This is a genomic window from Emcibacter sp. SYSU 3D8, from assembly GCF_039655875.1.
Classification (GTDB): domain Bacteria; phylum Pseudomonadota; class Alphaproteobacteria; order SMXS01; family SMXS01; genus RI-34.
Map to the genome: position 1 here is coordinate 225,923 of NZ_JBBYXK010000005.1, position 55,780 is coordinate 281,702.

A 55,780-nucleotide genomic window follows, 5' to 3' on the forward strand; every position below is an offset into this window, starting at 1 on the left:
GTGGCGCCGCCATAGATGGTCTGGGCGCGGGTGAACAGGTAATTGGCGACGGATGGCGAGATCCAGTCCGGGATGCCGGAATTGGAATTCCAGTCCGGACGGCTGCGGTCGGTGACGAACTGGGCGCTGTAGAGGCCGCCGAGTTCCAGGAAAAGCTCGGTCACCTGCTGTGCCCGCTCGGTGGCCATGATCTTCAGGATCGAGGATTCATTGCCCGGCGCCTCGCCCGACGATAGCGCCGCGATGGCCCGCAGCACGGTCATCTCCAGCGCGGCGAGCGCCACGTCGGCCTCGGCCAGCTTCCGGGTGAACTCCGGGTCGTCGGCCAGCGTTCCGCCATCTGCCGTGACGGTGCGGGTGAGTTGCTTGAGGCGCGCCATGTCCATCTTCTTGCGGGCCACATGAGCATAGGAGGTGCGCTCGTGGGTCAGCAGGTACTTGGCATAGTCCCAGCCCTTGTTCTCCTCGCCGATACGGTTTTCCACCGGCACGCGGACATCCTCGAAGAACACCTGGTTGAGGTAATGGCCGCCGTCGATGCCGATGATCGGCCGCACGGTGATGCCCGGCGTATTCATGTCCATGCACAGGAAAGTGATGCCCTGCTGCGGCTTTCCCTCGGTCGAGGTGCGCACCAGGCAGAAGATCCAGTCGGCGTAGTGGGCCTGCGAGGTCCAGATCTTGACACCGTTCACCACATAATCGTCGCCGTCGCGCACCGCGCTGGTCTGTAGCGAGGCCAGATCCGAGCCGGCGCCCGGTTCGGAATAGCCCTGCGCCCAGAACACGTCGCTGGAGAGAATCCCCGGCAGGAAGCGCTGCTTCTGCTCCGGGCTGCCAAAAGAGTAGATCACCGGCGCCACGTAGAGCAGGCCCATGGGCACGACCGACGGCGCGCCGGCCCGCTCGCGCTCTTCGTCGAAGATGTATTTCTGGGTGACGGTCCAGCCGGTGCCGCCATATTCCTGCGGCCAGTTGGCGGCGCTCCAGCCTTCGGCGTAATAGGCCTTTTCGGAGCGGACCAGATCGTCCTTGCCCAGCGACTGGCCCCGGCGGACCTTGTCCAAGATATCCTTCGGATAGCGTTGCTCGAAGAAGTCGCGCGCTTCCAGCCGGAACGCCTCGTCCGTGTCCGCGAATGCCAGGTCCATGCTTATCCTCCCCACGATGTTACCGCGCGGGACCATAATAGAACGCTCTGGCGCAAGCACGCGTGAATTTTCCACCCGGTTCAGCCAATGCTGAACACACCAGGATTTTTGCCGCGGCTTGCGGGCGCCAAGGCGATTCCGCCTTGGCTGAAAGCGCACTAGAGTGTGGCCAATTCGAATCCCGGGAGCCCATCATGACCCTTATCATCGCCCATCACCTGCCTGACGGGATCGTCCGGCAGCTGGAACCCAAGCTGCCCGAGGGCGTCGCTCTCGCCGGTACGCCGCAAAAACCCGATCACTGGCAGGTGCCGGGCGAGGCGACGGCCATGATCCTGCTGCCGCCCCATGGCGGCGTCTACTATCCGCCGGAAAAGCCTGCGGGCTGGCCGTTCGGCCTGCGCTGGGTGCAGGCCGTGTCGACCGGCGTGGACGACTATCCCAAATGGGTGTGGGAGGTGGAGAGCGCCACCTGCGGCCGCGGCACCCAGTCCAACGCCATCGCCGAGTTCGCCGTCGCCAGCATCCTGGCGCTGGAGAAGCGCTTCCCCGAGGTGTGGATCGACCAGGGTGACGATTGGCATCAGATGCAGAACAATCCGCTCGGCACGATCGAGGGCAAGACGGTGGGCATCATCGGCTTCGGCACGATCGGCCAGGCGATTGCCCGGCGCGCCGCACCGTTCGGCGCCAATGTACTGGCAACCAGCCGCAGCGGCACGCTGCCAGCAGGTTCAGCCGCGCAGTTTGCGACGCTCGATGACGTCCTGGCCCAGTCGGACCATCTGGTGCTGGCCGCGCCGCTGACGCCCGAGACGCGCGGGATGATGCACCGCGCGGCCTTCGCCAGAATGAAGAAAGACGCGCATTTCGTGAACATCGCCCGTGGCCAGATGGTCGACCAGGACGCGCTGCTGGAGGCCCTGAACAATGGCCATTTGCGCATGGCGACACTGGACGTGACCGATCCCGAGCCGCTGCCCAACGGCCATCCGTTCTACAGCCACCCCAAGGTACGGCTGACGCCGCACATGTCGTGGGGCAAGGGCGGTAACCCGTTCGATGCGATCGGCGGGCTGATCGTGGAGAACATCCGGCGATTCCAGAATGGGCAGGTGCTGCTCAACCCGATCGACCGGAACGCCGGATACTAAAAAAGGGCCCGCGCGGTTGCAGCGCAATCGCGCGGGCCGTTGGTGTCAGGCCGCCAGAAGTTCGTCGGCGGGGCCGAAGAATTCATAGTGGATGCGGTCGGCCGGAACACCTGCCTGCGACAGTGCCGATACGAAGGTCCGCAGGAAGGGTTTGGGGCCGCACAGATAATAATCGGCCTCCCCGATCTGCGTGTTCTCCTTCAGCCAATCGGAGGTGATCAGCCCGGCATGGTCGTAGTCCTCGCCCTGCCGGTCGTCGGCGGCAGGCTCCAGGTAAAAGACGCTCGACCGCCGGTGCCCCCCCACGGCGAGCGAGCGGACCTCCTGCTTCATGGCATGGGTCGAGCCATCCAGCGTGCCGTGGACATAATGAACGTCCAGCGACGGATGGGCGATGACCGCCGCCTCCAGCATGCTGACCATGGGCGTGAGGCCCACACCGCCGCTGAGCAGCACCACCGGCCGCTCCGGATTGGCCGGCAGGAAGAATTCACCGGCAGGCGGCGCCACCTTGAGGATAGTCCCCACCACCGCATGGTCGTGCAGCCAGCCCGATGCCAGCCCCTGCGGCTCGCGCTTGACCGAGATCCGGTAATCGCGCGTGCTGGGGGCGCTGGAAATCGAGTAGTTGCGCTTGACCGGCGCCTGCCCGGGGATGTCGAGCCAGAAGGTCAGGTACTGGCCGGGCAGGTGCGGCATGACCGGCTTGCCATCCACCGGCGCCAGCACGAAGGATGTGATGATCCCGCTTTCCGTGCGCCGGTCGGCGATGCGGAACTCACGCCATCCATGCCAGCCGCCGGGTGCGGTCTCGATATCGTGATAGATCTGCTTCTCGCGGCCGATCAGGATGTTTGCAAGGAACCAGTATGCCTCGCCCCAGGCGGCCAGAATTTCATCCGTGGCGGCCTCGCCCAGCACGTCCTTGATGGCGCCAAGAAGCGCTTCACCGACATAGGGGTAGTGCTCGGGCAGGATCTGCAACCCGACGTGCTTTTGTGCAATGCGCTCGACGGCCGGCGCGAGCGCAGCCAGCTGGTCGATGTTGCGCGCATAGGCCAGGATGGCCGTGGCCAAGGCCCTGGGCTGGGCGCCCTCGCCACCATGATGTGACTGGTTGAACATGTCGCGGATCGCCTCGTTCTGGAACATCCGCTCATACATGCGGCGGACGATATCGAGGCCGTGGGCTTCAATCGCAGGCGTGGTCGCTTTGACGATATCGATGGTATGGGGGCTCAGAGAGTCGGTCACGGTGTCATGCTCCGTATTAGGGGATCAGGGATCCTGGTCGATGAAATGCGGGTTGGTCAGAGAACCGGCGGGCTGGCGTGGAAATCCACCTGCAGGCGCATGGGACCGAGGGGCTCGACCCAATGCACCTGTTCGGGCTCGACGATGCCGGGCTCGTTCTGCGACAAGGTACGTTCGCCGCCCGCCGCGAGATGCAGGCGGGCTTTGCCGGACAGCACCCGGATAACGCCCCAGGTGCCGGCCTTGGTGCTGTGCTCGCGCCGGAGCGCCTGGGGCAGCGTGTCCTGGTCGAATATGGCTGTCGAACGATAGGGCTTGCTTGCGCCGCCGGGCCGGGCGCGGCTGCCGGGCTCGGCCACGATGGGTTGCCCGAGATGGAACTTGATGGCGCTTTTCAGGCTTTCCGCGATCCGTGATGCCATGCGCTGCAGTTCCAAGGCGTGTGCCGGCGGCAGCAATTCGGTCGTGGTCTGCGTCCACAATGCAAGCCAGCGGTCGAACATTTCCGGGGTGATCGTGCCGGCGTGCTTGATGTGCTCCGCCGCCGGATTGCCGCTGTAGGTGCCGCTCCGCAGCATCACCGACGACCAGAACCGCGTCAGCTTCTCCAGATGGTCCGGCCAGTTGCCAACCGCATTGTTGAACACCGGGCCGATCAGTTCGTCAGCGCGAACCCGGGCATAGAACCGGTCAACCAGTTCGCCCAATTGCCGTGTCGTGAGGGGACTTTGCGATGTCATGATGCAGACTCAAAAGATGTATTACAGATACATTATATGAAGCGATATAACATGCAACCAAAATATATGTATAATGGAGAAAGAAGGAAGATGGATGCGCCTGACCCTCTACACCGATTATGCACTGCGCGTGCTGATCCACCTCGCCCTGCACGAAGATCGGCTGTGTTCGATCAGCGAGGTTTCGCGCGCCTATGACGCCTCGCACAATCACCTGATGAAGGTGGTGAACAAGCTGGCGCACGACGGCTTCGTCGAGACGGTCCGTGGACGTTCGGGCGGCATGCGCCTCGCGCGGCCGGCCGAGCAGATCACCGTGGGCGACGTGGTCCGGCACACCGAGGATGGCTTCAGTCTCGCTGACTGCTCGGGCTGCGTGCTGTCGCCCGCCTGCGGTCTCAGCGGGGTGCTGGCGCAAGGCGTGGCCGCCATGCTGAAGGTCTTCGACGGCTACACGATTGCGGACCTGCTGGCCGACAAGACAACCATGCGGCGGCTCATCGCCCGGCAATCGCCATTGGGTATCGGCACCGTTTGACGGGCGGGCCGCCGCAAGAGAGCCAAACTTTTCGCGCGCCCCTTTCGCGTACCAATGCTAGCGTCGGCAGCGAGCGCGATAACGGGGAAAGACCATGACTTCACTGATTTGCGGCATTCATCACGTGGGCGTCAATGTGCCCGACCTGGAAGCCGGACGAAAATTCTATGAGGACGTCTTCGGCTTCGAGGTGATCGGCGTCGACAATTGGGACGAAGGCAACGCCGATGTGAATGCCTATGTGGGCATGGACGAGTCCTCGGCCGACAGCTACATGCTGCGCGGCGCCAACACCTACCTGGAAATCTGGAAGTACCGCACGCCTGCGTCGAACGGTTTCGCCAGCGACCGGCGGGCGAGCGATCACGGCTATACCCATCTGGCGTTCCAGGTCACCGACTTCGATACGGTGCTGGCGCGGTTCCTGGCGGCGGGCGGCTCGGTGATCAAGCCGCTAACCAACGCGCGGCCCGGCGGCGCCAAGATCCATTATTGCCGCGACCCGTTCGGTAACATCATCGAATTGCTGGAAATGCCCGACGCCTCGCGCACCCGGCTGGCCAACTTGCCGGGCATCGCCGCCGAGGGCGCGTTCGCACCGCCCGGCAGCAAGTATTACGTACTGGAGAACGGCCAGTTCGCCGGCCTGCGCGACAAGGCCGATTTGCCGAAGTAACGCCATGTATGACGGCCCTTCCACCATCGACGCCATCCTGTCGGCGCGGGCAGGTCAAAGCCCCGACCGGCGGCTGATCCGCTTCCAGGATGAGAGCGCGCTGACCTATGGCGAACTCGACCGGGACGCGACCCGGCTGGCCGATGCGCTGCTGGCGCTTGGCCTTCAGCCCGGCGAGAAGGTGGCGGTGATGCTGGCCAACGGACCGGATTACCTGCGCTGCTGGATGGCGCTGACACGGGCCGCGCTGATCGAGGTGCCGCTCAACACCGGCCTGAAAGGCGACCTGCTGGCGCACCAGCTCCGGCTGGCCGAATGCCGCGCCGTGGTGACCGCGCCCGAATGGCTCGAGCGGATCGAGGCGGTGGCCGGCGAACAGCTGCCGCTGCTGGCCCATGTGGTGCTGACCGGCGCTGGCGCGCCATCGATTCCGGGGCTCGCCGGGCACCGCCTGGACGATCTGCTCGCATCGGGCCGCGAGGTGCGACCGGCCAGAAGCCAGGGTCCGAACGATCCAACGGTGATCCTGTTCACCTCGGGCACGACGGGACCGTCAAAGGGCGCGGTGCTGAGTCACCATTCCCATTTCGAGATGGCGAAGATCTGCGTGCGGGCCATGGCGTACGGGCCGGACGACGTGCTGTTCAGCGCCTTCCCGCTGTTCCACGCCAATGCCCGCTATCTGACCGTGCTGGCTGCCATGCTGGCGGACGCCGAGGCGGTGCTGCATGCGCGGTTTTCTGCGTCGGGCTTCTGGGACATCTGCCGGCGCGAGGGCGTGACGGCATTCAATTATATGGGCGCATTGCTGATGATGCTGCACAAGCAGCCACAGCGCCCGGACGATACCGACAATCTGGTGCGCCGGGCCTATGGCGCGCCGGCACCCGCGACCATCTGCCGGGAGTTCGAGGCGCGCTTCGGCCTGCGGCTGATCGAGGTCTACGGCTCGACCGAACTGGGTACCGTGACCCTGAACGATGTGGAAGGCTTCCGGCTGGGATCGTGCGGCAAGCCCGTGCCGCTTTACGAGGTGCAGATCCAGGACGAAGACGGCCGCCCCTGCCCGCCCGGCGTAGCCGGTGAGATCGTCGCCAGACCGCGCGAGCCGGATGCCATGTTCCAGGAATATTACCGGATGCCCGAGGCAACGGTGAAGGCCTTCCGCAATCTGTGGTTTCACACCGGCGACCGGGGCCGCACCGACGAGGACGGCTATTTCTACTATGTCGACCGGATGAAGGATGCGATCCGCCGGCGCGGCGAGAATATCTCGTCGTGGGAAGTGGAGAAGGTCATCGACCGGATCGACGGCGTACAGGAATCGGCCGTGTTCGGCGTACCGTCGGAGCTGTCCGAGGAAGACGTGATGGCGGTGATCGTCCCCAAGTCCGGGGCATCGCTGCGGCCCGATACGATCCTCGACGGATTGCAGGAGCGCCTGCCCTGGTTCGCGGTGCCGCGCTACGTGCGGTTCGCCGCCGCCCTGCCCAAGAATACCTCTGAGCGCATCGAGAAGTACAAGCTGCGAGCGGACGGCGTGACCGCCGACACCTGGGACCGGGACAAGGCCGGATACACGGTCAGGCGGGGCTAAAGCGGCACCAGCGCATCGCGGAATTGCTGCGCGACCGGTCCCCATCCGTACAGCCTGCGTGCATGATTGCCGATGGCTGCGCTGGCCTCTGCGCGCTTCGTGGGCGAGGCAAGCAAATCGACGATCAGCCGGGCCATGGCAGGCGCGTCGTCGCCGATGCCGATCAGCGACCGGCCTGCCTCATCGAGCGCTTCGGCGCCGAGCGGGTTGCTGACCACGGGCATGCCGGCCGCCATGGCTTCGAGCAGCTTGTTCTTCACGCCCGAGCCCGTCGTCATCGGTGCGACATAGACATCGCAGCGCGACATGAAATCGTGCAGATCCTCGACATAGCCCAGAAACCGGACACCGGGCAGTTCGGACAGTCTGCGTGTGGATGGCGTCAGCGGGCCGCCGGCGATGTGGAATTCGGCGTCGGGGACCACCTGCCGCACCAGCGGCAGGACCTCGCGGCATACCAGTTCGATGGCGGTGAGGTTGGGGTGCCAATGGATGTTGCCGTGGAACCCAAGCACCCGTCCCCGGTCGCGGGACCGGTATGCCGGCGGCGCCTCCGTCCAGTCCGTGCCATTACCGATTGCCACGGCATCGGCGCCGCCACCCGCGAATGAGTCGCGGTCGGCCGCGCCGGTCAGGATGCACCGCGCGGCGACTGCGGCAAGCCGGGTTTCCGCGGCCAGCCACTGGCGATGACGGATGAAAGCAGCACCCTTTTTCACCGGGTGCCGCAGGGGAGACAAGGATGCGGCCAGGCGACGATAGGCAAGCGAACGACAGTCGACATAATGAGCATTGAAGGGGTGGGAGATGTCCCGCAGCCACGCCACGTGGTCCAGCCGCCCATGTATGAAAACGATCAGGTGAGACGGCTTCAGGCGCTCGACCGCCCGGCTGGTCGCCGCTGCCCACCCCGCCGGCCCCAAGCGCTCGACAGTAACGGATCGCCACGGCAGGGGGTCCGATATCAGACCGCGCACCGGCTCCACGGTCGGCCGGCCAAAGCACAACACGTCGGCCTGCCCGCCGCCAAGCAGATGCCATATCCGGAGATCGCCGCCATGCAGCCTATGTATCGGCGCCTTGTACGCCACCAGCAGCGGTCCACCGGAATCGATCATGCCCTTGGAGCCCCCTTAAGCTGGGGCGAGAATAGGAGGATATGCGACCTGCAGCAAACGCGGCCTCTGCGCCAGCCGCCTCGCCGTGGACAATTTAGTACATGTGCGTATTATCTGCTGCCTATCGGCGCCAACCTGGGGAGGAACACATGGCAAAGCTGCTTGATGGACGCGTGGTCATCGTTACCGGCGCCGGCGGCGCCATCGGCTCGAACATCGCCAGGCTTGCTGCCAGCCACGGCGCGAAAGTCGTCGTGAACGATCTGGGCGGCAGCGCCGCCGGAGAAGGCGCCGATGCGCGGGCGGCGCAGATTGTCGCCGATGAGATCAACGCCTCGGGCGGTACGGCGCTGGCCAATTTCGGCAGCGTGGCCAATTGGGACGACGCCAATGCGCTTGTCCAGCAGGCGCTCGACGCCTGGGGCCGGATCGACGTGGTGGTGAACAATGCTGGCATCCTGCGCGACACCATCTTCCACAAGATGGAGCTGAAGGACTGGCAATTGGTCGAGCAGGTCAATCTGACCGGCACATTCAACGTCTCACGCGCCGCCGCGCCCCATTTCAAGGAACAGGGCAGCGGGTGCTTCGTGCACATGACCTCGACCAGCGGCCTGATCGGCAACATCGCCCAGGTGAATTACGGTGCGGCCAAACTGGGGGTCGCCGGCCTCTCGAAGTGCATCGCCATCGACATGGAGCGTTTCGGGGTGCGCTCGAACTGCATCGCGCCGTTCGCCTATACGCGCATGGTGGCGACGATCCCGCAGACCGACGCCAACGAGGAGCGGCTGCGCATCGTCAAGCAGATGGGTCCGGAGAAAATCGCCCCCTTCGTGGTGTCGCTGATGACCGACGAGGCCAGCGACGTGACCGCGCAGATCTTCGGCGTGCGCAAGAACGAGATCGTGCTGTTCAGCCAGCCGCGGCCGATCCGCAGCGTCCACACCAACGAGGGCTGGACGGTGGAATCGTGCCTGAAGACCGCGCTGCCTGCACTGCGGCCCAGCCTCTACAAGCTGGAGCGTTCGCCGGACGTGTTCAACTGGGATCCGATTTAACATGTTCCATCCGCGCCATCACGCGGCGGCGCATCCGGACAAGCCCGCCATCGTCATGGCGTCAACCGGCGAGACGGTTTCCTATGCCGCGCTGGCAGACGGCGCGGCGCGGTGCGCACAGCTATTCCGGTGGCTGGGGCTGAAGCGCGGCGACGGCGTCGCCATGCTGATCGAGAACCATCCGCGCTTCTTCGAGGTGGCCTGGGGCGCGCAGAGCGCCGGCCTCTACTTCACGCCGATCAGCACGCTGCTGACCGCCGAGGAAGCCGCCTATGTGATCGGCGACAGCGGCGCGTCGGCACTGATGACGACGGCGCGGCAGGCGGAGAAGGCAGCCGCGCTGCTGGCGATGACACCCGGCATCCGTCACCGACTGATGCTGGACGGCACGGCGCCGGGATACGCATCCTACGAGACGGAGGTGGCGCAGTGCCCGGCCGATCCGGTCGAGACGACCCAGGGCGCGCCGATGCTCTATTCGTCGGGCACGACCGGGCGGCCGAAGGGCGTGCGGCCCAGGCTGCCCGAAGGCCCGGTCGATTCCGAGACGCCGCTGGCGGCGGCGCTGACGCGGCTCTACGGATTCTCGTCGCAGACCGTGTACCTGTCGACCGCGCCGCTCTATCACGCCGCGCCGCTGAAGTTCAACATGGCGGTCCAGGCGCTGGGCGGCACCTCGGTGATCCTGGAAAAATTCGACGCCGAGGCGGCGCTGGCAGCGATCGAGCGCTACCGGGTCACCCATGCGCAATGGGTGCCGACCATGTTCATCCGGCTGCTAAAGCTGCCGGACGAGACGCGGGCGAAATACGATGTGTCATCGATGCAGAAGGCGATCCATGCCGCCGCGCCCTGCCCGGTCGACATCAAGCGGCGGATGATCGACTGGTGGGGGCCGGTGATCCACGAATATTACAGCGGCACCGAAAGCAATGGCCTGTGCGCCATCGGGCCGGAGGAGTGGCTGGCCCATCCCGGCTCGGTCGGACGGCCGGCGCGCGGCGAGCTGCACATCATGGACGAGACCGGCGAGGTGGAGCTGCCGCCGGGCGAGGCCGGGCTGATCTTCTTCGGCGGCGGCAGCACGTTCGAATACCACAACGACCCGGACAAGACGGCGCGGTCGCGCAATTCCCGGGGCTGGACCACCATCGGCGACATCGGGTTCGTGGATGGGGACGGCTACCTGTACCTGAGCGACCGGCGCGACAACGTCATCGTGTCGGGCGGCGTGAACATCTATCCGCAGGAGGCCGAGAACCTGCTGGTCACCCATCCGAAGGTGGCGGACGCGGCGGTGTTCGGCGTGCCCAATGCCGAGTTCGGCGAGGAAGTGAAGGCTGTTGTGCAGCCATTGCCGGACGTGGCGCCGGACGCAGCGCTGGCGCAGGAGCTGCTGGCGTTCTGCCGGGTGAGCCTGGCGCACTACAAATGCCCGCGATCAATCGATTTCGATGCCGAGCTGCCGCGGCATCCGACGGGAAAGCTTTACAAACGGCTGATCCGCGACCGGTACTGGCCAAAGACGGACGGGCCGGTGTCGCTGGCGGAGAGGTTGTCGGGCGTTAGTGGGTAAGCATTCGATCCAGTCGTCATTCCGGCGAAGGCCGGAACCCAGACCTCCCTTACGAACAACGCGCGCAAAGCGCGCACTCGCCAAGCCTGGATACCGCCCTTCGGCGGTATGACGACTGAAGTTTAACCCGCCATGGTCAGGCCCCCGGAGACGCTGATCACCTGGCCGATGTCGCTGGCGCCGCCGGTGACGATGGCGCGCCTGCCGTCGAGGCCTCTCATCCGGCTCCCGCCATGTCAAGCACGCGGCGCGCCTGCTTCAGGTGCGGCATGTCGAGCATCTGGCCGTCGAGGCCGACGACACCCGAGCCGCCCACGCTGTCGAAGGCGGCGACGACGCGTCGCGCATGGGCAATCTCGTCGGCCGTGGGCGTGAATGCCTCGTTGATGACGGCGACCTGGTCCGGATGGATGGCGATCATGCCGGTGAAGCCTTCCCGCCGTCCGGCGGCGCAGGCGGCGGCGAGGCCGTCCAGGTCGCGGAAATTGGTGTAGAGCCGCTCGATGGGCGCGATCCCGGCCGAGGCGGCGGTGGCGAGGCACAGGGCCCGGTTGATCTCGTGGATCGGCAGGTAGTTGCCGGCCGGATCGCGGTTGGTGCTGGCGCCGACGGCGGCGGCGAGGTCCTCGGGACCTGGTGTCATGCCGCACAGGCGCGGGCCGGTGTTCACGAAGCTCGCATAGTTGAGCAGAATCTCCGCGGTCTCGGCCACCACCAGGATCTTCGTGTTGCCGCGCGCGATGCCCTCGCGGGCTTCCAGCGCGTCGAGATAGCTGCCGAGCAGCACCACATCCTGGCCGGTGCGCGCCTTGGGCAAGAAAATACCGTCCGGCGCGCCCTGCATGACCGCCGCGAGATCATCCAGCGCGAAGGGCGTGTCGAGCGGGTTGATGCGCACGAACAGCCCGGCCTTCGACGGGCGGGCCTTCAGGAAGTCGCGGATCATGTCGCGCGCCAGCGGCAGCCGCTCCTGCGACACCGCGTCCTCCAGGTCCAGCAGCAGCACATCGGCGGCCACAGAAGACGCCTTCTCCATCTTGCGGTCGCTGTCGCCCGGGACGAACAGCAGGGAGCGCATGGCCATGGTCAGCTCTTGTCCTTGCGAAACATCAGCGCCGAGCGTTCGCAACTACCGATCAGCTCGTCGCGCTGGTTGAATCCCCTGTGCTCGAAGATGACAATGCCGGCCTCGGGCCGCGACTTGCTGTCGCGCTTCTCCAGCACGGCGGTCTCGGCATGGAGCGTGTCGCCGACGAATACGGGATTGGGGAAGCGCACCTTGTCCCAGCCCAGATTGGCGATGGTGGTGCCAAGCGTTGTCTCTCCGACCGAGACGCCGACCATGAAGCCCAGGGTAAACACGCTGTTTACCAGCGGCTTTCCGTAGGGCGAATTCTTTGCATATTCGTGGTCGAGATGGATGGCGGCCGGGTTGTGGGTCAGCGCCGAGAACAGCAGATTGTCGGTCTCGGTGACGGTGCGCCTGATGTCGTGTTCGAAGCGCTGGCCGATCCGGAATTCCTCGAAATACAGTCCCGCCAATCCCGCCTCCCGCGCTTCCAATGAGTATGTGGCCAACCGGTAAACATGTATACTAATACCAGCCCAGATGGGAGCACCCTTGCCCAAGACCGCCCAGAAATACGATGAGTTGCCCGAGGCGGAACTGGAGGATCTGCGGCTGAGCTTCCTGATCCACGACGTGTCGCGCATGCGCCGTACGGCGTTCGACCTGTACATGAAGCCGCACGGCGTCACCCGGTCGCAATGGTGGGTGCTGTCCAACCTGTCGCGCCACGATGGCATGATGCAGACCGAGCTGGCCGCCATCCTCGACGTGGGCAAGGTGACCGTCGGTGGACTGGTCGAGCGGCTGGAGCAAGCGGGCTGGGTAGAGCGGCGGCCGGACACGGCGGACCGACGCGCCAAGCGCGTCCACCTGACGGCAAAGGCCCGCCAGTTGCTGGACGGTATCCGGCAGGCCGGCCACAAGATGAACGAGCTGGCGTTCGACGGCCTGTCGCGCCAGAACCGGCGCGATCTGTTCCAGTTGCTCAGCCGGATCAAGGATAACCTCAAGTCCCTTTAGCGGCCCGGGACGCGGCTCGTGCGGCGCGGCGAACTTTCGACGCGGCGCCGCGTGCATTTGTTTGACCGGCGCGCGGGGATGAATAATGTATTCAGCACGGATGACGTTTTTGAAATGCCCTGTGGGCGATGAACCGGAGAGAACCCAATATGTCGAAGGCTGAAGACCACGAAGTGGTGTCGATCTATCCGCACAGCGAGGAGCAGATCGACAAGATGATGACCCTGGCGCCGGAATGCGTGCTGAACTGGGCCACCAAGGACGGCTGGCCGGTGGGCGTGATGCATGCCTTCGTCTGGGACAAGGGCCATGTCTGGCTGACCTTCTCGTCGCACCGCCACCGGGCCGCAGCGATCCGGCGCGACCCGCGCGTCTCCATCGTGGTGAGCGGCACGTCGAGCCGCGATCCCGAGTGCCCGCGCGGCGCCATCACCATCAAGGGACGCGCCGTATTCCACGACGACGAAGCGACCAAGAAGGCATTCTACCGCAAGCTGGCGCACAAGGTGAGCCCGACCAACAAGGCCGGCGAAGATGACTTCTACGATCTGCTGGATTCGCCGCTGCGTACGGTGATCGAGGTCACGCCGGAGAAGTGGATCACCTTCGACGCGGAAAAGTCGCACAAGCACCGCCAGGGCACGCTGGACGAATCCGAACTGGGCAAGCCGCTGAGCGGCGACACCGAGCGGATGAACGCCGAACGCGCCAAGCGCGGTCTGCCGCCGCGGGAACTCTGACTGTCGCAACAGGCGGCTGGGCGATCCCAGCCGCCGCCCGCGTCCCCGGCGCCCCGCTATCGGCCTAGGACTGCTGCGCCGGAGGGGGTCTCTTGCGGCTGACGCCGACCGGCAGATCGACGAGCCGTTTCATTTCAGCGCTCTCGAACAGGCCCGGACGCTCCAGATATTCCCGCGCCATCGGCAGCGAATCGAAGCCCCAGAACAATTCATTGTCCACCACCAGGGTCGGGACCCCGAAGACGCCCCGCGCGATGGCTGCGCCGGTATTTTCGCGCAAGGTTGCACCGGCATCAGACGCAGCGATGAGCGCCGGTACGTCCGGGACTCCCAGTTTCCGGCCAATGTCCGCGAGCACACCGGGTGACGCCACGTCCAGCCCTACCGCGAAAATCGCGTCGAAGACCGTGGTGATGGCGGCTTCCGCGTTATCCAGGGCTGCGATCAGGCGCAGGCTTTCCAGCGACCGGAACGGGTGGGCGGGTGGAAAGCGAAAGGGAATGTTCTCGCGCGCCGCAAGCCACTGGCACTGCCGATAGGTGTGCAGCCGCTTGGCGCCGACCTCCGCCGGCCCCAACTGGCCCCAATGGGCAAGGATCGCACCAAAAACCACGGGAACCGGCCGTATCTGACGGCCGAAGGGCAACCGCTGAAGCGCCGCCCACATCAGATACGCGTAAGGCGACACCGTATCGAAGTAGAAGGTCGCGCTAGTCTCATCCTGGGGCATGGAGGCCGTTTCTCCGGTCAAGAGAGTCCGTGTCAGTCGGTTGGAATCCTCAGGCACCGCCCGGGGCATGCTGTTCGCCCACGGCGGCCGTGCCGGGACGCCCGCCCGGCTGGTCGAAGCTGTCGAGTTCCACTGTCCGCTGTCCAGCCGGAGGAACGATCTTACCCAGGTCACCTGTCAGGTAATAGTCCAGGAACGTCGCCAGCCGGCGGCGCTCCACGATGGTGCCCATGAGATTGTGCGTGTCGATTCCCCGGAACCCGATTCCAACGGCGCCAACCATCTGCTCGAACGCTTCGGCACCTTCCCGGTCATCCCTATAGTCAGCGCCAAAAAACGCGAGCAACCGGGTAGAAGGGTCGGGAATACTGTCGAACAGCTGTTGAAAGACCCCGAACCCGGCGTTGTCCTTGTCGAGTGAGTAGCCCTGCTTCTCCCACATTCGCGCGAGCCGGAACGTAAGCCCTGGCGGCTTTCCGGACATGGAAATGGCGCGGTCCGCGCCAAGCAGGCTTCCCAGGATGAACGACGCCCAGCCGCCGCCGCTCGTTCCCAGGCTGCAGACCGACCGGTATGCGTCCAGATTGACGTCCCGGCGGATACGCTCGGCGACGAGGCGCAAGTCGGACCCGTAGTCCGGCACGCCTTGCAGGTAGATACGCCTGGTGGGATCCCTCACCAGAAGCACGTCGAAACGCCGGCCATCCAGATGCTGCAGGACGACGGAGATCGGAACCTGCAATCGATCCACGAGGCCGCAGCAGGCCAGGATCAGGTCCCGCGGTTCATCCGGTGCCTGCCGGGTGGTGAAGAATGCGACGTGGCTCGACACCAGCGTCCTTCGGAACGGCTGCACAATATCGGCCTGCGCGAACATGAGTGCCCGGGTTCTTTCAGCCCATTCGAGCGATTCCTTCGGGAGCCTGTCCATGTGACGGAACAGCACGGCCATGTCCGACGGCACGGCATTGCATTCGGCCATGATCGCAAGACGGTAATAGTCGGCCTGCGTGCGGCAGGCCAGGATGTGGTCAAGCAACTGGTTCATCGGCCCCGGCCCGTCTCGACGAGACGGACGGCCATGGCGTTGATGGCTGCAGCCGCCTCCACATCGCCGCTGGTCACGGCGATGCCGAATTCCGTCTCGAGGAAGATGCAGAACTCCATTCGCGCGAGTGAATCGAACCCCAGTTCCTCGAACGTGCAGTCCTGACCGGGATCATTGATTCGATCGAGCATCGCTTGGGATTCCGGACCGGCGACCGGATTGGACATGATTGCAGCCACGACCCGCTCACGCATGGCAAGGAACTCAGACGAGGTCACCGGAACTCTCCTTTGGCGGCGCGCGCCGATAGTTCGCGCCGCACGACCTTACCCTGCGGATTGCGGGGTATCTCGTTTAGTCTGACCAGCTTCCTGGGCGCCCTGATACCCAATCGCTCCCGGCAATACGACAACAGCGCACGCAGGTCGCAGCCTTCGGCACTCACCACGGCCAGGATGGGTATTTCGCCATGCATGGACGAGTGCAGGGGAAACGCGGCGCAATCGATCACGCCGGGAAACCCTTCAGCCACCTTCTCGATCTCGGTCGGAAAGATATTGATCGAATTCAAGATCATCATGTCGTCGGCACGGCCACCGAAAACCAGGATTCCATCCCGGGTCAACGCGCCCCGGTCGCCGCCCTGGTACCACCCGTCGGGGAACATCTTCGCCGTCAGTTCCGCGTCATCCAGATAACCGCTGACCATACCGGGCGTGCGGATGCGGATCAGCCCCTCCACATCCGGCGGCAGCACACGGCCGCCGTCGTCGACGATTTCCAGCCGCACCCCCGGAAGCGGCCGGCCTACGCCGTCAGGATAACGTTCGTGCATCTCGGGACCCGCAACCGAGATATTGCCGCATTCGGTGGCGCCATACTCGACGTAGAGGGAGGGCACCTGCCGGTCGCGAAAGGCGGCGCGCGTGGGTCCGGGTATTCGCGACCCGCCCACATAGACCGCGATATCGTCAGGAAGACGCTTGTCGGCCGCATCGAGGTCGATCAGCGACTGCGCCTGACCGAGCGAGAGCCGCAGAAAATCCACTCCGAAGCGGCGACAGAGCTGCGGCACCTCTGAGTGCTCGGCCCGCTGAAGCAGGCTGGTGTACCCCGTGACGGCACTGCGGATTCGGTGTTTCTTGGGGTAAAGGAACTCCACCGGCGATGGAATATACTCAACGCCGGACGAAGCCGTCACGGCGCGATTGATGGCCTGCAAGGTCATTGCCCGGTGGGACACGGGAATGACCTTGAACCTGCCGGTCGTGCCCGACCCGGTCAGCATCATGGCGATATTCTCATCGCCCGGCATCGGCACCGGTTCATGTGCCGGAAAGCGCGGCGAAAACGCAGCGTCCAGATCGGGCACGATGACCGGCACGCCGTCGTCCGCCGCATCGCCGTCGCCCACAACAGTCACCACCCGGCATTTTGCGATCAACTCGCTCCGCTGGGAAGGCGCATCGTGGCTCGCCAGCGTAACCTGGGGACAACCCAGTCGCAGCAGCGCCAGGCTGGCCAGCAGGTGACTGCGCTCCTCGCGGATCGATATCCCGACGACGTCACCCTGGCGCAATCCCTGCAGGCCCAGCCATGAGGCCAGGCGCTCAACCTGTTCGCCCAGCTCTGCGAATGTAATGGCGCCTTGCGCATCCATGATCGCCGGTCTCGCCGCGCTGGTGGCACAAGTTGACCGGAAGGTGGCGATGAGGCTGCTGTCCATGACTGGAAACTATCATCGCGCTCAAGATGTTACACCTTCGAAACAGAGGTGACCTTTGTGTTCAGGTCGCCAGTTCGGGCCGATCGCGGAATTCTTCCAGCGCTTCGGGATTGGCGAGTGCTTCCTGGTTCTTCACCGGGCGCCCATGCACCAGTTCGCGCACCGCCAGCTCGACGATCTTGCCGCTCTTGGTGCGGGGGATGTCGCCGACCTGCAGGATGTGGGAAGGCACGTGACGCGGCGTGGTGTTGGAGCGGATCTGAGTCCTGATCCGCTTTTCCAGCGCCGCATCGAGTACCAGCCCGTCGCGCAGGCGGACAAACAGGACAATGCGGGTATCGTTGTCCCACTCCTGCCCGATCACCAGGGATTCGACGACGTCGTCGATCTGTTCCACCTGGCGGTAGATCTCGGCCGTGCCGATGCGGACGCCGCCGGCATTCAAGGTGGCGTCGGAGCGGCCATAGATGACGTAGCCGCCATGCTCCGTTCGGGCGATGAAATCGCCGTGGCACCAGATGCCGGGAAATTTCTCGAAATAGGCCGCCAGATAACGGGCATCATCCTGATCCTCCCAGAAGCCCAGCGGCATGGACGGCCAGGGCTTCAGGCAGGTGAGTTCGCCCTTTTGTCCATCGGGTACGGGCATGCCCGTCTCGTCGAGAATGGCCACGGCCATGCCCAGGCCCGGGGCCTGGATCTCGCCGCGCCAGACCGGCAGGATCGGGCTGCACAGCACGAAGCAGCTCAGCAGGTCGGTCCCGCCCGAAATCGAGGCGAGATGCACGTCGGCCTTTATCTTCTCGTAAACGTAATCGTAGCTCTCGGCCACCAGCGGCGACCCGGTCGAGCCGATCATGCGGACAGTGGCGAGACTATGGGTTTTGGCCGGCTCGATCCCCGCCTTGTGGCAGGCATCGATGAACTTGGCCGAAGTCCCGAACAGGGTCATGCCGGCCTCGTCGGCGAAATCCCACAGGACATTGCCGTCCGGATGAAAGGGCGAGCCGTCATAAAGCAGCAGCGTCGCCTCGCAGGCCAGCGCCGACACCAGCCAGTTCCACATCATCCAGCCACAGGTGGTGAACCAGAACGCCCGGTCGCCCGCCCGCAGATCGCCGTTGAGGCGATGCTCCTTGAGCTGCTGCAGCAGGGTGCCGCCCTGCCCATGGACAATGCATTTGGGTACGCCCGTCGTGCCCGACGAGAACATGATGTAGAGCGGGTGATTGAAGGGCAGCTGGGCGAACTCGATCTCGCCGGGCCTGTAAGACGCCAGGAACGTGTCGAGGCGCGCCGCCCGAGCGATCGGCGGCATGGCGGCGTCGATATAGGGCACGACGACGGCCATCTCGATGCTCGGCATGCGCGCAAGGATCTCGGGCAGCTTGTCGAGACATAAGACGGTTTTTCCGCCGTAATAGTAGCCGTCCGCGAGCAACAGCAGCCTGGGCTCGATCTGACCGAACCGGTCGACGACGCCCTGCACGCCGAAGTCGGGGGACGCCGACGAGAAGATCGCACCGATGCTGTTGGCGGCGAGCATCGCGATGACGGTTTCGGGCATGTTGGGCATATAGGCGGCGACACGGTCACCCTCGACGATGCCCATGGCCCGCATGGCCTGCGCCATGCGCGACACCTGATCATGCAGGTCGGCCCAGGAAACCTGCCGCTTGAGCTTGTCCTCGCCTCGAAAGATCAGTGCCGGCGAGGCATCTCGCCGGCGCAGCAGATTCTGGGCGAAACTGAGGCGTGCGTCGGGAAAGAAGGTCGCGCCGGGCATCGCCGCGCCATCGGCAATAACGCGCTTGCCCCTGGTCTCGGCGATGACACCGCAGAAATCCCAGACCAGCGTCCAGAACTGCTCGGGACACTCGACCGACCAGCGCCACAGTGCCTCATAATCCGGCAGGCTCAGGGACCAGCGTGTCTCGGCCTGTCGCATGAACGCGGCGATGTTGCTGCCCGCCACGCGTTCGGGGGACGGCTGCCAGAGCGGTGCGGTGTCGGCTACCTGCACGGTGTCTCCTATTCCATGAACCAGCCATGGCTGACGATCAGCGACTGGCCTGTCAGCGCGTTGGAGGGGAAGGCCGCGAAGAACAACGCGACCTCGGCCACATCCTCGGCCGTCGTGAACTGCTTGTCGACGGTGTTGCCGAGCATGATACGACCGACCACCTCGTCCTCGGAAATGCCCAGTTCCTTTGCCTGTTCGGGAATCTGCTTGTCGACGAGCGGGGTGCGAACGAAGCCGGGGCAGATCACATTGGCCCGGACACCATGCTCGGCGCCGTCCTTGGCAATGACCCGGGCAAGGCCGAGCAGCCCGTGCTTGGCAGTGACATAAGCAGCCTTCAGCGGAGAGGCTTCCTTGGAATGGACCGATCCCATGAAGATCACCGACCCGCCACCGCGCGCATACATATGCGGCAAACACGCCCTGGACGTGAGAAACGCCCCGTCCAGATGAATGGCGAGCATCTTCTTCCAGTCCGCAAACGGGAAGTCTTCGATCTTGTGAACGATCTGGATACCGGCGTTGGACACCAGCACATCGATGCCGCCCCATTGCGCCACGATCTGGGCGATGCCGTCGTTGACGACTGTCTCGCTGACTACGTCCATGACGAGGCCCATGGCCTCGCCCGGTCCCATGGCGGTGAGTTGCCGCGCGGTTACGTTGGCGGACGCCAGATCAAGGTCCGCGATGGCGACCCTGGCGCCCTCCTGCACATAACGCCTGGCGATCGCCTCTCCGATGCCGCGCGCGGCGCCGGTGACGACACAGACCTTGTCCTTCAGCTGCACGTGTGTCTCCTGCAATGCATGGATACGATGACCATCGTTCAGGTTCCGCTCCGCGTCAGGTCGAGCACCGTGACGCCCTGCTTCGGTTTGCTGCGTTCGTGCCAGGCCGGGTTGTTGAAGGTACGGCAGACGTCGTCAGCACCGGCCCGCCAGTTTTCCTCGACGGTAAAGCGCGAGAAATCGACATCCTTCGACCGGGTAAAGTAGTTTTTCCGGCGGTTGATCAGATGGACGATGGTGATCGCCGCGTCACAGCTCAGATCGCTGAGCAGTCTGGCGTCGGGATCGTCCCGCAGCGGCGGCGGCAGCTTGGCCAGCAACCGGTGGGCGGCGCGGCGAAACTCCTGCCGCGAGGTCGCGACATCCGTGTTGAGGCGGGTGCGGCTGGAGTAGCGGATGTCCTTCTCGCGCTCGGCCGCATCCAGCAGGGTTTCGGGAATCGGACCCGTGGCGCTGAACAGATCGACCTGGAAGATCAGCATGTCTTCGCGCAGATCGTGTTCCAGCACATACTCCAGGGGTGTGTTCGAGACCAGACCACCATCCCAGTAGAGTTCACCTTCGATTTCGACCGGCGGAAAGCCGGGCGGCAGCGCGCCACTGGCCATGATGTGTTCCGGCCCGATCCGCTGACGGGCCGTGTCGAAATAGGCGAAATTTGCCGTGCGGACATTGACCGCCCCAACACTGAGCCGCATCTCGCCGGCATTGAGCAGGTCGAAGTCCACGAGTTTTTCCAGGGTCGCGCGTAACGGGGCCGTGTCATAGACGCTCAGCGCCTCAGGTGCGCCCGCCGGATAGACCGCAAAGGGCGGAAACCGCGGCTTGAAGAAACCAGGCAGCCCGAACAGCGCGGCCCAGGCCGCAGCAGCGTCGTTGAAGATGGTCCTGGCCTTTACGCCCGGCGCGACCGGTTCGGCCAGCAGCTGGCTGGAGGCCATGTCCCAGAACGTCTTCAGCCGCTCGACACGCCGCTCCGGCGGGTTGCCGGCGATCAGTGCCGCATTGATTGCGCCGATGGAGATGCCGGCAAGCCAGGCCGGTGCGCAGCCGCTTTCGGCCAGTTTTTCAAATACACCGGCCTGGTAGGCGCCCAGCGCCCCGCCACCCTGAAGCACAAGAACCGTCTTTTCTTCAGGTACCGGTTTCCTGCCTTGGTTCATGGTCATTAGGTCGGTTGGCCCTTTCCCCTGTGCCAGTCGATTGTGTGCGCTGCAGTATTCCGGCAACCCTGCAAAAAAGGAACGGCTGAGGCGTGGAATTGGCCGCACGGAATTCCAGGGAGCGGGAAGATCGCTGGCGCCGCGGACGCAGCGATGCTACCCGCATGTCCTGCAGGAGCATGTTCAGTGAACGATGGACGACAACATCATGTGGCGGTAATCGGCGCGGGTCCGGCGGGACTCATGGCGGCCGACATACTGAGCGACGCCGGCATGGCCGTTACGATCTACGACCGGATGCCGTCTCCCGGGCGCAAGCTGCTGATGGCGGGCCGCGGCGGGCTCAACCTTACCCATTCGGAGCCGTTCGATACGTTCGCAACGCGCTATGGCGCGGCCTCCGGCCGGTTGCGGCCGATCCTCGAGGCATTGCCGCCACCAGCGCTGGTTGCCTGGGCCGAGGGGCTGGGCGAGACGACATTTACCGGATCGAGCGGCCGGGTCTTTCCAACGGCCATGAAGGCATCGCCCCTGCTGCGCGCCTTGTTGCGGCGACTTGGCGAGCAGGGCGTGACCCTGCGGACGCGGCACGATTGGCTGGGATGGGATCCATCGGGTGCCCTGCTGTTCCAGACCGGCCAGGCCAAGGTCGCGGTCACGCCCGATGCGACCGTGCTGGCGCTGGGCGGCGCAAGCTGGCCCAAATTAGGCTCGGATGGTGGCTGGGCATCCATGCTTGCCGCACGGAACGTGGCGCTGACGCCGTTCGCACCGTCCAATTGCGGGTACGATGTCGACTGGAGCGAACCTTTCCGGACACGCTTCGCCGGCGCACCGTTGAAAGGCATTGCCATTACCTATGGCGATCACACCGTACGCGGCGAGGCCATCATTACCGCGTATGGCATCGAGGGCGGCGCGGTCTACGCGCTGGGTCCAGGGCCGCGCGATGCCCTGTCCGCGGGCCGCGATGTAATGCTGCAAATCGATCTGCGACCGGACATGACCGCCGACCGGTTGAGGGACAGGCTGGCGCGTCCGGCCGGCAGCCAGTCGCTGTCCAATTTCCTGCGCAAGGCAGTCAAGCTGTCGCCCCTTGCCATCAACCTGATGCGCGAAGCCGGGCCCCTGCCCACCGGACCGGCTTCGCTTGCCGCGCTGATCAAGGCCGTGCCGGTGACCTTGAGCGGGACACAACCCATCGACCGGGCGATCTCCACCGCGGGCGGCATTCGGCTCGACGCGCTGGACGACACGATGATGCTCCGCGCCCTGCCCGGCGTGTTCGCGGCCGGCGAGATGCTGGACTGGGAGGCGCCGACCGGCGGCTACCTGTTGCAGGCTTGCTTCGCCACCGGCGCCGCAGCCGCCAAGGGTGTACAGGCATGGATCGCCGGCCAGTCCTGATCCACCGCTGCAGCAGCGGTTCGAACCCAGTCATTTGATTTGGCGGGCCGCCGAAGCTCGGGCATGATTCGGGCACACTCAAGCGGGAGGTATCGCGGACAGACATGGCCGAAAACCAAACGCAGCGGCTCAGCCTCGCTGTCCTCATCGATGCGGAAAACGCCTCGCCCAAGATCGCCAACGGGCTGTTCGAGGAAATCGCCAGGATCGGCGATGCCAATGTGCGGCGCATTTACGGCGACTTTTCTCACCCGGGAACGAGCGGCTGGAGAGAAATCCTGTCCAAGCATGCGATCAGCCCCCGGCAGAATTTCCCCAGCACCAAGGGAAAGAATTCCAGCGACATCGAGCTGGTCATCGACGCGATGGACCTGCTGCACAGCGGCCGGGTTGACGGATTCTGCCTGGTTTCGTCCGACAGTGACTTCACCGGACTGGCCAAGCGTATCCGGGAACAGGGACAGCAGGTAATCGGCTTTGGCGAGCAGAAGACGCCGGAAAGCCTGCGTCAGGCATGCCACCGATTCATCTACACGGAAAATCTGGGCGCCACGGCGGAGACCACTGGCGGAACGGACGCGCCCTCGCCGACACCAATGCAATCCCAGAAAGCCAGCGCGCTGTTGAGGAACGTGGTCTCGCAGATCGAGAGCGAGGACGGCTGGGTGCATCTTGGCCAGCTGGGTAACGTGCTACGCAGCATCCATCCGGATTTCGACGAACGCAGTTACGGCTTTCGCAAGCTCAGCGACCTGCTCAAGTCGACGGGACAGTTCGACATCGAACAACCCGATGGCGGCGGATGGCGCGTCCGCATCAAACCGGCCGGCAAGACTCGCAGAAAAGCCAAATAAGCGGCTAACCGCGGGCCTGGGCGTCCTTGTTGATTACCCGCACCGGCCGTCCCGCCGCGAATGCCGCGATCGCCTCCGGCATGTCACCGTAGAACGCCGCCAGGGTCTCACGGGTCACGTAACCCAGATGCGGCGTGACGGTGACATTGTCCATGCCCCGGAAGGGATGGTCGGCCGGCGGCGGCTCGCGGTCGAAGACATCGAGGCCGGCACCGGCGATGCGGCGGTTATTCAGTACATCGATCAACGCCGACTGATCGACGATCGGCCCCCGCGAGGTGTTGATGAGATAGGCGCCAGGCTTCATCAGGCCCAACTCGCGGGCGCTGACCAGGCCACGGGTGCGCTCGCTGAGCTGAACGTGGATGGAAACGATGTCGGCGCGCCGGAAAAGTTCGTCTTTCCCGACCCGGGACGCGCCGCAGGCCGCAGCAGTCTCGTCTGTCAGGTTCTGGCTCCAGGCGATGACCGGCATGTCGAACGCGCGGGCATAGTGCGCCATGCGCTTGCCGACGCGGCCAAGGCCCAGCAAACCCAGTGTGCGCCCTGCCAGGATGATGCCTGCGGTCGACTGCCAGCCGCCGTCATGCATGGTGCGTGATTCGCGCGTCATGTGCCGGACGGTCGCGATCATCAGGCCCCAGGCCAGTTCGGGCGTGGCGTTCGATGTGTTCGCGAAGGCCGGACTGCCGAAGTCCGGATGGATGACCAGCACGCCATGGTCTGTGGCGGCCTGCATGTCCAGATTGGCGAGCCCCATGCCGACGATGGTGATGAGCCTGAGCCTGGGCAGGCGCTCGATCAGGGTACGCGGCAGGGCCATGCGCTCGCGGACCGTACACAGCACATCGAAGGGCTGCAGCAGGGTCGCCGCCTCGTCCTCGGACAGATGCCGGTCGAACACGGTCAATTCGGCGACGCCGTCAAGCGACGACCAGTCCGCCACGTCAAGCGCCGCGCGGGCGTAATCGTCGAGGATCGCGACCTTCAACATGGCGTGACCCCGTCAGGCCGAGTGCAGGCTGGTGTAGGTGCGCGACAGGAAAAGCCAGCGCCCCTCCCGCTTGACATAAGTGTCGTCATAGCGACCGGTATCGGTGCGTGTCTTGCCGTCCGGCCAGATGATGAATTCCCGTGGATAGGCCCGGCCGGTCGCTGTATCGCCATTGATGGTGACCGCGCCGAGCATGGATGTGGCAACCATGGGCGGAAGGCTGTCCATGGCAGCGCGCCATGCTTTAACGATGGCGTCGCGCCCGACCACATGCTCCATGCCGGGAATGGCCGACAACTCCCACACGCCGTCCTCGGCCCACAGCGCGCTCCACGCTTGCGCGTCGTTGCATGTCACCGCGTCGGCATAGGCCGCCACCAGTTCGTGAATCGCCAACCGGTCGTCCACCGGTCCCTCAAACGCCATGCCGTCCTCCCCAGTCCAGTGCGTTGGATCATCAGGTGCCGCGCGGTTTCATCCCCGCAGCACGGTATACGTCGTCGATCACCCGCATATTGGCGATGCCTTCCTCGGCGGTGGTGAGGACGGGCGTTCCCTCGCGGACATTGGCGGCGAAAGCAAGCGCCTGCCAGTCATAGGTCGCGCGGGAATGTGGCGCCTCTACGGTCCTCACGCCGTCGATCTCCAGTTCGATACCGCCGCCCCTGGACGGATGCACGGGATTCTCGAGAATCATGCGGCCGCGCTCGCCGGTAATCACGGCGCGGATGATGAAATCGTCCGCGTCGTAGTTCAGCGACAAATCCATGCGGCCGATACAGCCGCCAGGAAAGCGCATCTCGGCCTTCATGGTGCCGTCGATACCGGGCTTGAATTCGGTGGCCACGGCTTTGGCAATCGCCGGTTCGCCGCCCACAAAGCGCAGGAAGCTGATGGCGTAATAGCCCAGGTCCATGGTCGCGCCGCCCGACAGAACGGTGCTGAACCGGATGTCATCGGCGGTGAAATACTTGCCGGGCACCAGGAAGGTGAATTCGATCTCGCGCAGCGCACCCAGCGTGCCGGCGTCGACGATCTCCTTCGTGCGCGGGCTCTGCGGATGGTAGAGCCAGTGCACGGCCTCGACCAGCAGGCCGCCAGTGCGCGCCGCAGCCTCGGCCATGATCCGCGCTTCGGCCTCATTCGAGGCAAGCGGCTTCTCGCACAGCACTGCCTTGCCGGCCTCCAGCGCCTTTACCGTCCACTCGCAGTGAAGCGAATTGGGCAGCGCCACATAGATCGCCTCGATGTCCGGATCGTCCAGCAAAGCCTGATAGGTATCGCCGCGCGGAATACCGTTCTCGGCGGCGTATTCACCGGCACGGGCCGCGTCGCGGGCGCCGACGGCGACGATCTCGATGCCGCCGACCCGCGAAACCGGCGCGAACAGACCGTATTTCGCAATGGCCCCCGCTCCAAGAACGCCGAGACGGACGGGCGCGGTCATGGGACTAGTCCTTCGCCCGTTCCACGTAGGAACCGTCCTGGGTCATGATCACCACCCGCGTGCCGGCGGCAATGTGCGGCGGCACGTTGGTGCGAACGCCGTTCGACAGCACAGCCGGCTTGTAGGACGACGACGCGGTCTGGCCCTTGACCGCCGGCTCGGTCTCGGCGATCTCGAGCACGACGCGGGCCGGCACCTCGGCGGCGATGGCATTGCCTTCGAAGGTTTTCAGGATGCAGACCATGCCTTCCTGGAGATAGACGGCCTGGTCGCCCATCAGATCCTTGGACACCACGACCTGGTCGTAGGTTTCGGGATTCATGAAGTGGAAGCCTTCGCCGTCCTCGTAAAGATAGGTGAAATCGCTGTCCTCGACAAAGGCGCGCTCGACCTGTTCGGTGGTGCGGTAACGCTCGGACACCTTGGTGCCGTCGGAGATGCGGCGCATGTCGACCTGGGTGACCGAAGCGCCCTTGCCCGGGTGGATGTTGTCGGCGGTCAGCACAACATAGAGCTTGCCGTCGACCTCGAGCACGTTGCCCTTGCGAATCTGGGAGGCAATAACCTTGACCATGTCTGATCCTTGTCCAGGAAGTGGCGCGGCGGCCGCTTGGGACGCACCTGCCGAGAAGTTGGTTTTTCAGGGCCGCATTTAGCCTATGTTGGCGCAAATCGCCAGCCTGACCTTACGGAGCCGCCACCGAGTGCCGCCGAAAACCGCCAATCCTGCCGTCTCTCCCTGGTGGACGCCACATGTCCATGCGGACCGGCGCGGCTTTCTGCTGGCGCGTGGACGCATCCAGTCGGCCTTGCGCGGGTTCTTCGCGGAACGGGATTTCATCGAGGTCGATCCGGCGTCCTTGCAGGTATCGCCGGGCAACGAGGCGCATCTGCACGGTTTCGCAACAATGGCGGTCGGTCCTGACGGATCGGCGCTGCCGCTGTACCTTCACACCTCGCCGGAGTTCGCCTGCAAGAAGCTGCTGGCCGCGGGCGAGCGGCGGATCGCGTGCTTCGCCCACGTCTACCGCAACAGGGAACGCGGGCCGCTGCACCATCCCGAGTTCACCATGCTGGAATGGTACCGCGTGGACGAGAGCTACGAGGCCCTGATGGATGATTGCGCAACCATGCTGGCGCTGACCGCGGAGGCGGCGGGCAACCCGCAATTGACCTACCGGGGCAGATACGCCGATCCGTTCCAGAAGCCCGAGAGGCTGTCCGTGGCCGAGGCGTTCGAGCAATTTGCCTCGATCGATCTGCTGGGTTCGGTCAACGAGTCGGGCGAGACCGACTTCGATCATCTGGCGGCCCAATCGCGCCGTGCCGGTATCCGGGTCGCCGACGGCGATGTCTGGGCCGATCTGTACAGCCGGGTGCTGGTCGAGAAGATCGAGCCGAACATGGGCATCGGCCGCGCGACGATCCTGGACCATTATCCGGTGTCGGAGGCCGCGCTGGCGCGCGCATCGGCCATGGATGCGCGGGTCGCCGAGCGCTTCGAGCTTTATGCCTGCGGCGTCGAGCTGGCGAACGCCTTTGGCGAGTTGCGCGATCCGGCCGAGCAACGCCGGCGGTTCGAGATCGAGATGGCCGAGAAAGCGCGGGTCTATGGCGAACGCTATCCGCTGGACGAGGATTTCCTGGCAGCACTGGCACTGATGCCGGAGGCGAGCGGGATTGCGCTGGGATTCGACCGGCTGGTGATGCTGGCGACCGGCGCATCCCGCATCGAACAGGTGCTGTGGGCGCCGGTGGCGGAGGCCGTGTCGTGACGCTCAACCGTCCCATCACGACGGCGCATGACCTTGAGGCGGCAGAACTTGTTCCTGTGGAGCGGCTCGCCGGCCTGCGCGAGATCACGGCGCGCTACGCCCTGGCCATCAGCCCGGCCATGGCGGCGCTGATCGATCCCGGCGATCCGAACGACCCGATTGCACGGCAGTTCGTGCCAGACGCAGCGGAACTGGTCGTCACTGCCGAGGAGCGGGCCGATCCCATTGGCGACCACGTCCACAGTCCGGTCGAGGGTATCGTCCACCGCTATCCGGACCGGGTGCTGCTGAAAGCGGTGCATGTATGCCCGGTCTATTGCCGATTCTGCTTCCGCCGCGAGATGGTCGGGCCGAATGGATTGGGCACGCTGTCGCCCGAGGCACTTGACCGTGCGCTCGGCTATATCGCGGCGCACGCGGAAATCTGGGAAGTGATTCTGACCGGCGGCGATCCGCTGGTGCTGTCGCCGCGCCGGCTGGGCGAAATGATGACGCGGCTGGCCGGGATCGCGCATGTGAAGATCATCCGTCTCCATACCCGCGTGCCCGTGGTCGAGCCCGAACGAATCGACGACGCTCTGGTCCAAGCGCTGAAGGCGAGCAGCAAGACGGTCTATGTGGCGTTGCACGCCAACCATCCGCGCGAGCTGACCGTCACCGCACGTGCCGCCTGCAGCCGGCTGGTCGAAGCCGGCATTCCCATGATCAGCCAGTCGGTGCTGCTGCGCGGCGTGAATGACGATCCGGAAACGCTGGCGGCGCTGATGCAGGCATTCGTCGAGGCGCGAATCAAGCCGTACTACCTGCATCATCCCGACCTGGCGCCAGGCACCAGTCATTTCCGCGTATCGCTGGAGGAAGGCCGGGCGCTGGTGGCCGGCTTGCGCGGACGGATTTCCGGGCTTGCCCAACCGACCTATGTGCTCGACATCCCGGGCGGGCATGGCAAGGCCGTGGTCGACGGCCCCGCCGTGCAGGACCTGGGCAACGGGTGCTATTCGGTATCGGACTTCAGGGGCGGCGAACACCGATATCCGCCGGACGGGGGTGACTGAACCGGCAATGCCGGGAAGCCGGACGTCAGATTGCCCCGCTCGACGACGATGCTACGGCGATCGGAATGACGCGCGCTTTGCCACCGTAACACGTGCGCCGCTGGTGCAATCACGCTACATTGAAAATGCTTGTTTACAGTCAGTGTGATTCTCTGGATTCATCCGCACGGGCAACTGAATTGGACGCTCAGTAAATGCCGATCGAGGTACACGTGATGCCCCATAACAATCATGACCGCATCCTGGTGGTGGAAGACCAGCCGGAAGTGCGGCAGGCGGCCGTCCGGCTGCTGAAGGCGCTCGGGCATACCACCGTCGAGGCCGATCAGGCGTCCGCGGCGCTGGCCATCCTGGAAGGTGACGATCACTTCGATCTGCTGTTCACTGACATCGTCATGCCGGGCGCCATGAACGGCGTCGACCTGCGCTGGAGGTCCGGCGCCGGCACCCGATGCTGCCGATCCTGTTCACCTCGGGTTACGTGGAGCCCGAACTGATTCGCGATCACGCGGAAGATTTGCACGCCGAGTTGCTGAAGAAGCCTTATGGCAAGGCTGAACTGGCCCAGATGCTGGACCGCGTGCTTCCCCACTGAACCTCAGTCGTCATCGTCCCTGGGCTTGAAGTCGGCGATCACCCTGGCCTGGATGTCGGGCGGGGTCGGTTCGTCGTGGCTGTATTCCATGGCGTAGACTCCGACGCCGCCAGTCATCGCCTTCAGCTGGCTGGCATAGGTCATCACTTCGGCAAGCGGCACCTCGGCATGCATGGTGGCCATGCCGCCCGCCAGCGTGTCGGCGCCCATGATTCGTCCGCGCTTGCCCGACAGGTCCGATGAAATATCGCCGATCATCGACGAGGCAATGGTCACATCGAGCCTGACGAAAGGCTCCAGCAAAACCGGCCTTGCCTTCCTGACAGCGTCTATGAACGCCTTGCGGCCCGCCGTCATAAAGGCGACTTCCTTGGAATCGACGGCATGGAACTTGCCGTCATAGACACTGACCTTGATGCCTTCCATGGGATAGCCGGCCACCGCACCGCCCTGCATGACCTGACGGATCCCCTTTTCGATGGCGGGCAGGTACTGGCGCGGAATCGAACCGCCAAACGTATCGTCGACGAACAGCAGACCATCGACCGCGCCATCTTCGCCGCCGAGCGGGGCGACCCTTAGATAGACTTCGCCGAACTGTCCGGCGCCGCCGGTCTGCTTCTTGTGGCGGTGATGCCCTTCCGCCGGCGCGGTGATGGTTTCCTTGTATGGAATGCGCGGCGGCCTGGTGCGGACGTCCAGCCCGTAGCGATCCTTGAGCAGTTTCAGCTTGGCGCGCAGGTGCAACTCGCCCAACCCGCGCATGACCGTCTCGCCCGTCGCCTGGACCCGCTCGATCTCGAGAGTGGGATCCTCGGCGACGATCTTGGCGAGGGCGTCGTGCAGCTTCCCCTCGGCGCCGGTGGCCGTGACCTCGATCGCGAGACCGTACATGGGCCGGGGCAGCGGCCATGGCCGGATATGCAGATCATCGGCCACCCCGTCCGAATGGATCACCGAATTGAAGTTGATCTCATCGATCTTCGCCACCGCGCCGATGTCGCCCGCGATAATCTGATCAATTTCGGCATGCTGTTTGCCCAGCAGCTTGAAGACATGCGCGATGCGGATGCCCTTGCGGGCATCGCCGACCCTGGGCTGAAAATCATGCCCCACGTGACCCTGGTGCACTCGGAATACGGAGAGCTTGCCGACGAAAGGGTCGAAGGCGACCTTGAACACATGCGCGATCAGCGGCTTGCCGGGATCCGGCACGCCCTGAACCCGTCGGATCTCTCCACCATCCGAGTACTCGAAACTACGCGGGTTACCCTCGAGGGGGCTGGGACACAGATGGGCGAAAATATCCTTCAGCTTGCGGACGCCGATGTTGTCGCGGGCATCGGTGAAGCAGATCGGCACCAGATGCGCCTCGCGCAGCGCCTTCTCGAACGGGTCGTGAAGCTGGCCAGGCGTTACCTCTCCCTCTTCTAGGTAGACCGCCATCAGATCTTCATCGACCTCGACAACCTGATCGACGATCGCGGAATGAAATGCCGCCACGTCGCCGAGGTCGCTGTCGCCCGTCGCGTTGGCGAAGCAGTCGATGATGCTGGTGCCGTTGTTGGCCGGCAGGTTGAGCGGCTGGCAGACGGCGCCAAAAGCTTCCTGCACCTCGGCCAGCGTCCTGGCGACGTCGTCGATGTGATCGATCTTGTTGATGACGATCATGCGCGGCAGGTTGCGCTCGGCAGCAATCTTCATGATGCGGCGGGCAAATGTCTCGACGCCGACGGTGGCATCGATCACCACGCATACGGTCTCGACCGCCGGCAGGGCGCTGATGGTCTTGCCAATGAAGTCCGGGCTGCCGGGTGTGTCGATGACGTTGATGTGATGGCCTTCGTGGTCGAAGTGGACCAGCGTGCTGTCGAGCGTATGGCCGAACTCGCGGGACAGGTCGTCGAAGTCACAGACCGTGTTTCCATCCTGAACGCGGCCCGCGCGTCCGATGATGCCGGCATTGAACAACATCTGTTCGATCAGAGTCGTCTTCCCCGCGGCAGCGGGACCGGTTACGGCGATATTGCGGATGTCGGCGGTGGTGTATCCTGGCATGCGAAACTCCCGCGAAGGAGGAACGACGTCGCGGACTTCGCCGCGGATCAGGTCAACTCAGGGCCAGTATAGCGGCTGATGGCCTGTGGTGCGATTCCCAAGCGTCGGTGCGTGCCCGGACGCCGCATCTTGCTCGGCTTACCGTCCGCTGCCACCGCCTGCTTCTCACCTGTCCGATCAGATCGAGGCGTCGACGCGGCGGTTTCGCTTGGCCTGTAATTGACTCGATGTTAACTAGGACTATCTTTGTCTTTGTTTTGTGCAACAGCACGGCGGAGAGTGATCATGAAACTGATGCATGTCGACGCGAGCCCGAAGCGAGAACGCTCGAGTTCCCGGGCTCTGGCGCGTTACTTCCTCGATCGGCTGGGCGAGCATATGCCGCTCGAAATCGATTATCTCGACCTGGCACTGGTTCCGCCACCGCATGTAACGGAGGCATTCGCCATCGCGACCTACACGCCGGAGGAGAACCGGACACAGGCCATGCGTGACATCCTGGCGCCGTCGGACGCACTGTGCCGCCGACTGCTGGCCGCAGATGCCCTGCTGTTCGCCATGCCCATGTACAATTTCTCGATCCCATCGGCGTTCAAGGCATTCATCGACCAGATCGTGCGGACAAACGTCACTTACAAGGTCGGCCCGGACGGGCGTTATGTGGGCCAGCTTGCCCGGCAAAAGACGCTGTTCATTACAACCCGTGGCGCTGATCTGCGACCGGGCGCCGCGTTTGAGTCCTATGACGCGCTCACCCCTTCCCTCAGCGCCGCCTTTGGCTTCATCGGCGTGGCCAATCCCTGGTTTGTCGACGCCCAGCCCCTCCAATTCGCCGATCAGGAGGCTCGCGACGCGGCGTTGCGGCGCGCGCGCACCGAACTGGACTCCGTGGCGTCGGCATGGGCCAATGAAGAGTCCGTAGCCGCCTAGCGGCCCGCGGCCAGCGCCGGACTGATCCGGCGAATCCCGGCCAGCACGCCCAGCGCCATCAGCGACAGCACGATGGCCGCGGTCCATGAACTGCTGGCCGCCATGGCGCCGGCAAACGCCCAACTGATGGAACTGAACGCCTCGGCGAAGGTGGCGATGCGTGACGATTGCTGGCGGCGGCGGAAGGTGCTGCGCCTCGCCTGGGCGCGGAACCAGAGCTGGACCGAGGTGGCAGACGCCGTCGAGATCGCCACGCCGGCCACCGCAACCAGCGCCTCGAACGGCGCCATCAGCGCGAACACGGCGATAAGCGGCGTGAAGATCAGCGCGACCGCGCCCATCACCGCCTCAAGCTTGGCGCGGACCACAGCCCGCTCGGCCACGGGCGCGCTGGCGATGAGATCGGGCGCATCCTCGCCCGACACCACGACCCATGTGAGGCCGCCTGCCAGCTGGCCGGCGGTCATGATCAAGATCGGCACCAGCAAGGTTCGGGCGTCCAGGTTCGAGCCCAGGCTGCGCCAGAGCAGCACGGCCGGCACCACCAGATAGAGCAGCTGCATCAGGCTCTGCGACAGCAACCAGGGATCGCGCAGCAGCAGCGTCCATTCCTTGCGGCGCAGGGTGCTGGAAGCTGACCCGCCGCGAAATACCGACATGCGGCGACGCGTGCGAACCGCCTCCGGCGCGGTCGTCGAGGCGATGGTTGCCTGGTCGCCGAAGCGCGGTGCGAGCAGAACAACCGTCACCCAGAGGATCATCGCGCCTGTGGCCACCATGCCGGCGAGGCCGGCGGGATCGCCCTCGATGATGGCCCGGCCCGGCCACCAGATCAAGCTGTCGGCTGACGGCGCGTATCGCGCCAGCGCGTCGATCCGCGACGGGGCATTTTCCGCCTTTTCCCCATAGGAGACGATGGCCACGATCTGGATACCGATGACGAAACCCGCTCCCACGATGGCTGCAATGATCTGCGCCACCAGCCGGGTGCGCCTTGGCCCGATGGTCCTCAACAGAAGAACCACGAAAAACGCGGCCGCAGCGGTCGCAAGCATGCCGACCACGGCAATCCCCACATATCCCGCAAGCCAGTGCCAGCCGTCGGTTACCGCCAGCACGTTGATCAACGGTGACGAGACCAAGGTGGCGGTGGCCGTCACCGACATCGCCATGGCCACGATGCGCACGGCGAAAAGCCGATGGGTCGGCGCCGGCGAGGACAGGATCAGGTCGAGATCGGCGCGGGCATAGAATGCGCGCGTCACCGTCTCCATCGCCTGCGAGGTAATCACCGACATCAGCAGAAGCCCGCTGCCGGTGAGCGCGACGAGGGCCGACAGACCGGTTGACGGCGGACCACGCCCGACGATCAGCCAGGCGACCCAATGCGCCAGCACGGCGAAGGCGGCAAGTCCAAGGACGAATCCCCAGCGCCGCGCCTTGCGGCCGCCGGTCATCATGGCAAGCCATTCACGCCAGGCGAGGCGGATCTCGTGGCGGGCAAACCAGAGCGTGGACCCGGATCTGATCACGGCGCGGCGGGTTCGTTGGTTTGCGAGACAAGCTCCAGGAAGGTGTCTTCCAGGCTGGCGCCATCGCTGCCGGCATGATCACGCAGTTCATCAAGAGTGCCCTCGGCGATCAGGCGCCCATGGGCGATGATGCCGATGCGGTCGGCCATGCGCTCGGCGACGTCAAGGATGTGCGTGGTCATGACGATGGTGCTGCCGGCGGCAACATGATCGCGCAACACCTGCTTTACCTGCCGGGCCGATCCGGCGTCGAGGCCCGTCAGCGGCTCGTCGAGAATGATCAGCCGGGGTTCGTGGACCAGCGCGCCCGCCAGCGCGACCTTTTGCCGCATGCCCTTGGAGAACCCCTCGCAGCGTTCGTGCGCATGGGCGGCGAGACCGAGCCAGCCGATCAGATCGTGGGCGCGGTGCTCGGCAAGCGCCGCGTCGACTCCCCACAGGCCGGCGATGAATTCGAGATATTCGAGCGGCGTCAGTTTGTCGTAGATCATCGGCTCTTCCGAGAGCCAGGCCATGACCTGCTTGGCGGCGAGCGGATCGGCCAGCGCGTCGATTCCGAAGATGGAGACCGAGCCCGCATCGGGCTTCAACAGGCCGGCGACAATGCGCAGGCTGGTCGTCTTGCCCGCTCCGTTGGGCCCGAGCAGGGTATAGAACTCGCCGGTGCGGATACTGAGGTCGAGTCCGTCCACGGCCGGCCGGTCGAACCGCTTTATGAGGCCGCGGATTTCGAGCGCGGCGGAAGGATGGAGCTGGTTCATCGACCCTCGACCGGATTGATCCCCACGATCCTACGCCCGCCGCGAAGGTGGAGACGAGATGTTTCAGTGTTCGTGGGATACAACTGGCGCCGGCTCTTCACAGAACGCCGGTTTCCCGGTTCGGCCAGAGGAAGTGAAGCGTGGCGCGATGGATCTTCCAGACACCGTCCACCTTTTTGTAGACGTCGTCGTAAACCCCGAAGATGGCCAGCGGGTTCTCGAGCCCCTCGCGGGTGTTGAAGTCCAGCAAGTACCACCGGCCAGCAGCCTCGTCCGGCCCGGTCAGCCGGATCCAGGCGTTGGTGCCGGCATGCAGCGAGGCATAGGCCGGCTTCTCCGGCGGCGAATATTTGGTGTAATTGGCGCGGATGTTCTCACGGCCGACCCAATGCCCGCCATAGCGCTCGGAGAACTCGCAAACTGCATCGTCGGTGAACAGATCGACCAGACTGTCAATGTCGCCACCGTCGTAGAAGTGGCCCCATTTGGATCGCAACGTCCGGATTTCCTCGATTTCCAGAAGTTCTTCGATGGTCATCGCCGCCTCCTCACGGTTGGTGCTGCGCGCGGCCGCGCACTTCAGGCCTGCATCCTAGGCTGAGTGAGCCGGGCTGGCGAGCGTGCGATGCCAGCGCGCCGGCTGATCGGGGAATATGAATGAAAGCCTGTGATGATGCCGCGGAACAAATGGGCCCGGAGTTCCAGGGTGAGGGTTAGATTGCCGTTCGCAGGCGGACTTGTATACAATCCCACATACCGCACTTTGTCCTTGGGGGCCCCATGAGCCGTACGCTGCGCATCATGCTTTTTTCCACGATCGCCGTGTTTACCACTCCGGCCGCAACGCTTGCTGCCGATAGCGGCAGTGGCCAGGTGGCCGAGGCGGATGCCACCGCCTCCCGGCCGGCGCCGGAGCCGGCACCTGCTCCGGCCGCATCACAGCCCGTTGCGACGGCACCGGTTGCCGAAGCGGTCACGCTGCTGTGCACCGGCACCTATTACGACCCGAACATCGCAGATCCTGTCGCACGGCAACGGGCGACGCAGTTCACCATCAAGCTGAGCTATGCCGGCAACTATATGGAGCTGAAAGCCAGCGAGTGGCCAGCGCTTCAGCCGTCCAAGGAAAACCCGGCGATCGTGCGCACCGCGAAGTTCCTGTATGACGACAGCGTCGTCAAAGCGCACTTCCTGTCAGAAGGCGACGATGTTCGGGGCGCGCTGTTCTCGATCGGGTTGGCGGGCGTGGCCGGCGACAAGGACACCATCACGCTGGATCGCAAAACCGGCAACTTCAATTATCCCAACACCAGCGGCCACTGCGAGAAGGTCGAGACGCAAGAGACGCCGAACAAGTTCTGAGCTTACCGGACCAACAGCGCCCAGCTAATCGCTGAGCCTGAACCTGGGATGATACCCGGCCACATTGCACAACTCGATATCGATGCCGCCGAGATTGGTGAAGTCGCACCGCGTCCGGCTGGACGCCGCCATGAAACGCCGCGTCCGCTCCTTGAACCGGGACAGGGCTTCGAGTTGCTCAAGCCGGGCATGGAAATCCGCCGCGCCCTTGCCGTTCAGGGCGCAGAACCATTCCAGCATTTCCTCGATGACGACGCCGGCGTCCTGTGTGGACCCGTACCGGGTCAGGCCTTCCCAGCGCAGGCGTCCCACGAACTGCTGCTGGGCAGGGTTGAGGCTCGCCAACCCCAGGTCCGATTCCGGCTCCCGGCGGTTGCGCAAGACATCAATGAAACCATCCAGGCGGTTCACCTGCGGCACCGGCGGCGCATCGGGCACCTCCCTGCCGCGGATCCTGGACGCCGCCTTGCCAATATCGATATGCCCCATCGGCGCATCGAAATGGGCGTAGAATGGCCGGTCGAGCTCATAGGTGACGTCGAGCAGCGAAGACGGGGCGAGCAGTTCTGACGCCGCCGCGTGGTCGGCGGCCAGCACCGGCACGGCCGCGTGGGCGGCCTCGATCAGCACCCGCCCCAGCACCTCGAGATTGGACGTCGAGAAGAACAGCAGATAATCGAACCTGCGCATGATGCCGATCACCTGATCATAGGCGATCGGCGGGAGATACTCGAACAAGTCGGTCCGGCCCGTTTCCGCTGCTATTCGGGCGGCGATGGCCTCGGGATCGCAGGAGGCCGAGTGAACCGCGCCGCAGGCGACAAGCCGGTACTTTCCCGACTCTTGCCGGTCAAGTGCCACGAGCAGGTCGACGACCTGCGGAAAATTCTTGTCCTCCGACAGCCGGCCCACATACCCCAACGTGACGACATCGCCGCTGCGAGGACAATCGACTGCCGCAGGATGTCTTTGGCATGGCGCTGCCAGAACCGGCTCGAACAGGTAGATCGAGCGGCCCCGCAAATGGGGGAACAGATGCCGGGTCAGGACGCGGGAATAGTTTGACGTGGCAAGCAGGGCGTCACCGGGCCGCAGATACGGCGCGCACAGCGCCTCCTGCAGGAGATAGCTGCTCCACAACCCGGTCTTGATGTCTCGGACAATGCGAAAATCCAGGCCAAGCCGGTCTCGCAGGTAGTGGTAGTAATGTGCATGGGGGCCGACATTGGCCAGAACGCAATCGGCATTCTCGAGCGTGTCACGCGCATAGTCCGGGTCCCCCAGCAACCGGGGGAAATCGTGAAACCTGGTGTCCAGGCCGGGATGCGGCGTTGCTTCCAGGAGCCGATTGATTTCGGTATGGGCGAGATTGACGCCGTCTCGCTGTTCGAGGTTCGGGTCGCTTTCAAAGTGGTGCAGCGCGAGACGTGTCGGCATGTAGCTTGGGGCGTTCCTATCCGATTGTGGCCGGTCTGTCAGGGAAGTTGCGACACGCCATCGAAGTGGGCAGGTAAGTCCAGCCCCAGCAGCGTCAGGATCGTGGCCGGAATATCCTCCAGTTGCGCCGTTCTGGGCGATTGCCCCGCCGGCACGCCCGGTCCGCTCACATAAAGCACATTTTTCGAGGGACAGTCATGGGCTTGATGACCGCCGCTGCGAAAATAGGGAATCGGGCCGATGCGCCCGACATGCGGCGAGTCCACGACGTCCACCGGACCGTCTTCGGCAAAGACCACGATCAGGTCGGCCGGTGGCTTTTTAGGATCGTCATCGAAGGGCGTCTGCCGAACCCGGATGACGTCGCGCACCATCGGCTTGCCGGTGCGCGCATTCACCATCGTCGAAATCGCGGCGGTCAGTTGATCGCACACGTCGCCGAAATCCGCCTCGCTGACGATGCCTTGCGTCTCGCGCCCCTGAACATTGATTCGGACATAGCCATCGGCGAGGCTGGGAAACGCAAAGGCGCGCATGGCGGGCCACATTGGCGCGTACCAGTTGGCCGGGCACCAGTTCATCGAATCTTCGCGGGCTTCCTGAACAGCAGGAGATTCCAGTTCGCGCGCGCCCCAGGGGGTATGAAGGTTCCACATCTCGTGCTTCCAGTGAGCCGCATAATCCAGGCGCGGCGGAGGAACGGGCTCACCGTAAACGCCTTCCGCCAGCGCCGCCTTGCCCGGAAAGTTCCAGCGATAGAGGAATTCCGGGAGAAGGACCCCCCGCGCATTTTCCAGGGAGTCGGGCACCATCTCGTCGATCGTGTAGAACACGACGAAGACCGTATCGTCGACATCATCCAGCAATCGGCCGATCGAGCGATCCACACTCTGATAGAGATCCAGCAGCGGATCCTCCGCCCCCTCTCGAACGCTGTTCAGGGGATGCGGCTGGCTCAGGTGCCACAGCGCATGCCCACCCGTATGCGTTTCCGAAAACAAGGTTGTGAAAAGCTCCCAGCTTTCGCCGTTGAGCAGGTCCAGGCACGCCGCCGTGCGGCGATCCACGGACCGCATCAATACCTGCGCGTACTCCCGCAGAACGTCGGCCTCGTACATACTGGGCACGGTATGGGAGATGCCCTGCCGATGTGACAGCTGGTTGGTAATGGTGTGAGCACCGGTCAGTTTCGGATCAGGCCCATAGCGCTCGAGCAGATCCTGCAGCAGTTCTGGTGGGTCGGACTGGGCATAGCACTCGTTGAGGTCGCTCGCCCATCCCGAAACCTGGCTGCCCTTCACACCCCCCACTATCGGCGCCGTCAGATCAAAAGCCACAACCCGGCATTGATCGCCAAGGGCATAAAATATCGGCGCCTGAATCCAGTCGAAGATCGAGGCTTCATTGAACTGGTAGGTCTGAGCGTCCCAATTGTCGAGCCAGTGATTCCAACGTTCCCGGCTTTGTCCGGTCAACATGGGAATCCAGCAATGTTCGTTGCTGAACCGCTTGACCGACTGGACATCCACCGCCGTGCTGCGGTTCTGAAGCCGTTGCAGGTTGGGCAGCCTGCCCTCGCCGATCCAGCGCAACAGCAGGTCGTGATTTGGCGAGTCCAGACCAATCGCCATCACCCTGCGCGGGCGCTCCGAGGCTGCAATGTCAGTATTGTCCGGCATGCACTGTACCTTGGTCCTTCGGGGCTGGCGCCCTTCTCTATGAGGTTCTGTTCGATATGGAAGAACGGGACGTCGCGCTGCTGCCCCTTATCATATCCACCATTTTTTTCAGCATGGCCTGCTCCTGAGCATTAGCCCTTTGGTGCCCCATTATCGTCGCCTTTTCAAAACGATCGGCTGGCAGACCATTCTGCATAATGTCTCCCGCCGTCATGACGCATAAGGCCGCGCTGAGAGTCGGGTTACAAAGCAAAATCCGGGCTGAGTCAAAGCCAGTATGCGCAACGTTGGTCAACTGCCGTCCATTGATCCAGATTCCGCTCGGCATGGAAACGCCGTTGCAATTAGCCGCCTGCGCGAGCCGCAACGCCTGTTCCCTGGTCGGAAAATCCGTCTCGTCCAGACATATGAGGAGGTGAAGCGGCACACGGCCCGTCTCTCCCACCAGTTCACGGAGAATGGTCTGAAACACTTCCGGCGCATAGTCTACGCCAATCTGGGGTTGCGCGTTCATCTCCACGATCACCGCCCCAGTCTCCATCCAGGACCGGGAGAGATCCGGAATGATGAGGTCGACGCCGGACACATCCAGACACATGACTTCCGTCGCACGGATGGCGAGATCGAGATTATCCGGGTGGGCGTCAGCGATGGGGATGAGCATCTGGGAGCCGCCGGCAGATATATTGCTCTTGCGGCGCAGCGGGATGGCCTCGCCCGCGGCCGGTATGCTTTGCGGCGAAAGGCCGCGTTCGGCCAGAAGGCTCATGGCCTCGCTGTCGAAGTCGACCAGCATCTTGCCGGTCTGCCGCAGCTTCTTCTGAAACCGCGGAGTCTGCTGCTCGATGCTCAGCAATTCAGCGATCGTGAGAGAACCATCGCCAACCACGCCGCCGGGGTGGCGCAGCAGTATCTTGACGACCCGCCCGCGAAACACGGTCAGGCGGTAATCGTTTCCCTCGCAATGCTTCTCGACGAGAATAAGCTTCGAATGGTTGCGCGCCGCCACATAAGCGGCCGTCACGGCCGCATCGTCCCTCAGTCCGGCTTCGACACCCCTGCCCTGCTCCTGATCGTCCGGCTTGATCACCACCGGATAGCCGAGCTTGTTTGCCAGTTCCACGGCCTGTTCTGCATTGGTCGCGGCAGCATGTTGCGGCGTGGGCAGCCCGTGCTGACGCAGGAGATGGGCCGTTTTGCTCTTGCTGTGGGAAATCTTCACCCCGAGCGCCGGAGTCCGGTCAGTCAGTGTGCTTTCCAGCAGGCGGCCGTGAGTCCCGAGACCGAACCGGAAGGTTCCGGCCAATATTGGACTGGCAGGCATGTCCATGCGATGGGCCGCGGTCAGCAAATGGTAATTGTTGCTGCCTCCGGCCGCGTATTGCTGCAGCTTGTCGAGAAGCCGGTCGAACTTCTCCCGGATTTGAGCCGTATCGCCCGCAGGCCGGTCAGGCACGGCGAGCATATCGTTCAGGGCGCCTTGCACCCAGGCGAGCGCCGCGACCGTGGCCGCCGGCACATGATAGGGAACCGCCACCAGAAAGCTGCGGCCGTTTTCCGGCGCCGGCGCCAGCGGCATAACGCAAGCCGATTCAAATACGGGAATCTTCTGCTGGCGCTGCACAGCCGCATGCCAGTGCAGCAAGCGGTGAAGCGCCCCGCCCGCCGGGTCCGGCGTCGTTTCCAGGGTCGCGGGGGTCTCTTCGAAGAACGGCGCCATGGCCTGGTCCATGGCGGCAAAATCGTAGCCACCGGGAATCGTGACATCGAACTCGCACAGCAGGACCGGCTGGCGCAGACCGTATGCGTAGCCTCTCAGCGTACGCGCCTTCGAGCGCAAGTGAATGCCAATACGCGCCAGGGTCATGGCACTGCCGGTTGCGGATCGTTGACTGGATGGGATGGCTGGCACGGCTGATCAGGGGTTCTGGGGCTTCATCACGAATGCCGCCATGTCTGGGGGTGGCGGCCGCCGGTGCGGCTTCGCGCTCAGTCTGGCGCGCAGAGCAGGCGTTGAACAGTGCTTACTGGCCAGTTTCCGACAGGAAGCGGCAGTTTTCCGGATGACGGCCCGTTCAGTGCCGCCATGTGGCAGAACCTGTCCGCAATAAATGCAGCCCATGAGGTCGGCCGTGCGAGCCTCTCCTGGCATCGGGCGGACCAGACCGATCCACACGCAATGGCCGGAAGCACGCGAAGGTAACTTTCTCGACCATTGAAGCGAATAGGAATTCAATGGCGCTACAATACCGCACGCAGATTCACTGCGGCGCCGAAGGAACCGACATGCCTCGCCGGAAATCAGCCACCACGGGTTCATTCGCGGACGTAATCGGCATTCAGGGAAAATTTGCCGATCCGGACTGGACCGCCGCGGGAGTGCCTCGGGCGGTCGTCGCCCCCAGAACATTGCAAACCCTGTGGTTCAACACCGGCACACGCTGCAATCTGGCCTGCCGAGGCTGCTATATCGAATCGAGTCCCCGGAACGATCGTCTGTCATACCTGACCCGGGACGAGGTTCGACCCTTTCTCCAGGAGGCCGAGCGCAGTTTTGAAGGCCTGGCCGAGATCGGGTTCACAGGCGGCGAGCCGTTCTTGAACCCGGAAATCATCGGCATGCTCCAGGATGCCATGGCAGCAGGCTATCGCGGTCTGGCGCTGACCAATGCCATGGCGCCACTGAAGAAACATCGCGCCGCATTGCAGGCCCTCAACGCGCAATTTACCGGGCAACTCGCCCTGCGTGTTTCGCTGGACCATTTCATCGAGGACGGCCACGAAGAGGTGCGCGGACCGGGTTCCTGGCAGCCTGCGCTGGAGGGTCTCAAGTGGCTCTCGGACGAGTCCTTCGACATCTCGGTCGCCTCCAGAACCATTCCTGGACTGGACGAGACGAAGACCCGGCTGGGTTTTGAAGCGCTGTTCCTGAAACACCGGATTGACGTCGACGCGCACAACCCGGCGCGCCTGGTGATTTTCCCGGAGATGGACGAAAGCGAAGATGTTCCCGAGATTTCCCAGCAATGCTGGAGCATTCTGGCAAGGGATCCCGGCGACGTGATGTGCGCCACGTCGCGCATGGTGGTCAAACGCAAGGGCGGCGAACGGCCCGTCGTCGTCTCGTGCACCCTGCTGCCCTACGACAAGCGGTTCGAGATGGGCCACACCCTGGCGGACGCAAACCGCCCGGTCCGGCTCAACCATCCCTATTGCGCCAAATTCTGTGTTCTCGGCGGCGCCTCCTGCAGCCAATCGGCGGCAATACCAGCTTGAAAGGGCCGGTTATGACCATGCACCAGCAATCACTGGATATCGTCCAGCGCTACTACGGCGAAGTCCTCAAATCATCCGCCGACCTCCAGACCTCGGCCTGCTGCGTGGCGGAAGCGCCCGCCGCCTATATCGCCGAGGCGCTGAAGAACGTGCATGACGAGGTACAGGCGCGGTTCTACGGCTGCGGATCGCCCATCCCGGCCGGCCTCGCCGGCGCCCATGTCCTTGACCTGGGCTGCGGCGCCGGGCGCGACTGCTATGTGCTGTCGCAGCTGGTCGGGCCCGGAGGCCGGGTGATCGGGGTCGACATGACCGAGGCACAGCTTGCGGTCGCGCGCGAGTACCTCGAATACCACGCCAGCCGGTTCGGCTACGCCAATGTCGAGTTTCGCCGCGGCTATATCGAGGACCTCTCGACCGCGGACATCCCGGACAACAGCATCGACGTCGTCATCTCCAATTGCGTCATCAACCTGTCGCCCGACAAGGAGCGCGTGTTCCGCGAAATCTTCCGCGTCCTGAAGCCGGGCGGCGAGCTCCATTTCGCCGACGTCTTCGCCGACCGGCGCCTTCCGGCCGATCTGGCCGCCGATCCGGTGCTCGTCGGCGAATGCCTTGGCGGCGCGCTCTATTGGGAGGATTTCAGGCGGCTTCTGGCCCGGGCCGGGTGCCACGACGTGCGAACGGTCAGCCGCCGGCGGCTCGAGATCAACAATCCCGAAATCGAACAGCGCGTCGGGCTGGTCCAGTTTCACTCGGTGGTCGTCCGGGCGTTCAAGCTGGAACTCGAGGACCGCTGCGAGGATTTCGGCCAGGCCGTGATCTATCGCGGCACCATGGCAGAATTGCCCCACGCCTTCGATCTGGACGACCATCACCGGTTCGCCACAGGCAAGATCATGACGGTTTGCGGCAATACCGCGGACATGATCTCCAGAACCCGTTACGCGCCGCATTTTCAGGTTATCGGCGACAAATCGACGCATTATGGATTGTACGATTGCGGCCCTGCGCCAGCCGGCGCACTGGAAGGCGGCGATGCATTCCCGTCCTGCTGCTGAAGTGGCGGCACCCATCTTCGGGCGGGCGATCACAGCCGGGGCCTTGCGATGACCGGTCGCCCTGAACCGGGCGCGGCGCAGCGTGGCCGGCGATGGAGCCGCCTGCTGCTCCTTCCCGTCCTGATCGGCTGCACCGCGGCTGCGGTCTGGGTGTTCGACCTTGGCCACTATCTGAGTTTTGCCAGTCTGGCGGACAATCACGCCTGGCTGCGCCAGCAGGTCGCGGAGAACCTCCTGGGCGCCGCCGCCGCCTTCACACTCGTCTATGCGGTGGTCGCGGCCTTGTCGCTGCCGGGAGCCGCGATCATGACGATGGCGGCGGGCTTGCTGTTCGGTCCGTTCCTCGGCGCGGCCCTGGCCGTCGCCGGCGCGAGCGCGGGCGCGACCCTGCTATTCCTGATCGCGAGAACCAGCCTGGGCGAGCTGCTGCGCGGCCGGGCCGAGGGCACCCTTGCCCGGCTCAGGGACGGGTTCCGCAAGGACGCCTTCAACTACCTGCTTTTCCTGAGGCTGGTGCCGCTGTTTCCGTTCTGGCTGATCAATCTGGTCGCCGCCTTCCTCGACATCAGGCTGCGCACATTCGTCCTGGGAACCGTCATCGGCATCATTCCCGGCGCCGCGATATATGCCGGCGTGGGTAACGGCATCGGCAGCATTCTGGAAAGCGGCCAGACGCCGGATGCCGACATCATCCTGTCGTCGCCCGTCCTGATCCCCCTCCTGGCCCTCGCCGCCCTGTCGCTCGTGCCGATCATCTATCGGCGAATGCGGCGCGCACCCGAAGAGACGACACGATGACCACGGACATCGCCTGCGACCTTTGCATCATCGGCGCCGGATCGGCCGGATTGTCCGTTGCCGCCGGCGCCGCCCAACTGGGCGCGCGCACCGTCCTATTCGAGCGGGGCGAGATGGGCGGCGATTGCCTCAACACGGGCTGCGTCCCCTCGAAGGCGCTGCTTGCGGCGGCCCATGCGGCCAGCAGCATCACGCAGGCACGCCGGTTCGGCGTCACAGCGCCCGAGCCGGACATCGATTTCGGCGCGGTGATGCGCCACGTGCGCGGCGTCATCGCGGCCATTGCACCGCATGATTCCGTCGCCCGGTTCGAGGGACTGGGCGTCCGCGTCATCAAGGCGCAGGCCCGCTTTACCGGACCGAAACACGTCATCGGCGGCGGCATCCGCGTGCGCGCCCGGCGCTTTGTCATCGCGACGGGGTCGAGGGCCGTCATACCGCCGATCCCCGGCATCGAGGACATCGACACGCTGACCAACGAGACGATATTTTCGCTGGAGACACGGCCCGAGCATCTGCTGGTTCTCGGCGGCGGCCCGGTCGGCGTGGAAATGGCGCAGGCATTTCGCCGGCTGGGTAGCCGAGTGACGATTTTCGAAGCCGCCCGGCTGCTGGGCAAGGATGACGCCGAATTCGTCGACATCCTGCGCCGGCAACTGGCCGGCGAGGGTATCGCCATCCGGGAAGGCGTGAACATCGCGCGGATCGGCAAAGCAGATGGCGGTGTCGGCGTTACCCTCGGCGACGCCGGAGAAACCGTGACCGGCAGCCACCTGCTGGTGGCCGCAGGCCGCCGCCCGGGCATCGACGGACTGGATCTGGCCCGGGCCGGTGTCGAGGCCACCGCCAAAGGCATCATTGTCGATGCCCGGCTTCGCACCTCCAACAGGCGGATCTATGCGCTGGGCGACGTTGCCGGTGGCCCCCAGTTCACCCATGTCGCCGGCTATCAGGCCGGGATCGTCATCCGCAACGCGCTGTTCCGGATTCCCGCCAGAGTGAAGTATCGCGCCCTGCCCTGGGTGACCTACACCAGCCCGGAACTGGCCCATGTGGGCATGACCGGCGCCGAGGCGCAAAAGCGCTTTGGCGCGCGGCTGCAAGTGACCAGGGCAGACTTTACCGGCAATGACAGGGCGCAGGCCGAGCGAGACACGGTCGGCGGCATCAAGGTGCTGACCCAGCCCAACGGCACAATCCTGGGTGTCAGCATATTGGGGGCGCATGCGGGCGAACTCAGCCATGTCTGGGCGCTGGCAATTGCCCGAGGACTGAAGCTGAGCGCACTGACCGGCACCATGTTTCCCTACCCGACCCTGGGAGAGATCAACGCAAGGGCAGCGAGCGCCTTCTACGCGCCCCGTCTGTTCAGCGCGTGGCCCAGGCGTCTCGTGCGGTTGCTCACCCGATCCTGGCTCCCCTGACCTTTTGCGCCTGCCTGACAAGCCCGGAATAATCGAGCGCCCTGATCCCTTCCTCGCCTGCGCGATCGGGCGAGCGGGTTTGTGCCGGCTGGATTCCCAGGCCATCCACCAGCCGGTTCATGAAATTGAACATGGCGCAGACGGCAATGGCATCGTGCAGCGCCTTGCCGTCCCAGCCGGCCGTGAACACCGCATCCGCATCCGCCTGGGTCATCTTCGCCGGCTCGAGGGTGAGCTTGCGGACATAGTGAAGTATCGGTTTCATGGCCGCCGCGGCATCCGACGCGTCGATATCCTCGAGCAGGCTGGCGACCAGCCCTTCTTCGACGCCCAGCGCCTCGGCCATGAAGACATGCCCGCCATGGCAGTACCGGCATGCATTCAGCCCGGATGTATAGGCCGCTATGATCTCGCGCTCACGCGCCGTGAGCGGTGATGGACCGCGCATGACCGCGTCCTGAACCTTCATCCAGGGTTCGTACACCTCCGGATAGGCGGTGTAGACGTCGATCGGATCGGCATCGGCCGGATACGAGTTGATAAACGGCATAGGTATCTCCTGGTGCAGACAATCCGTACCTATTCATCCGTGCCGCGCGACCCGATCGGATATGCGCCCGTGCCCGTCCGGAAGGGCTGTGCCAGCATCCTGTCGACGCGAAGCTGCGCCGCGTCGCGGAAGACATCCAGGCCGATGATCATGCCTTCATGGCCGTCGCGCGGCTGAGCCCGATAGGTACCGAGCAACCGGTCCCACCATGGCAGATTGAAACCGAAATTGCTGTTCGTCTCATCGGGATGAATCGAGTGATGGACGCGGTGCATGTCCGGCGTGACGACCAGCCAGCGCAGCATCCGGTCCAGCATGCCCGGCAGCCGCACATTGCCGTGGTTGAACATGGATGTGGCGTTGAGCACGACCTCGAAAATCACCACGGCCACGGCCGGCGGCCCGAGCGCCGCGACGGCGGCAAGCTTGATCGCCATGGACAGCAGGATTTCGAGCGGATGAAACCGCGCGCCGGTGGTCACATCGAAGTCGATGTCGCTGTGATGCATGCGATGCAGTCGCCACAGCGCGGGAATCGCGTGAAACATCACGTGCTGCAGATAGATCACCAGATCCAGCACCAGCACCGCGACAATGATCCGGACGACTTCCGGCACGGCGGCGTTATTGAGCAATCCCCAGCCCCGTTGCTCGGCCGTCACAGCCAGTCCTAAGGCGGCGACCGGGATCAGCAGCCGCAGCAGGAGCGTGTTGAGCGCCGCGATTCCCAGATTGTTCGGCCAGCGCTTCAACCGCGGCACGAGGCGTGCGCGCCGGGGACCGACAGCCTCCCAACCTGCCATGGCGGCCAGAATACCGAGAAACGCCGACAACCGGATGGCCGGCTCGTGCATCAGGATGAAATCCGTCATTTGGCTCCCCGCGCGCCGCATCCCCGCGGCCGGCACGCTCCACCGCGCCTACAGCAGGCCTTCCGCAACCGCGCGATCATAGTCTTCCGGCCGGTCAATATCCCACAATGTCTCGCGCTCGACGACGCTCAGCCCGGCCGACCTCATCCGTTCCCGGGTCAGCGCCATGATAGCCGATGTGCTCCAGGGCATTGCCGTGAACAGGCCGGGCGCCGGCGCCCGCAGGCCGATCAGGATATAGCCGCCATCCTCGACGGGCACGACCACCGCGTCCGCACCGCGGCGCAGTGCATCGGCGCAGCCGACCAGATGCGCGGGCGTGATCACCGCGCAATCGGTGCCCATCAGCAGCATCGGGCCCTCTGGCGTCAACACATCGAACGCATGCGCCATCCTTGCCCCCAGGTCATCCCCCATCTGCGGATGCAGCGTCAGGGGAAACGCCGCGCTCAGGTCCTCGAAGGAGGCGTGTTCCACCGAGGGCGCACACCATAGCGAGACCGGCCCCACATCGGCGGCACAGGCCACGCGCACCGCCTTTTCGATCAGCCGCCGCTGGACCTGTGCGGCGCCCCTCGCGCCAAGCCTCGGTGCAAGGCGCGTCTTGGCGAAACCCTCGACAGGCGCCTTGGCGAATATGGCGATGCCCACCGGCTCAGCGCTCATCGGGTACATAGCCATAGCGCCTCGCGAGTTCCTGCGGATCGACGCCGCGAAAATGGGCCAGCCGCAACGACCACATCAGCCAGATCGTGCGCCAGACGCCGTGCTTCTGCCAGCGCCGGGCTGAGGCCGATACCGTCTGGCGCAGGCATGCAGGCCGGCTGATCCGCCGCAGCGCCTTGCTGATCTCGATATCCTCCATCAACGGCATGTCCCGATAACCGCCGATCGCCGCGAACGCGGATTGCCGGACGAAAATGGCCTGGTCGCCGGTCGCGATCCCGGTCAGGCGCGAGCGCCAGTTCATCATGAACGCGACGAGCGCAAGCAGAGGCGTGCGCGGTTCCATGCGGACATCGAAGCGTCCCCAGACCCGCGCCGGATCGGCAAAGGCACGGTCGATCAACCTGTCCGCATCGGGTGGCAGGCTTGTGTCCGCATGCAGGAACAACAGGACCGAACCCGAGGCCAGTGCCGCACCGGCATTCATCTGGGAGGCACGCCCGCGCGGCGCGACCGCCACGCGGTCCGCCAGCGCCCCGATGGCGGCGAGGGTCCTGTCCGTGCTGCCACCGTCCATGACGATGATTTCCGCGCCCCGTTCCCGCAGGGGCGAGAGCTGCGCCAGGTGCCCGCCGATGGCGACCGCTTCGTTCAGCACCGGAACAATGACCGACAGCTTCCCCGTCATGGATGCATCGTAGCCGCTGAGCGGTCCAATGTCCGCTGCGGCGCCCGGCTGCATGGGATTTTTCGGCCTGCAAGCCGTGCGAGGAACCGTATTCTCGCCGCGCCGGTGTCGATTGGCCATTGCGGAACCGGCCGGCAGGCTTCTAGCGTAGGCGTTCCCAACAATCCGACATTGGAGCGCCTGATGAGACATGTGGATTTTCTTCAAGTGGCAGCCATGGCTGGAGGGATTTTTGTGTTTGGCGGTCAGGCAATGGCCGCCGATGTCGCGGCCGCACCATCCGCAGCCGCCAGCGTCGCGGCGCCCCGGTGCGACCAGAAGGGCGGCGGCGACTGTGACGACACCGACAAGGCGTGCTCGCCGGGCATCGACAACGACTGCGACGGCGCCGCCGACGACGATGCCGTCGCAAAGCCGGCCAGCACTGGCGCCGGCACGAAAAACCCTCTGCATGAGAGCAAGGGTCACGGCGGCGTCAATCCCCTTCACCAGGACGGGGAATAGTCGTCACCGGTTCCTGTCCGGCCGCGCGCCCCCAACCGCGTTAATGCGCCGTTCACATTCAGGGGCCTATACAGGCGTTGTCCGACGGTAGCCCCCCTCCCGTTGGACGGAAACAGCAGTAAACTCAGGGCCGTCAGAATTAGCTGGCGGCCCTTTGCTGTGTCCCGGCCCCGGCGCCGTCGCCTCCTGACGAACCGTAAAGCCGCCAACCGCCTGCGGGCCGGACGCCCCATCGAACAGTCTCCGCCAGACCAAGACCCGAGCAGCGCCAAAATGTTCTATCCGGCACTTCAGGGCGCGCCATTGCCGCGCCTACGAGACCTGTCCCTGTGCTTTTGTCGTGGCAGCCAGCCGGAGATACAATACGCCAAGCACCGCTGAAAGACCTGACGCGAACAGGATCGCGCTTTTTGCCACATGTAGATGCTCGGGGCGCCCCTCAAAGCCCAGCGCAGCGATGAAAGTGGACATGGTAAAGCCTATGCCTGCGATGAGAGAGACACCGATCACGTGCTTCAGATTTATGCCGTCGGGTAAGCTGCCAATCTTGTAGCGAATACTCAGCCAGCACGCACCGGAAATACCGGCACACTTCCCCACGACGAGCCCCATCGTAATGCCCATTCCAACGGGATGCCGGAGGCTGTCGATAAACGATTCCAGTTCAAAGGCCACGCCTGCATTGGTCAATGCAAACAGAGGCAGTATGAATAACGATACCGGAAAATACAGACTGTCCTCCCACCGGCGCAGCGGTGTACTGGCGCGTTCTGCGAAGTCTCTGACCTCAAGTACTTTTTCATGATCACGCCGGCTACCGAGAACATCCACCCCGTCGGGTTTTCTCTGCATCGAATTGATGATCGATTTGGCCTTCTCGAGCAATTTTACCGGCGCCAGCTTGGGTCTTGCCGGCACCGTCAGGGCGATGGCGACACCGGCCACCGTGGGATGAACGCCTGACTTGAGCATGGCCCACCATGCAGCCACGCCGATGAAAAAATAGAAAATTGGCCGGCGAACGCCAGCATAATTGGCCAGCGCCAATAGCATGATAAGTGAAAATGCAATGGCCAGGTACACGACATATATTTCTTGCGTATAGAATAGCGCAATGATCAGTATTGCACCGACATCGTCGACAATGGCGAGACCAACGATGAAAGCCAGAAGGCCATGCGGTATGTATTTTCTTACAACAGTAAGGACACCCAACGCAAAAGCCGCATCGGTTGCCATTGGGATGCCCCAGCCAATCTGGGAATCAAGCGTCCAATTGAACAGGGAATAAATCAGGGCGGGACAAACCATTCCGCCCACGGCGCAGACAATCAGCATGCGTCTATGATCGCGTCGGGCGAGTTCACCCGCTAATACTTCCCGCTTTATCTCGAGACCGAGCAGGAAGAAAAAAATCACCATCAATCCATCATTGATAATGTGTTTGAGTGACGCCTGAAACGCGAGATCTCCCAGAAAGAACCCGATCGGGGTGTGCGTCAAATCATGGTAGGCAGGCGCATAGGCCGAGTTTGCCCACCAGAGCGCTACCAGCGTGGCGATCAGCAGAAACAGACTGGCGGTGGTCTGGGCACGAACAAAATTCGAATATGGGCCGTGAATATTATCCACGCCCCGTTTCAGCAGATTTTTCAGCTCTGGATCCATCCTAACAGTGCGTAATGAGAAATATCGGGGCCAAGACAATAAGAGAACGGCAATCAAGCAAGCGCACCTTGAATGCCGAAAGACAGCACGCTACCGGAATACGCCCGTTGTCTTTGACTGTCTCATTGTCGATGGTCATGTGAATCGCCCTCTGGAGACGCGCACAGCCTGCGCAACGAGCCTGGAGAGACGGCTTCGGCCGCAATAGCCGGTCGGCTGATCCCTCCATGTCTTGTCTGGCCGGCGGAGCAAAAATGCACAGTCCGCATCGGTGCAACGGGCAGGTTTCTCATGCTCGGGTTTGAAACGAACGAAAAAAACGCGAGCGTTGTTCCCTAGGGTACTGACCGGGATCCGGCGCACGGAAGGCATGGCTCGCGGACGGTATCGACGTCGATCTGTTCCGGCCCGGGACGAACGATCCGATCCAACCCTTGTCGCACATGGCTGAGCAGGCAGACAGCAAAACCGCGCTTGCATCGGTTGTGACAAAAACTTGTCTCAATCATGGAACTTTTGGCTATTGCGTCGGTTCCGAAGATGCACCCAACCACAAACAGGAGACAGACCATGAACGTGTTCAAGCTCCGGGATTTGCTGTTGGTGGGCGCGTTTATAATTCCCTCCACATCGGCTCTTGCCCTTCCCGACGAACTCGCAGATTTTTACGCACCGCCGGGGACGTTCTACCTGCAGGATAGTTCTGACGTGGAATTGCTCGACTATTCGCGCGTTCGTGACGTTCGGGTCTGCGCGTCACGGAAGATGCCAAATGCCGTGGGGCCAGATCCAAAGCCGGTTGGCCTGACCATCAAGTATGACGGCCGTGAACGGACTGTCCGGCCCGGCAACTGCTTCATGTTCGAAGCCAAGAATATCAGCGTGACACCTGCCGACACGTTGCCGGATGGCATCATGCTGGAAGGGACCTACGACGTAAGGTAATCGGGGCTCAGAGAGCGCAACCCAGTTACTGCTGTGGGGGTAGTGGGCTCATTGCCGGTTGATCCAGCAGACCCCAATGGCCCACTTCCCAATTTGGCTTCACACGCTCTCGATTGCGCCTACGGGGCCCTTTGCAGCCTACGCATGCATTTCCCGAAAGTGTCTCCCGGCGCCATTTGCAAGTTTGGCGCGAGACCATTTTCGGCGGCGCTTGGGCGCGTCCGGTACGCGCTCTCCCTGAAAGGCGGCTTCAGTCTGTTCGAGCTTTTGCAGACCTGAAGCAAGCGCGGCGCCCCAGATTGCGTGCGCCGCCAACATGAGCAGGTTGCGCTCTAGCGGATGCCGGGTAGCTGGAGCGAGCAAGCGCACCGCCGGTATCCACCCGAGGTAGCTACCGGCCCAGACCGCCAATCCATAAGCGCCACCCACGACCGGCGACCGCTTTTTCGTCAAAAGGGGATACACCGCCCCCGTGATAGCGCCATAAGCGAAGTGCGCCGCCATCGTCACGGCCGCGAGCTTCCCCTTGCCACCATCGACGCCGGTGAGGTCGGCGGCGCGCTGTGTTGTTTCGCGTGGGGGCAATGGATATGCCTGGCGCCGGGGCAAAAACCTTTGCAGCTTCTGGATAGTGGCGGTCATGGCCATCGTCGCTGCCAGGCCGGCAAGACCACCATAAAGAATGCGGCGCATGGCTGGACTCAGGTCTTTCCGGGCTTTTGGTTTCCGTTGTCTCCGCGGCCTTTCTCGGCGCTGGCCTCGGCCTTCTGCCGGCGGTCCGTATCAATTGTCTCGCGCTTCGACATCGTCATCTCCCGGAGGTGTCTAGCTGCAACCGAGAGCGGTCTCGTTTGTTCCCCGAATGGGCAAATGAACCGGATGCCGAAAGGGAAAAATGCTCCCGGAACCGAGGACTACGCTGGACGCATCCTGGGCCTCAGCGGAACCCGGGTCTGACCACGGCCCGCTCCGAGGGCTGACATCGGACAGGCTGCTGCAGCAACTGCAATCGGGAATGACAATATCCGTGCCGCTGCTGTCCCGCATGCGGACGAATACCATCGCCGCAACGGTCATGTTTGCCGTAAAATATTATCGTTGCTACGGTAATCAAAGAGTCGCGCCTTCATGATGGTCATGCGTGATACAGGAAAATTTACAGATCCCAACGCGGCGCCGGCATGGCTTCTCTGGTAATGGACGCGGCGCTCTCATACTGGTTCAGAAAATTTCTCCCCACCGCGACACGTTTGCGCCTTGAAGAAGTGTTCGGCGCAGGCCTCTACCGCGGTTTTTCCGACCTGCACCGGGCAATTTTCATTCATATCCCCAAGACAGCCGGGGTCAGCCTGAAGCAGTCGCTCGGCGTCCGCGAAGAGACCGGACATGCCGACTACCGAACCTTCCAGATGGCGTCACCGGCAAAATGCAGGACGTATTTCAAGTTTGCGTTCGTAAGGAACCCATGGGGCCGATTGCTATCCGCCTACAGCTTCCTCGATGCCGGCGGCATTCCCAAATGGGATCTTTACTGGCGCGACAGGCTGCTTATGGGCGTGTCCAGTTTCGAGCAATTCGTGCTCGAGCGGCTTGAAACCCCTCTGGTCCAGGACGCGTTGCACTTTCGCCCGCAATACAGCTTCCTGAGCGATGACTCTGGCGCCGTCATGATGGATTACATCGGGCGCTTCGAAACCATCGATGCGGACTTTGCGCATGTCTGCGAACGGCTGGGCATCGCCGTCCCGCTTCGGCACATCAACAGGTCGGCACATTCCAGCTATCAGGACGTCTATACGCCGGCCATGCGCGACATGGTCTCGCGCGTCTATTCGCGAGACATCGAGCTGTTCGGTTACCAATTCAATGAGCCGACCCGCTAGAATCCCTGCACGCCGTCCATCCTCGACGCCTTCGAAGGTTACGCAGGACTACCCGAACGCGACGATCCGCGGCACGACCGGGAGGTGCTCGTCGCCGCCCGCGGCCACCGAAAGCGCATCAATATCTCAACCGTCCTCGCCGGCCAGAAACTCGGAATCAGGGAGGTCGACGGCGGCATCTGGATCGTCAGCTTCATGCGCCGCGATCTCGGATACATCGATCTGGAACAGAGACCATTGCAGACAATCGACAACCCGTTCGGCTCGAGGTTGTCACCCATGTCTCAGGTACGAACCGGTACCGGTGTCTCAGGTCCGCACAAAAAGGGGAATGGCGGAGGGAAAAGAACCGACATCGAACATTCTCTGGATCATAACCCGCTGTATCCTCGGGTCTAATGGGTGGGCCGAGAATTACCATGCCGGACGGTCCGCTCAATTCAAACCCACGCCATATGCTCCTGGCATGCCCGAAGGTTCTGGCATCTAGTACTCATGCTCAACGTCCTCGCGGATTGTTTCCGCCACCTCAATCGGCACCTCCATCGGCAAAAAGTGCGTCCGATCCGGATAATAGATTTCTCGGCCATTCCTGAATGCGCCAACGAGACCCGGCCAGGTGGGTGAGGAAGCAAAGTCATTCAAGCCTGCTCTCTCCGAGCGGTGCGCCCGGAGCAGCAGCACCGGCACCTCCAGGCGCGCGATGCTGTCGAAAACGCCGACATTGGTCCGGCTCGTCGTGTAGACGCTCGCCTCCATTTCAGGCGCGCAGGCTAGGTCGAATCCATCCCCTTTTTCGCCCGGGACAAGCCCATAGGTGCAATATTTCCAAAGCGTCGCTGGGGAAAACAGCGAGTATGGATGACGGCTCTGAAACCGGTCGTACATTTCCTGGGGAGACGCGAAGTGCCGTTTGCGCCTGGAGGCGGGATGCAATTCTCCGGGCTTCAGAAACGGCATGTGTCCCGTCTCGTAATCCGCCGGAGCGGGCACCATCGGATCGATAACCACCATGTGCCGAAAGCGGTCCTGACAAGTCGCTCCGCCATCAAGCAGCGCATGCGCGCCCATGGAATGACCGATGCCCACGAAATCGTCGAGGCCGAGCGCCGGAATGAGCCGGGCCTGATCCGCTCCCATGGTTCTCCAATGGCTGATCGGGCCGCCTGTACTGCGGCCGTGTCCACGCTGGTCGACGGCGATGCAATGGAACTCTCGCAGGTTTTCAATGACCTCGTCCCAAACCCGGCCATGAAAGCTGGTTCCGTGAACGAAGTAGAGGCTTGGCCCATCTCCCTTGAGGTGGGGCCGCCATTCCGCATAGGCGATTTCAATATCACCCAGGTCGATCGTCCTGAGCAGAGGAGCATCCGCGGACGACATCTAGCGCGCGACGCTTGATTGGGAAAACGCATTGCCCGTCTTCAACGCGCCAACAGGGTCAGCCGCGGCCGGAAAACTACCGCGGCCAAATGTCTTGAAGATTCGGATCCACTGCTCTGAAGCCAGCATGTGGCGACCGCGTCCGGTGACCTGTGGGCAACGCGTCAAAATGTCGCCTCCGTGTCCGCTGCTCATTATTAAAAGCTCCAAGTCACCGAGCCAGATGCTGATCACCCGATCCCGCGGGCGGCACACTTCAAACTGAGACACTACCCGAATTATACATTTGGTCTTGGCCTGCCCCTGAAGGGTGGTCCGGTTTCAATGTTAGTTCATGGTTGGCCTTTGTGCCAACGGTAGCACGCCTGGTGTAGCTGGTGCGGGTTGCGGAACCGGGTGCGAAGGGATGAAGGTCGCCGGCGCTGGGGGCCTGTACCCGAGCAAGCTGTGTGGTCGCACGGTGTTGAAGTGCCGACGCCGCTTCGATTGCTTCTGGAGCACCTTCAGCCCCTCCCGTTGCCAATCGCGCTCCATCCGCTTCCGACTGATCTGACAGTTGACGCCGCGCAGCAGTACCGGGGCGCAAATACGTCTGAGGGCATTGACGATTGAGACTTGCTTTTGGCGCCTCACGCATTTATGCGAATGCCTCTCAATAACGAAAGGAGGAATTCGCATGTGTGTTAAGGGGGCAATCGTCGGAGCTCTCGTGGCTTCCATCGTCAGCGCGGCGGCAATGGCCGAAGAGAACAAGGAAGTCTCCAAAAAGGGCGAGCGAGACCCCGAAGAGGTCGTGGTTTCGGCGCTACGGGTTCCGAAGCCGATCACAGCGATTCCCAATACCGTCAGGGTTCTTGATCGAGAGACGCTGGACACGCAGCTTGCGGTCAGTTCCAGTCTGTTGGACAGCCTGAGCTTTTCGATCCCGAGCTTTTCGCCTGGTCGCCAGAAGATGACCAGCACCGGCGAATCGATGCGTGGACGGACGCCGCTGTACATGG

The 55,780-nt window shown here is 63.7% G+C and carries 54 protein-coding genes and 2 pseudogenes (1 of these 56 only partly in view); 24 read left to right on the forward strand and 32 right to left on the reverse strand.

Annotation, left to right across the window (positions count from 1 at the left end):
- On the reverse strand, window positions 1-1,151 hold the 5' portion of the coding sequence (locus WJU21_RS17095; RefSeq protein WP_346324676.1) for an acyl-CoA dehydrogenase family protein. The gene continues 49 nt to the left of window position 1, outside the view; the window shows 1,151 of its 1,200 coding nt (coding positions 1-1,151); the start codon lies at window positions 1,149-1,151; the stop codon falls past the left edge of the window.
- Between the two features lie 194 nt (window positions 1,152-1,345).
- Between WJU21_RS17095 and WJU21_RS17100 the strand changes: the two genes are divergently transcribed.
- A complete protein-coding gene (locus tag WJU21_RS17100) occupies window positions 1,346-2,305 on the forward strand; it encodes an NAD(P)-dependent oxidoreductase (RefSeq protein ID WP_346324677.1) in 960 nt (319 codons plus the stop codon).
- Window positions 2,306-2,350: 45 nt separating this feature from the next.
- Here WJU21_RS17100 and hmpA read toward each other — a convergent pair whose 3' ends face one another.
- Together hmpA and WJU21_RS17110 are read right to left on the reverse strand one after the other, a co-directional pair.
- A complete protein-coding gene (gene hmpA, locus WJU21_RS17105) occupies window positions 2,351-3,559 on the reverse strand; it encodes an NO-inducible flavohemoprotein (protein WP_346324678.1) in 1,209 nt (402 codons plus the stop codon).
- 56 nt (window positions 3,560-3,615) lie between these two features.
- Complete coding sequence (locus WJU21_RS17110; RefSeq protein ID WP_346324679.1) at window positions 3,616-4,299, reverse strand: DUF1971 domain-containing protein; 684 nt, start codon at window positions 4,297-4,299, stop codon at window positions 3,616-3,618.
- 94 nt (window positions 4,300-4,393) lie between these two features.
- On the opposite strand from WJU21_RS17110, the gene WJU21_RS17115 reads away from it, so the two are divergent.
- The 3 genes from WJU21_RS17115 to WJU21_RS17125 all read left to right on the forward strand — a co-directional run bounded on the left by WJU21_RS17115 (window position 4,394) and on the right by WJU21_RS17125 (window position 7,110).
- Window positions 4,394-4,837 (forward strand): Rrf2 family transcriptional regulator, encoded by a 444-nt coding sequence (locus tag WJU21_RS17115; protein ID WP_346324680.1) that lies wholly within the window; start codon window positions 4,394-4,396, stop codon window positions 4,835-4,837.
- A gap of 94 nt (window positions 4,838-4,931) precedes the next feature.
- A complete protein-coding gene (locus WJU21_RS17120) occupies window positions 4,932-5,513 on the forward strand; it encodes a VOC family protein (RefSeq protein WP_346324681.1) in 582 nt (193 codons plus the stop codon).
- Between the two features lie 4 nt (window positions 5,514-5,517).
- Window positions 5,518-7,110, forward strand: coding sequence for an AMP-binding protein (locus WJU21_RS17125; protein WP_346324682.1), 1,593 nt, complete (start codon window positions 5,518-5,520; stop codon window positions 7,108-7,110).
- Here the strand turns inward: WJU21_RS17125 and WJU21_RS17130 are convergent.
- Window positions 7,107-8,228, reverse strand: a complete 1,122-nt coding sequence (locus tag WJU21_RS17130) for a glycosyltransferase family 4 protein (protein ID WP_346324683.1) — start codon at window positions 8,226-8,228, stop codon at window positions 7,107-7,109. The genes WJU21_RS17125 and WJU21_RS17130 overlap by 4 nt on opposite strands.
- Window positions 8,229-8,377: 149 nt before the next feature.
- On the opposite strand from WJU21_RS17130, the gene WJU21_RS17135 reads away from it, so the two are divergent.
- Both WJU21_RS17135 and WJU21_RS17140 read left to right on the forward strand, forming a co-directional pair.
- Window positions 8,378-9,289 carry an SDR family NAD(P)-dependent oxidoreductase gene (locus tag WJU21_RS17135; RefSeq protein ID WP_346324684.1) on the forward strand — a complete coding sequence of 304 codons (912 nt, stop codon included), beginning with the start codon at window positions 8,378-8,380 and terminating at the stop codon, window positions 9,287-9,289.
- A gap of 1 nt (window position 9,290) precedes the next feature.
- Entirely contained in the window at window positions 9,291-10,865 is a 1,575-nt protein-coding gene (locus WJU21_RS17140) for an AMP-binding protein (RefSeq protein WP_346324685.1), read from the forward strand.
- Between the two features lie 217 nt (window positions 10,866-11,082).
- On the opposite strand, the gene WJU21_RS17145 is transcribed toward WJU21_RS17140, so the two are convergent.
- A complete protein-coding gene (locus WJU21_RS17145) occupies window positions 11,083-11,949 on the reverse strand; it encodes a CoA ester lyase (RefSeq protein ID WP_346324686.1) in 867 nt (288 codons plus the stop codon).
- Between the two features lie 2 nt (window positions 11,950-11,951).
- Complete coding sequence (locus WJU21_RS17150) at window positions 11,952-12,605, reverse strand: MaoC family dehydratase (RefSeq protein ID WP_346324687.1); 654 nt, start codon at window positions 12,603-12,605, stop codon at window positions 11,952-11,954.
- On the opposite strand from WJU21_RS17150, the gene WJU21_RS17155 reads away from it, so the two are divergent.
- Window positions 12,487-12,954, forward strand: coding sequence for a MarR family transcriptional regulator (locus WJU21_RS17155; protein ID WP_346324688.1), 468 nt, complete (start codon window positions 12,487-12,489; stop codon window positions 12,952-12,954). The genes WJU21_RS17150 and WJU21_RS17155 overlap by 119 nt on opposite strands.
- A 149-nt stretch (window positions 12,955-13,103) precedes the next feature.
- Window positions 13,104-13,694, forward strand: coding sequence for a pyridoxamine 5'-phosphate oxidase family protein (locus tag WJU21_RS17160; RefSeq protein WP_346324689.1), 591 nt, complete (start codon window positions 13,104-13,106; stop codon window positions 13,692-13,694).
- Between the two features lie 64 nt (window positions 13,695-13,758).
- Here the strand turns inward: WJU21_RS17160 and WJU21_RS17165 are convergent, their stop codons facing one another.
- The 7 genes from WJU21_RS17165 to WJU21_RS17195 form a co-directional block, all read right to left on the reverse strand.
- Window positions 13,759-14,424 carry a 2-hydroxychromene-2-carboxylate isomerase gene (locus WJU21_RS17165; protein WP_346324690.1) on the reverse strand — a complete coding sequence of 222 codons (666 nt, stop codon included), beginning with the start codon at window positions 14,422-14,424 and terminating at the stop codon, window positions 13,759-13,761.
- 49 nt (window positions 14,425-14,473) lie between these two features.
- A complete protein-coding gene (locus WJU21_RS17170) occupies window positions 14,474-15,472 on the reverse strand; it encodes a hypothetical protein (protein ID WP_346324691.1) in 999 nt (332 codons plus the stop codon).
- A complete protein-coding gene (locus tag WJU21_RS17175; RefSeq protein ID WP_346324692.1) occupies window positions 15,469-15,750 on the reverse strand; it encodes a phosphopantetheine-binding protein in 282 nt (93 codons plus the stop codon). The genes WJU21_RS17170 and WJU21_RS17175 overlap by 4 nt, the downstream gene beginning before the upstream one ends.
- Complete coding sequence (locus WJU21_RS17180; protein WP_346324693.1) at window positions 15,747-17,198, reverse strand: class I adenylate-forming enzyme family protein; 1,452 nt, start codon at window positions 17,196-17,198, stop codon at window positions 15,747-15,749. The genes WJU21_RS17175 and WJU21_RS17180 overlap by 4 nt, the downstream gene beginning before the upstream one ends.
- 61 nt (window positions 17,199-17,259) lie before the next feature.
- The gene (locus tag WJU21_RS17185; RefSeq protein ID WP_346324694.1) at window positions 17,260-19,221 is read right to left on the reverse strand and encodes an acetoacetate--CoA ligase; all 1,962 of its coding nucleotides are present in this window, start codon (window positions 19,219-19,221) and stop codon (window positions 17,260-17,262) included.
- 8 nt (window positions 19,222-19,229) lie between these two features.
- The gene (locus WJU21_RS17190; RefSeq protein ID WP_346324695.1) at window positions 19,230-20,012 is read right to left on the reverse strand and encodes a 3-hydroxybutyrate dehydrogenase; all 783 of its coding nucleotides are present in this window, start codon (window positions 20,010-20,012) and stop codon (window positions 19,230-19,232) included.
- 38 nt (window positions 20,013-20,050) lie between these two features.
- Entirely contained in the window at window positions 20,051-21,181 is a 1,131-nt protein-coding gene (locus WJU21_RS17195) for a patatin-like phospholipase family protein (protein WP_346324696.1), read from the reverse strand.
- A gap of 180 nt (window positions 21,182-21,361) precedes the next feature.
- Between WJU21_RS17195 and WJU21_RS17200 the strand changes: the two genes are divergently transcribed.
- The gene (locus WJU21_RS17200) at window positions 21,362-22,582 is read left to right on the forward strand and encodes a TIGR03862 family flavoprotein (RefSeq protein ID WP_346324697.1); all 1,221 of its coding nucleotides are present in this window, start codon (window positions 21,362-21,364) and stop codon (window positions 22,580-22,582) included.
- Window positions 22,583-22,686: 104 nt separating this feature from the next.
- Window positions 22,687-23,436, forward strand: a complete 750-nt coding sequence (locus tag WJU21_RS17205; RefSeq protein WP_346324698.1) for an NYN domain-containing protein — start codon at window positions 22,687-22,689, stop codon at window positions 23,434-23,436.
- Window positions 23,437-23,440: 4 nt separating this feature from the next.
- On the opposite strand, the gene WJU21_RS17210 is transcribed toward WJU21_RS17205, so the two are convergent.
- From WJU21_RS17210 to efp, 4 genes are read right to left on the reverse strand one after another with little or no spacing between them, the layout of a single operon-like run.
- Window positions 23,441-24,430, reverse strand: coding sequence for a D-2-hydroxyacid dehydrogenase family protein (locus tag WJU21_RS17210; RefSeq protein WP_346324699.1), 990 nt, complete (start codon window positions 24,428-24,430; stop codon window positions 23,441-23,443).
- Window positions 24,431-24,442: 12 nt separating this feature from the next.
- Complete coding sequence (locus WJU21_RS17215) at window positions 24,443-24,856, reverse strand: nuclear transport factor 2 family protein (protein ID WP_346324700.1); 414 nt, start codon at window positions 24,854-24,856, stop codon at window positions 24,443-24,445.
- 31 nt (window positions 24,857-24,887) lie between these two features.
- Window positions 24,888-25,877, reverse strand: coding sequence for a Gfo/Idh/MocA family oxidoreductase (locus WJU21_RS17220; protein WP_346324701.1), 990 nt, complete (start codon window positions 25,875-25,877; stop codon window positions 24,888-24,890).
- Window positions 25,878-25,881: 4 nt separating this feature from the next.
- A complete protein-coding gene (gene efp / locus WJU21_RS17225; protein WP_346324702.1) occupies window positions 25,882-26,451 on the reverse strand; it encodes an elongation factor P in 570 nt (189 codons plus the stop codon).
- A gap of 130 nt (window positions 26,452-26,581) precedes the next feature.
- On the opposite strand from efp, the gene epmA reads away from it, so the two are divergent.
- The 3 genes from epmA (at window position 26,582) to WJU21_RS17240 (ending at window position 29,204) form a co-directional block, all read left to right on the forward strand.
- On the forward strand, window positions 26,582-27,652 hold the full coding sequence (gene epmA / locus WJU21_RS17230) for an EF-P lysine aminoacylase EpmA (RefSeq protein WP_346324703.1): 1,071 nt from the start codon (window positions 26,582-26,584) through the stop codon (window positions 27,650-27,652).
- Window positions 27,649-28,707, forward strand: a complete 1,059-nt coding sequence (locus WJU21_RS17235; protein WP_346324704.1) for a lysine-2,3-aminomutase-like protein — start codon at window positions 27,649-27,651, stop codon at window positions 28,705-28,707. Before epmA ends, WJU21_RS17235 begins: the two co-directional genes overlap by 4 nt.
- Before the next feature lie 194 nt (window positions 28,708-28,901).
- Window positions 28,902-29,204 carry a response regulator gene (locus WJU21_RS17240; protein WP_346324705.1) on the forward strand — a complete coding sequence of 101 codons (303 nt, stop codon included), beginning with the start codon at window positions 28,902-28,904 and terminating at the stop codon, window positions 29,202-29,204.
- 101 nt (window positions 29,205-29,305) lie between these two features.
- Here the strand turns inward: WJU21_RS17240 and fusA are convergent, their stop codons facing one another.
- Entirely contained in the window at window positions 29,306-31,360 is a 2,055-nt protein-coding gene (gene fusA / locus WJU21_RS17245; protein ID WP_346324706.1) for an elongation factor G, read from the reverse strand.
- Window positions 31,361-31,645: 285 nt separating this feature from the next.
- On the opposite strand from fusA, the gene WJU21_RS17250 reads away from it, so the two are divergent.
- Window positions 31,646-32,290: an NAD(P)H-dependent oxidoreductase gene (locus tag WJU21_RS17250; RefSeq protein WP_346324707.1), complete on the forward strand. Its 645-nt coding sequence runs from the start codon at window positions 31,646-31,648 to the stop codon at window positions 32,288-32,290.
- On the opposite strand, the gene WJU21_RS17255 is transcribed toward WJU21_RS17250, so the two are convergent.
- The 3 genes from WJU21_RS17255 to WJU21_RS17265 form a co-directional block, all read right to left on the reverse strand.
- Window positions 32,287-33,822 carry a permease gene (locus WJU21_RS17255; protein WP_346324708.1) on the reverse strand — a complete coding sequence of 512 codons (1,536 nt, stop codon included), beginning with the start codon at window positions 33,820-33,822 and terminating at the stop codon, window positions 32,287-32,289. The genes WJU21_RS17250 and WJU21_RS17255 overlap by 4 nt on opposite strands.
- A complete protein-coding gene (locus tag WJU21_RS17260; RefSeq protein WP_346324709.1) occupies window positions 33,819-34,583 on the reverse strand; it encodes an ABC transporter ATP-binding protein in 765 nt (254 codons plus the stop codon). The genes WJU21_RS17255 and WJU21_RS17260 overlap by 4 nt, the downstream gene beginning before the upstream one ends.
- A 97-nt stretch (window positions 34,584-34,680) precedes the next feature.
- Window positions 34,681-35,121 carry a nuclear transport factor 2 family protein gene (locus WJU21_RS17265; protein WP_346324710.1) on the reverse strand — a complete coding sequence of 147 codons (441 nt, stop codon included), beginning with the start codon at window positions 35,119-35,121 and terminating at the stop codon, window positions 34,681-34,683.
- A gap of 242 nt (window positions 35,122-35,363) precedes the next feature.
- Here WJU21_RS17265 and WJU21_RS17270 point away from each other — a divergent pair, with 242 nt between their 5' ends.
- Complete coding sequence (locus tag WJU21_RS17270; protein WP_346324711.1) at window positions 35,364-35,945, forward strand: hypothetical protein; 582 nt, start codon at window positions 35,364-35,366, stop codon at window positions 35,943-35,945.
- Window positions 35,946-35,969: 24 nt separating this feature from the next.
- On the opposite strand, the gene WJU21_RS17275 is transcribed toward WJU21_RS17270, so the two are convergent.
- From WJU21_RS17275 to WJU21_RS17285, 3 genes are read right to left on the reverse strand one after another with little or no spacing between them, the layout of a single operon-like run.
- Window positions 35,970-37,382, reverse strand: coding sequence for a glycosyltransferase (locus tag WJU21_RS17275; protein WP_346324712.1), 1,413 nt, complete (start codon window positions 37,380-37,382; stop codon window positions 35,970-35,972).
- Between the two features lie 38 nt (window positions 37,383-37,420).
- Window positions 37,421-39,061: an alkaline phosphatase family protein gene (locus WJU21_RS17280; RefSeq protein WP_346324713.1), complete on the reverse strand. Its 1,641-nt coding sequence runs from the start codon at window positions 39,059-39,061 to the stop codon at window positions 37,421-37,423.
- Between the two features lie 37 nt (window positions 39,062-39,098).
- Window positions 39,099-40,928 (reverse strand): acetate--CoA ligase family protein, encoded by a 1,830-nt coding sequence (locus WJU21_RS17285; protein WP_346324714.1) that lies wholly within the window; start codon window positions 40,926-40,928, stop codon window positions 39,099-39,101.
- Between the two features lie 419 nt (window positions 40,929-41,347).
- Here WJU21_RS17285 and WJU21_RS17290 point away from each other — a divergent pair, with 419 nt between their 5' ends.
- From WJU21_RS17290 to WJU21_RS17305, 4 genes are read left to right on the forward strand one after another with little or no spacing between them, the layout of a single operon-like run.
- A complete protein-coding gene (locus WJU21_RS17290) occupies window positions 41,348-42,337 on the forward strand; it encodes a radical SAM protein (protein WP_346324715.1) in 990 nt (329 codons plus the stop codon).
- 11 nt (window positions 42,338-42,348) lie between these two features.
- A complete protein-coding gene (locus WJU21_RS17295; RefSeq protein ID WP_346324716.1) occupies window positions 42,349-43,398 on the forward strand; it encodes a methyltransferase domain-containing protein in 1,050 nt (349 codons plus the stop codon).
- A gap of 48 nt (window positions 43,399-43,446) precedes the next feature.
- Window positions 43,447-44,196 (forward strand): VTT domain-containing protein, encoded by a 750-nt coding sequence (locus tag WJU21_RS17300; RefSeq protein ID WP_346324717.1) that lies wholly within the window; start codon window positions 43,447-43,449, stop codon window positions 44,194-44,196.
- Window positions 44,193-45,620, forward strand: coding sequence for an FAD-dependent oxidoreductase (locus WJU21_RS17305; protein WP_346324718.1), 1,428 nt, complete (start codon window positions 44,193-44,195; stop codon window positions 45,618-45,620). Before WJU21_RS17300 ends, WJU21_RS17305 begins: the two co-directional genes overlap by 4 nt.
- Here WJU21_RS17305 and WJU21_RS17310 read toward each other — a convergent pair.
- Genes WJU21_RS17310 through WJU21_RS17325 form a run of 4 tightly spaced genes read right to left on the reverse strand, consistent with a single transcriptional unit; the run spans window position 45,598 to window position 48,450 of the window.
- A complete protein-coding gene (locus tag WJU21_RS17310) occupies window positions 45,598-46,170 on the reverse strand; it encodes a peroxidase-related enzyme (protein ID WP_346324719.1) in 573 nt (190 codons plus the stop codon). The genes WJU21_RS17305 and WJU21_RS17310 overlap by 23 nt on opposite strands.
- A gap of 29 nt (window positions 46,171-46,199) precedes the next feature.
- A complete protein-coding gene (locus tag WJU21_RS17315; RefSeq protein ID WP_346324720.1) occupies window positions 46,200-47,042 on the reverse strand; it encodes a sterol desaturase family protein in 843 nt (280 codons plus the stop codon).
- A gap of 48 nt (window positions 47,043-47,090) precedes the next feature.
- Window positions 47,091-47,708, reverse strand: a complete 618-nt coding sequence (locus tag WJU21_RS17320) for a TIGR04282 family arsenosugar biosynthesis glycosyltransferase (RefSeq protein WP_346324721.1) — start codon at window positions 47,706-47,708, stop codon at window positions 47,091-47,093.
- A complete protein-coding gene (locus WJU21_RS17325) occupies window positions 47,698-48,450 on the reverse strand; it encodes a TIGR04283 family arsenosugar biosynthesis glycosyltransferase (protein WP_346324722.1) in 753 nt (250 codons plus the stop codon). Before WJU21_RS17325 ends, WJU21_RS17320 begins: the two co-directional genes overlap by 11 nt.
- 162 nt (window positions 48,451-48,612) lie before the next feature.
- On the opposite strand from WJU21_RS17325, the gene WJU21_RS17330 reads away from it, so the two are divergent.
- Entirely contained in the window at window positions 48,613-48,900 is a 288-nt protein-coding gene (locus WJU21_RS17330) for a hypothetical protein (protein WP_346324723.1), read from the forward strand.
- A 312-nt stretch (window positions 48,901-49,212) separates the two neighbouring features.
- On the opposite strand, the gene nhaA is transcribed toward WJU21_RS17330, so the two are convergent.
- The gene (gene nhaA, locus WJU21_RS17335) at window positions 49,213-50,568 is read right to left on the reverse strand and encodes a Na+/H+ antiporter NhaA (RefSeq protein ID WP_346324724.1); all 1,356 of its coding nucleotides are present in this window, start codon (window positions 50,566-50,568) and stop codon (window positions 49,213-49,215) included.
- A gap of 570 nt (window positions 50,569-51,138) precedes the next feature.
- Between nhaA and WJU21_RS17340 the strand changes: the two genes are divergently transcribed.
- Complete coding sequence (locus tag WJU21_RS17340) at window positions 51,139-51,513, forward strand: hypothetical protein (RefSeq protein ID WP_346324725.1); 375 nt, start codon at window positions 51,139-51,141, stop codon at window positions 51,511-51,513.
- 138 nt (window positions 51,514-51,651) lie between these two features.
- Here WJU21_RS17340 and WJU21_RS17345 read toward each other — a convergent pair whose 3' ends face one another.
- Window positions 51,652-52,206: a hypothetical protein gene (locus tag WJU21_RS17345; protein ID WP_346324726.1), complete on the reverse strand. Its 555-nt coding sequence runs from the start codon at window positions 52,204-52,206 to the stop codon at window positions 51,652-51,654.
- A gap of 488 nt (window positions 52,207-52,694) precedes the next feature.
- On the opposite strand from WJU21_RS17345, the gene WJU21_RS17350 reads away from it, so the two are divergent.
- Together WJU21_RS17350 and WJU21_RS17355 are read left to right on the forward strand one after the other, a co-directional pair.
- Entirely contained in the window at window positions 52,695-53,396 is a 702-nt protein-coding gene (locus tag WJU21_RS17350; RefSeq protein WP_346324727.1) for a sulfotransferase family protein, read from the forward strand.
- 84 nt (window positions 53,397-53,480) lie between these two features.
- Window positions 53,481-53,795: a hypothetical protein gene (locus tag WJU21_RS17355; RefSeq protein ID WP_346324728.1), complete on the forward strand. Its 315-nt coding sequence runs from the start codon at window positions 53,481-53,483 to the stop codon at window positions 53,793-53,795.
- A gap of 87 nt (window positions 53,796-53,882) precedes the next feature.
- Here WJU21_RS17355 and WJU21_RS17360 read toward each other — a convergent pair whose 3' ends face one another.
- Both WJU21_RS17360 and WJU21_RS17365 read right to left on the reverse strand, forming a co-directional pair.
- Window positions 53,883-54,779 (reverse strand): alpha/beta hydrolase, encoded by an 897-nt coding sequence (locus WJU21_RS17360; RefSeq protein WP_346324729.1) that lies wholly within the window; start codon window positions 54,777-54,779, stop codon window positions 53,883-53,885.
- Between the two features lie 327 nt (window positions 54,780-55,106).
- Window positions 55,107-55,256, reverse strand: a pseudogene (locus tag WJU21_RS17365) (IS3 family transposase); the annotation flags it as partial.
- A gap of 232 nt (window positions 55,257-55,488) precedes the next feature.
- Between WJU21_RS17365 and WJU21_RS17370 the strand changes: the two are divergent.
- A pseudogene (locus WJU21_RS17370) lies at window positions 55,489-55,780 on the forward strand (TonB-dependent receptor); the annotation flags it as partial.

What these genes read in the sequence shown, in the direction of transcription:
- WJU21_RS17100 (WP_346324677.1), top strand. Translation starts at nt 1,346, where the DNA reads ATGACCCTTATCATCGCCCATCACCTGCCTGACGGGATCGTCCGGCAG.
- WJU21_RS17110 (WP_346324679.1), bottom strand. Translation starts at nt 4,299, where the DNA reads ATGACATCGCAAAGTCCCCTCACGACACGGCAATTGGGCGAACTGGTT.
- WJU21_RS17115 (WP_346324680.1), top strand. Translation starts at nt 4,394, where the DNA reads ATGCGCCTGACCCTCTACACCGATTATGCACTGCGCGTGCTGATCCAC.
- WJU21_RS17120 (WP_346324681.1), top strand. Translation starts at nt 4,932, where the DNA reads ATGACTTCACTGATTTGCGGCATTCATCACGTGGGCGTCAATGTGCCC.
- WJU21_RS17125 (WP_346324682.1), top strand. Translation starts at nt 5,518, where the DNA reads ATGTATGACGGCCCTTCCACCATCGACGCCATCCTGTCGGCGCGGGCA.
- WJU21_RS17130 (WP_346324683.1), bottom strand. Translation starts at nt 8,228, where the DNA reads ATGATCGATTCCGGTGGACCGCTGCTGGTGGCGTACAAGGCGCCGATA.
- WJU21_RS17135 (WP_346324684.1), top strand. Translation starts at nt 8,378, where the DNA reads ATGGCAAAGCTGCTTGATGGACGCGTGGTCATCGTTACCGGCGCCGGC.
- WJU21_RS17140 (WP_346324685.1), top strand. Translation starts at nt 9,291, where the DNA reads ATGTTCCATCCGCGCCATCACGCGGCGGCGCATCCGGACAAGCCCGCC.
- WJU21_RS17145 (WP_346324686.1), bottom strand. Translation starts at nt 11,949, where the DNA reads ATGGCCATGCGCTCCCTGCTGTTCGTCCCGGGCGACAGCGACCGCAAG.
- WJU21_RS17150 (WP_346324687.1), bottom strand. Translation starts at nt 12,605, where the DNA reads ATGTACAGGTCGAACGCCGTACGGCGCATGCGCGACACGTCGTGGATC.
- WJU21_RS17160 (WP_346324689.1), top strand. Translation starts at nt 13,104, where the DNA reads ATGTCGAAGGCTGAAGACCACGAAGTGGTGTCGATCTATCCGCACAGC.
- WJU21_RS17165 (WP_346324690.1), bottom strand. Translation starts at nt 14,424, where the DNA reads ATGCCCCAGGATGAGACTAGCGCGACCTTCTACTTCGATACGGTGTCG.
- WJU21_RS17170 (WP_346324691.1), bottom strand. Translation starts at nt 15,472, where the DNA reads ATGAACCAGTTGCTTGACCACATCCTGGCCTGCCGCACGCAGGCCGAC.
- WJU21_RS17180 (WP_346324693.1), bottom strand. Translation starts at nt 17,198, where the DNA reads ATGGACAGCAGCCTCATCGCCACCTTCCGGTCAACTTGTGCCACCAGC.
- WJU21_RS17195 (WP_346324696.1), bottom strand. Translation starts at nt 21,181, where the DNA reads ATGACCATGAACCAAGGCAGGAAACCGGTACCTGAAGAAAAGACGGTT.
- WJU21_RS17205 (WP_346324698.1), top strand. Translation starts at nt 22,687, where the DNA reads ATGGCCGAAAACCAAACGCAGCGGCTCAGCCTCGCTGTCCTCATCGAT.
- WJU21_RS17210 (WP_346324699.1), bottom strand. Translation starts at nt 24,430, where the DNA reads ATGTTGAAGGTCGCGATCCTCGACGATTACGCCCGCGCGGCGCTTGAC.
- WJU21_RS17215 (WP_346324700.1), bottom strand. Translation starts at nt 24,856, where the DNA reads ATGGCGTTTGAGGGACCGGTGGACGACCGGTTGGCGATTCACGAACTG.
- WJU21_RS17220 (WP_346324701.1), bottom strand. Translation starts at nt 25,877, where the DNA reads ATGACCGCGCCCGTCCGTCTCGGCGTTCTTGGAGCGGGGGCCATTGCG.
- efp (WP_346324702.1), bottom strand. Translation starts at nt 26,451, where the DNA reads ATGGTCAAGGTTATTGCCTCCCAGATTCGCAAGGGCAACGTGCTCGAG.
- WJU21_RS17240 (WP_346324705.1), top strand. Translation starts at nt 28,902, where the DNA reads ATGCCGATCGAGGTACACGTGATGCCCCATAACAATCATGACCGCATC.
- fusA (WP_346324706.1), bottom strand. Translation starts at nt 31,360, where the DNA reads ATGCCAGGATACACCACCGCCGACATCCGCAATATCGCCGTAACCGGT.
- WJU21_RS17250 (WP_346324707.1), top strand. Translation starts at nt 31,646, where the DNA reads ATGAAACTGATGCATGTCGACGCGAGCCCGAAGCGAGAACGCTCGAGT.
- WJU21_RS17260 (WP_346324709.1), bottom strand. Translation starts at nt 34,583, where the DNA reads ATGAACCAGCTCCATCCTTCCGCCGCGCTCGAAATCCGCGGCCTCATA.
- WJU21_RS17265 (WP_346324710.1), bottom strand. Translation starts at nt 35,121, where the DNA reads ATGACCATCGAAGAACTTCTGGAAATCGAGGAAATCCGGACGTTGCGA.
- WJU21_RS17270 (WP_346324711.1), top strand. Translation starts at nt 35,364, where the DNA reads ATGAGCCGTACGCTGCGCATCATGCTTTTTTCCACGATCGCCGTGTTT.
- WJU21_RS17275 (WP_346324712.1), bottom strand. Translation starts at nt 37,382, where the DNA reads ATGCCGACACGTCTCGCGCTGCACCACTTTGAAAGCGACCCGAACCTC.
- WJU21_RS17280 (WP_346324713.1), bottom strand. Translation starts at nt 39,061, where the DNA reads ATGCCGGACAATACTGACATTGCAGCCTCGGAGCGCCCGCGCAGGGTG.
- WJU21_RS17285 (WP_346324714.1), bottom strand. Translation starts at nt 40,928, where the DNA reads ATGACCCTGGCGCGTATTGGCATTCACTTGCGCTCGAAGGCGCGTACG.
- WJU21_RS17290 (WP_346324715.1), top strand. Translation starts at nt 41,348, where the DNA reads ATGCCTCGCCGGAAATCAGCCACCACGGGTTCATTCGCGGACGTAATC.
- WJU21_RS17295 (WP_346324716.1), top strand. Translation starts at nt 42,349, where the DNA reads ATGACCATGCACCAGCAATCACTGGATATCGTCCAGCGCTACTACGGC.
- WJU21_RS17300 (WP_346324717.1), top strand. Translation starts at nt 43,447, where the DNA reads ATGACCGGTCGCCCTGAACCGGGCGCGGCGCAGCGTGGCCGGCGATGG.
- WJU21_RS17305 (WP_346324718.1), top strand. Translation starts at nt 44,193, where the DNA reads ATGACCACGGACATCGCCTGCGACCTTTGCATCATCGGCGCCGGATCG.
- WJU21_RS17310 (WP_346324719.1), bottom strand. Translation starts at nt 46,170, where the DNA reads ATGCCGTTTATCAACTCGTATCCGGCCGATGCCGATCCGATCGACGTC.
- WJU21_RS17315 (WP_346324720.1), bottom strand. Translation starts at nt 47,042, where the DNA reads ATGACGGATTTCATCCTGATGCACGAGCCGGCCATCCGGTTGTCGGCG.
- WJU21_RS17320 (WP_346324721.1), bottom strand. Translation starts at nt 47,708, where the DNA reads ATGAGCGCTGAGCCGGTGGGCATCGCCATATTCGCCAAGGCGCCTGTC.
- WJU21_RS17325 (WP_346324722.1), bottom strand. Translation starts at nt 48,450, where the DNA reads ATGCAGCCGGGCGCCGCAGCGGACATTGGACCGCTCAGCGGCTACGAT.
- WJU21_RS17330 (WP_346324723.1), top strand. Translation starts at nt 48,613, where the DNA reads ATGGCTGGAGGGATTTTTGTGTTTGGCGGTCAGGCAATGGCCGCCGAT.
- nhaA (WP_346324724.1), bottom strand. Translation starts at nt 50,568, where the DNA reads ATGGATCCAGAGCTGAAAAATCTGCTGAAACGGGGCGTGGATAATATT.
- WJU21_RS17340 (WP_346324725.1), top strand. Translation starts at nt 51,139, where the DNA reads ATGAACGTGTTCAAGCTCCGGGATTTGCTGTTGGTGGGCGCGTTTATA.
- WJU21_RS17345 (WP_346324726.1), bottom strand. Translation starts at nt 52,206, where the DNA reads ATGCGCCGCATTCTTTATGGTGGTCTTGCCGGCCTGGCAGCGACGATG.
- WJU21_RS17350 (WP_346324727.1), top strand. Translation starts at nt 52,695, where the DNA reads ATGGCTTCTCTGGTAATGGACGCGGCGCTCTCATACTGGTTCAGAAAA.
- WJU21_RS17360 (WP_346324729.1), bottom strand. Translation starts at nt 54,779, where the DNA reads ATGTCGTCCGCGGATGCTCCTCTGCTCAGGACGATCGACCTGGGTGAT.